The sequence below is a fragment of the Pseudomonas sp. KCJK9000 genome, assembly GCF_046230725.1.
Lineage (GTDB): Bacteria > Pseudomonadota > Gammaproteobacteria > Pseudomonadales > Pseudomonadaceae > Aquipseudomonas > Aquipseudomonas promysalinigenes.
In genome coordinates this window covers 1-57149 of record NZ_JBJJLN010000006.1, presented here as the reverse complement: position 1 = coordinate 57149, position 57149 = coordinate 1, and the positions used below count along the sequence as shown (strand labels likewise).

At 61.5% G+C, this 57149-nt stretch carries 49 protein-coding genes (1 of these 49 running past the window's edge); 23 read left to right on the top strand and 26 right to left on the bottom strand.

Annotated features, from left to right (window positions below):
* Positions 1–90, top strand: partial view of a HopJ type III effector protein gene (locus ACK59H_RS04495; protein ID WP_060478525.1) — the end only. It extends 252 nt beyond the left edge of the window; the window shows 90 of its 342 coding nt (coding positions 253–342); the start codon falls outside the window, past its left edge; it ends in the stop codon at positions 88–90.
* A 24-nt stretch (positions 91–114) separates the two neighbouring features.
* Here the strand turns inward: ACK59H_RS04495 and ACK59H_RS04490 are convergent, their stop codons facing one another.
* The 3 genes from ACK59H_RS04490 to ACK59H_RS04480 all read right to left on the bottom strand — a co-directional run bounded on the left by ACK59H_RS04490 (position 115) and on the right by ACK59H_RS04480 (position 3426).
* On the bottom strand, positions 115–1023 hold the full coding sequence (locus tag ACK59H_RS04490) for an alpha/beta fold hydrolase (protein WP_060478524.1): 909 nt from the start codon (positions 1021–1023) through the stop codon (positions 115–117).
* Between the two features lie 203 nt (positions 1024–1226).
* Entirely contained in the window at positions 1227–2438 is a 1212-nt protein-coding gene (gene fabV, locus ACK59H_RS04485) for an enoyl-ACP reductase FabV (protein ID WP_060478523.1), read from the bottom strand.
* A gap of 130 nt (positions 2439–2568) precedes the next feature.
* Positions 2569–3426: a LysR substrate-binding domain-containing protein gene (locus tag ACK59H_RS04480; protein ID WP_060478522.1), complete on the bottom strand. Its 858-nt coding sequence runs from the start codon at positions 3424–3426 to the stop codon at positions 2569–2571.
* Positions 3427–3562: 136 nt separating this feature from the next.
* On the opposite strand from ACK59H_RS04480, the gene ACK59H_RS04475 reads away from it, so the two are divergent.
* From ACK59H_RS04475 to ACK59H_RS04455, 5 genes are all read left to right on the top strand, one after another.
* The gene (locus ACK59H_RS04475; protein WP_060478521.1) at positions 3563–4603 is read left to right on the top strand and encodes an agmatine deiminase family protein; all 1041 of its coding nucleotides are present in this window, start codon (positions 3563–3565) and stop codon (positions 4601–4603) included.
* Positions 4600–5496, top strand: coding sequence for an N-carbamoylputrescine amidase (aguB, locus tag ACK59H_RS04470; protein WP_060478520.1), 897 nt, complete (start codon positions 4600–4602; stop codon positions 5494–5496). Before ACK59H_RS04475 ends, aguB begins: the two co-directional genes overlap by 4 nt.
* A gap of 2 nt (positions 5497–5498) precedes the next feature.
* Complete coding sequence (locus tag ACK59H_RS04465; protein ID WP_060478519.1) at positions 5499–6584, top strand: extracellular solute-binding protein; 1086 nt, start codon at positions 5499–5501, stop codon at positions 6582–6584.
* Positions 6585–6587: 3 nt separating this feature from the next.
* Positions 6588–7694, top strand: a complete 1107-nt coding sequence (locus ACK59H_RS04460; protein ID WP_060478518.1) for an agmatine deiminase family protein — start codon at positions 6588–6590, stop codon at positions 7692–7694.
* Between the two features lie 228 nt (positions 7695–7922).
* Positions 7923–9101 (top strand): acetyl-CoA C-acetyltransferase, encoded by a 1179-nt coding sequence (locus tag ACK59H_RS04455; protein WP_060478517.1) that lies wholly within the window; start codon positions 7923–7925, stop codon positions 9099–9101.
* On the opposite strand, the gene ACK59H_RS04450 is transcribed toward ACK59H_RS04455, so the two are convergent.
* Positions 9102–9953 (bottom strand): 5-methyltetrahydropteroyltriglutamate--homocysteine methyltransferase, encoded by an 852-nt coding sequence (locus ACK59H_RS04450; RefSeq protein ID WP_060478548.1) that lies wholly within the window; start codon positions 9951–9953, stop codon positions 9102–9104.
* 215 nt (positions 9954–10168) lie between these two features.
* Here ACK59H_RS04450 and ACK59H_RS04445 point away from each other — a divergent pair, with 215 nt between their 5' ends.
* A complete protein-coding gene (locus ACK59H_RS04445) occupies positions 10169–11656 on the top strand; it encodes a methylenetetrahydrofolate reductase C-terminal domain-containing protein (RefSeq protein WP_060478516.1) in 1488 nt (495 codons plus the stop codon).
* Here the strand turns inward: ACK59H_RS04445 and yjiA are convergent.
* The 3 genes from yjiA to ACK59H_RS04430 all read right to left on the bottom strand — a co-directional run bounded on the left by yjiA (position 11616) and on the right by ACK59H_RS04430 (position 14950).
* Positions 11616–12593: a GTPase gene (gene yjiA, locus ACK59H_RS04440; RefSeq protein WP_060478515.1), complete on the bottom strand. Its 978-nt coding sequence runs from the start codon at positions 12591–12593 to the stop codon at positions 11616–11618. The genes ACK59H_RS04445 and yjiA overlap by 41 nt on opposite strands.
* A gap of 79 nt (positions 12594–12672) precedes the next feature.
* Positions 12673–12870 carry a YbdD/YjiX family protein gene (locus tag ACK59H_RS04435; protein WP_027918412.1) on the bottom strand — a complete coding sequence of 66 codons (198 nt, stop codon included), beginning with the start codon at positions 12868–12870 and terminating at the stop codon, positions 12673–12675.
* Between the two features lie 13 nt (positions 12871–12883).
* Entirely contained in the window at positions 12884–14950 is a 2067-nt protein-coding gene (locus ACK59H_RS04430; protein ID WP_060478514.1) for a carbon starvation CstA family protein, read from the bottom strand.
* Between the two features lie 165 nt (positions 14951–15115).
* Here ACK59H_RS04430 and ACK59H_RS04425 point away from each other — a divergent pair, with 165 nt between their 5' ends.
* Positions 15116–15478, top strand: a complete 363-nt coding sequence (locus ACK59H_RS04425) for a PilZ domain-containing protein (protein WP_060478513.1) — start codon at positions 15116–15118, stop codon at positions 15476–15478.
* 262 nt (positions 15479–15740) lie between these two features.
* The gene (locus ACK59H_RS04420; RefSeq protein WP_409264272.1) at positions 15741–17258 is read left to right on the top strand and encodes a nucleobase:cation symporter-2 family protein; all 1518 of its coding nucleotides are present in this window, start codon (positions 15741–15743) and stop codon (positions 17256–17258) included.
* Between the two features lie 56 nt (positions 17259–17314).
* On the opposite strand, the gene radA is transcribed toward ACK59H_RS04420, so the two are convergent.
* Entirely contained in the window at positions 17315–18682 is a 1368-nt protein-coding gene (gene radA, locus ACK59H_RS04415; RefSeq protein ID WP_054887132.1) for a DNA repair protein RadA, read from the bottom strand.
* A gap of 177 nt (positions 18683–18859) precedes the next feature.
* On the opposite strand from radA, the gene mscL reads away from it, so the two are divergent.
* Positions 18860–19279, top strand: coding sequence for a large-conductance mechanosensitive channel protein MscL (gene mscL / locus ACK59H_RS04410; protein WP_060478511.1), 420 nt, complete (start codon positions 18860–18862; stop codon positions 19277–19279).
* A 33-nt stretch (positions 19280–19312) separates the two neighbouring features.
* On the opposite strand, the gene ACK59H_RS04405 is transcribed toward mscL, so the two are convergent.
* On the bottom strand, positions 19313–20089 hold the full coding sequence (locus tag ACK59H_RS04405; RefSeq protein WP_060478510.1) for a ferredoxin--NADP reductase: 777 nt from the start codon (positions 20087–20089) through the stop codon (positions 19313–19315).
* A gap of 207 nt (positions 20090–20296) precedes the next feature.
* Between ACK59H_RS04405 and ACK59H_RS04400 the strand changes: the two genes are divergently transcribed.
* Together ACK59H_RS04400 and ACK59H_RS04395 are read left to right on the top strand one after the other, a co-directional pair.
* Positions 20297–21007 (top strand): autoinducer binding domain-containing protein, encoded by a 711-nt coding sequence (locus ACK59H_RS04400; protein WP_060478547.1) that lies wholly within the window; start codon positions 20297–20299, stop codon positions 21005–21007.
* A 93-nt stretch (positions 21008–21100) separates the two neighbouring features.
* Positions 21101–22225 (top strand): methyltransferase, encoded by a 1125-nt coding sequence (locus ACK59H_RS04395; RefSeq protein WP_060478509.1) that lies wholly within the window; start codon positions 21101–21103, stop codon positions 22223–22225.
* 66 nt (positions 22226–22291) lie between these two features.
* Here the strand turns inward: ACK59H_RS04395 and ACK59H_RS04390 are convergent, their stop codons facing one another.
* From ACK59H_RS04390 to ACK59H_RS04380, 3 genes are read right to left on the bottom strand one after another with little or no spacing between them, the layout of a single operon-like run.
* Complete coding sequence (locus tag ACK59H_RS04390) at positions 22292–22447, bottom strand: DUF2474 domain-containing protein (protein WP_060478508.1); 156 nt, start codon at positions 22445–22447, stop codon at positions 22292–22294.
* Between the two features lie 8 nt (positions 22448–22455).
* Complete coding sequence (cydB, locus tag ACK59H_RS04385) at positions 22456–23463, bottom strand: cytochrome d ubiquinol oxidase subunit II (protein WP_060478507.1); 1008 nt, start codon at positions 23461–23463, stop codon at positions 22456–22458.
* Between the two features lie 3 nt (positions 23464–23466).
* Positions 23467–24903: a cytochrome ubiquinol oxidase subunit I gene (locus ACK59H_RS04380; RefSeq protein ID WP_060478506.1), complete on the bottom strand. Its 1437-nt coding sequence runs from the start codon at positions 24901–24903 to the stop codon at positions 23467–23469.
* A gap of 343 nt (positions 24904–25246) precedes the next feature.
* On the opposite strand from ACK59H_RS04380, the gene ACK59H_RS04375 reads away from it, so the two are divergent.
* From ACK59H_RS04375 to trmA, 3 genes are all read left to right on the top strand, one after another.
* The gene (locus tag ACK59H_RS04375) at positions 25247–26467 is read left to right on the top strand and encodes an MFS transporter (RefSeq protein ID WP_060478505.1); all 1221 of its coding nucleotides are present in this window, start codon (positions 25247–25249) and stop codon (positions 26465–26467) included.
* Positions 26468–26639: 172 nt separating this feature from the next.
* Positions 26640–27935, top strand: a complete 1296-nt coding sequence (locus ACK59H_RS04370) for an NCS2 family permease (RefSeq protein WP_060478504.1) — start codon at positions 26640–26642, stop codon at positions 27933–27935.
* On the top strand, positions 27932–29017 hold the full coding sequence (gene trmA, locus ACK59H_RS04365) for a tRNA (uridine(54)-C5)-methyltransferase TrmA (RefSeq protein ID WP_060478503.1): 1086 nt from the start codon (positions 27932–27934) through the stop codon (positions 29015–29017). The genes ACK59H_RS04370 and trmA overlap by 4 nt, the downstream gene beginning before the upstream one ends.
* Before the next feature lie 42 nt (positions 29018–29059).
* On the opposite strand, the gene pcaG is transcribed toward trmA, so the two are convergent.
* Together pcaG and pcaH are read right to left on the bottom strand one after the other, a co-directional pair.
* A complete protein-coding gene (pcaG, locus tag ACK59H_RS04360) occupies positions 29060–29665 on the bottom strand; it encodes a protocatechuate 3,4-dioxygenase subunit alpha (protein ID WP_060478502.1) in 606 nt (201 codons plus the stop codon).
* Positions 29666–29675: 10 nt separating this feature from the next.
* Positions 29676–30395 carry a protocatechuate 3,4-dioxygenase subunit beta gene (gene pcaH, locus ACK59H_RS04355; protein WP_060478501.1) on the bottom strand — a complete coding sequence of 240 codons (720 nt, stop codon included), beginning with the start codon at positions 30393–30395 and terminating at the stop codon, positions 29676–29678.
* 188 nt (positions 30396–30583) lie between these two features.
* On the opposite strand from pcaH, the gene ACK59H_RS04350 reads away from it, so the two are divergent.
* A complete protein-coding gene (locus ACK59H_RS04350) occupies positions 30584–31477 on the top strand; it encodes a neutral zinc metallopeptidase (RefSeq protein WP_060478500.1) in 894 nt (297 codons plus the stop codon).
* Positions 31478–31642: 165 nt separating this feature from the next.
* Positions 31643–33562, top strand: coding sequence for a methyl-accepting chemotaxis protein (locus tag ACK59H_RS04345; RefSeq protein ID WP_261744780.1), 1920 nt, complete (start codon positions 31643–31645; stop codon positions 33560–33562).
* Between the two features lie 57 nt (positions 33563–33619).
* On the opposite strand, the gene ggt is transcribed toward ACK59H_RS04345, so the two are convergent.
* The 3 genes from ggt to ACK59H_RS04330 all read right to left on the bottom strand — a co-directional run bounded on the left by ggt (position 33620) and on the right by ACK59H_RS04330 (position 36922).
* Positions 33620–35287, bottom strand: coding sequence for a gamma-glutamyltransferase (ggt, locus tag ACK59H_RS04340; protein WP_060478498.1), 1668 nt, complete (start codon positions 35285–35287; stop codon positions 33620–33622).
* A gap of 117 nt (positions 35288–35404) precedes the next feature.
* Positions 35405–36301: a LysR family transcriptional regulator gene (locus ACK59H_RS04335; protein WP_060478497.1), complete on the bottom strand. Its 897-nt coding sequence runs from the start codon at positions 36299–36301 to the stop codon at positions 35405–35407.
* A 30-nt stretch (positions 36302–36331) separates the two neighbouring features.
* Positions 36332–36922, bottom strand: a complete 591-nt coding sequence (locus ACK59H_RS04330) for an NAD(P)H-dependent oxidoreductase (RefSeq protein ID WP_060478496.1) — start codon at positions 36920–36922, stop codon at positions 36332–36334.
* 158 nt (positions 36923–37080) lie between these two features.
* Between ACK59H_RS04330 and ACK59H_RS04325 the strand changes: the two genes are divergently transcribed.
* A complete protein-coding gene (locus tag ACK59H_RS04325) occupies positions 37081–37395 on the top strand; it encodes a putative quinol monooxygenase (RefSeq protein WP_060478495.1) in 315 nt (104 codons plus the stop codon).
* On the opposite strand, the gene ACK59H_RS04320 is transcribed toward ACK59H_RS04325, so the two are convergent.
* Positions 37385–38149 carry a sulfite exporter TauE/SafE family protein gene (locus tag ACK59H_RS04320; RefSeq protein ID WP_060478546.1) on the bottom strand — a complete coding sequence of 255 codons (765 nt, stop codon included), beginning with the start codon at positions 38147–38149 and terminating at the stop codon, positions 37385–37387. The genes ACK59H_RS04325 and ACK59H_RS04320 overlap by 11 nt on opposite strands.
* Positions 38150–38227: 78 nt before the next feature.
* Here ACK59H_RS04320 and ACK59H_RS04315 point away from each other — a divergent pair, with 78 nt between their 5' ends.
* From ACK59H_RS04315 to ACK59H_RS04300, 4 genes are all read left to right on the top strand, one after another.
* Positions 38228–39112, top strand: coding sequence for a LysR substrate-binding domain-containing protein (locus ACK59H_RS04315; protein ID WP_409264271.1), 885 nt, complete (start codon positions 38228–38230; stop codon positions 39110–39112).
* A gap of 158 nt (positions 39113–39270) precedes the next feature.
* Positions 39271–39615 carry a cupin domain-containing protein gene (locus ACK59H_RS04310; RefSeq protein ID WP_003258412.1) on the top strand — a complete coding sequence of 115 codons (345 nt, stop codon included), beginning with the start codon at positions 39271–39273 and terminating at the stop codon, positions 39613–39615.
* Between the two features lie 288 nt (positions 39616–39903).
* Entirely contained in the window at positions 39904–40398 is a 495-nt protein-coding gene (locus tag ACK59H_RS04305) for a type VI secretion system tube protein Hcp (RefSeq protein ID WP_269057880.1), read from the top strand.
* A gap of 10 nt (positions 40399–40408) precedes the next feature.
* Positions 40409–41386: a hypothetical protein gene (locus ACK59H_RS04300; protein ID WP_060478491.1), complete on the top strand. Its 978-nt coding sequence runs from the start codon at positions 40409–40411 to the stop codon at positions 41384–41386.
* Positions 41387–41884: 498 nt separating this feature from the next.
* Here ACK59H_RS04300 and mmsB read toward each other — a convergent pair whose 3' ends face one another.
* Positions 41885–42775: a 3-hydroxyisobutyrate dehydrogenase gene (gene mmsB, locus ACK59H_RS04295; RefSeq protein WP_060478490.1), complete on the bottom strand. Its 891-nt coding sequence runs from the start codon at positions 42773–42775 to the stop codon at positions 41885–41887.
* A 10-nt stretch (positions 42776–42785) separates the two neighbouring features.
* The gene (locus ACK59H_RS04290; RefSeq protein WP_060478489.1) at positions 42786–44312 is read right to left on the bottom strand and encodes a CoA-acylating methylmalonate-semialdehyde dehydrogenase; all 1527 of its coding nucleotides are present in this window, start codon (positions 44310–44312) and stop codon (positions 42786–42788) included.
* A gap of 132 nt (positions 44313–44444) precedes the next feature.
* Here ACK59H_RS04290 and ACK59H_RS04285 point away from each other — a divergent pair, with 132 nt between their 5' ends.
* Positions 44445–45389 carry a LysR family transcriptional regulator gene (locus tag ACK59H_RS04285; RefSeq protein WP_060478488.1) on the top strand — a complete coding sequence of 315 codons (945 nt, stop codon included), beginning with the start codon at positions 44445–44447 and terminating at the stop codon, positions 45387–45389.
* A 31-nt stretch (positions 45390–45420) separates the two neighbouring features.
* On the opposite strand, the gene ACK59H_RS04280 is transcribed toward ACK59H_RS04285, so the two are convergent.
* The 6 genes from ACK59H_RS04280 to recC form a co-directional block, all read right to left on the bottom strand.
* The gene (locus ACK59H_RS04280) at positions 45421–45912 is read right to left on the bottom strand and encodes an OmpA family protein (RefSeq protein WP_060478487.1); all 492 of its coding nucleotides are present in this window, start codon (positions 45910–45912) and stop codon (positions 45421–45423) included.
* Positions 45913–45915: 3 nt separating this feature from the next.
* Entirely contained in the window at positions 45916–47187 is a 1272-nt protein-coding gene (locus ACK59H_RS04275; RefSeq protein ID WP_060478486.1) for a diguanylate cyclase domain-containing protein, read from the bottom strand.
* Between the two features lie 11 nt (positions 47188–47198).
* The gene (locus ACK59H_RS04270; RefSeq protein WP_060478485.1) at positions 47199–47765 is read right to left on the bottom strand and encodes a YfiR family protein; all 567 of its coding nucleotides are present in this window, start codon (positions 47763–47765) and stop codon (positions 47199–47201) included.
* Positions 47766–47861: 96 nt separating this feature from the next.
* Entirely contained in the window at positions 47862–49937 is a 2076-nt protein-coding gene (gene recD, locus ACK59H_RS04265; protein WP_060478484.1) for an exodeoxyribonuclease V subunit alpha, read from the bottom strand.
* Positions 49934–53608 (bottom strand): exodeoxyribonuclease V subunit beta, encoded by a 3675-nt coding sequence (gene recB, locus ACK59H_RS04260; RefSeq protein WP_409264270.1) that lies wholly within the window; start codon positions 53606–53608, stop codon positions 49934–49936. Before recB ends, recD begins: the two co-directional genes overlap by 4 nt.
* Positions 53605–57069, bottom strand: a complete 3465-nt coding sequence (gene recC, locus ACK59H_RS04255) for an exodeoxyribonuclease V subunit gamma (RefSeq protein ID WP_409264269.1) — start codon at positions 57067–57069, stop codon at positions 53605–53607. The genes recB and recC overlap by 4 nt, the downstream gene beginning before the upstream one ends.
* Between the last annotated feature and the right edge of the window lie 80 nt (positions 57070–57149).

Sequence of the window (57149 nt, the reverse complement as noted above, 5' to 3'; positions counted from 1 at the left end):
GGCAGCGACCATGGCAATATCCGGGCGTTGATCAAACACGGGCTGGCGGGCGTGAAGTTCGCCGCTCAGCCGCTCAAGCGCAACGTTTGATGGCATCGGGCCAGGCCGGGGTGATCAGCGGATCAGCTGCCCTGGCCCATTGGCAGGCAAACTGCCGCACTTGACCCATTGCAGGGCAATCGGCCACAAATTCGCGCGAAACCTGTCATGGAAAAACGCGAAGTGGCCGATCTGCTCGACCGAGATATCCACAGGGGCTATGCGCAGGTGCCAACGCTCGGCGCCCTGCAGGTAACTCAGCAGCCGCTCTGTAGCCGCTACGGTGCCGAACGGGTCATCGGTCAGGCTGATCGCCAACGTCGCTGCGCGTACTTGAGCAAATGGCATTTCTGGCAGGTAGCGCCCGCTGGGCCGATGCTCATAGCGCTCGGTGCGGGCCGTCCAGTCCTTGACCACCCCAGTGGGGGTATCCTCCATCCAGCCCAGGCGCTTGCCAGGAAAGTAACCGAACAGACGGGTGAGCAACGGCATCGCTACATGCCATTTGCCGAGCAGCCGCCAGCGTTGCTCAGGTGCATAGTCACGCCAATAGGCAAACTGCGCCCCTACCATCAGCACCCGCCGCACCTGCCCTGCCGACGGGGCCAGGCCCACGGCGCAACCGCCGAAGCTATGGCCCACCACACTCACTGGCTGGCCAGGAAACTGCGTGGCAGCGTGGGCCAACATGGCTTCGAAGTCCAGCCGCCCCCAATCGCTCCACGAAGCCTGGAAGCCGCGCAATGCGTGCGGGCGAGACTCGCCGATGCCGCGGTAGTCGTAGGTCAGTACATCGCAGCCGTGAGCGAACAGGTAGTTGGCGAAGCGCGAGTAATATCGGCAGCGAACCGAAGTGGCCGCATTGATGATCACCAGAGGTCGCTGGCTGTCGGGCTGGGCGTGTCGCCAGCAGAAGCCGCCTAGACTGTAGCCGTCGGCTGCGGCCTGGCGAAATGCGGTAGCAGGTTGGGTGAGGCTGCTCATGTCGCGCATCCTGTTGTGATGCGCCAAAACTAGCAAAAAATAAGGGCCCCTACTGGCTAATAACAGGCAGTAGGGGCCTCATGCTGGTCTACCCGGGCCGGGGCACAGCAGTTCGTGGCTAAACCCGCGAACGGCGATGAAGCGAACCCCTTGGGCTGGACTGGCAAACACTCGCCTGTGCTAGCCCAATGAAGCCTCGCAGCTTACAGCTCGATGCAGTCGAACTTCACATCGGTAGCCACATCTTCGTCGTAGTTGACGTCAGCGCGCTCGAAGCCGAACAGGTTCAGGAACTGTTTCTTGTAACCGGCGTAGTCGGTCAGCTCGAACAGGTTTTCGGTGGTCACTTGCGGCCACATCGCCTTGCAGGCGTCCTGCACGTCGTCACGCAGCTCCCAGTCGTCCAGGCGCAGGCGGGCCTTTTCATCGACCTCGGCCGGTGCGCCGTCAGCACGATACAGGCGGTCACGGAACATGCGGTCCAGTTGGTCCTGGGTGCCTTCGTGAACACCCTTTTCCTGCATGATCTTGAACACCATCGACAGGTACAGCGGCATCACCGGAATGGCCGAGCTGGCCTGGGTGACCACCGATTTGAGCACCGCCACGTTGGCGCCGCCTTTCACTTCAGCGGCCAGCTTCTGGTCCAGACGCAGTGCGGTTTCGTCCAGGTCCTGTTTGGCCCGGCCCAGGGCACCGTGCCAGTAGATTGGCCAGGTGATTTCGGTGCCGATGTAGCTGAAGGCTACGGTGCGCACGCCTTCGGCCAGTACGTCCGCGCCCGCCAGAGCGTCGATCCACAGCTGCCAGTCCTGGCCACCCATCACGGTGACGGTATCGGCAATTTCCTGCTCAGTGGCCGGCTCGATGCTGGCCTCGATGATCGTATCCTTGTTGGTGTCGATCGCAGTCGACTTGTACGGTTGGCCGATTGGCTTCAACGCCGAGCGCACCACTTCGCCGGTCGTCGGTAGCTTGCGCACAGGCGAAGCCAGCGAATAGATGACCAGGTCGACCTTGCCGCCCATTTCGTTCTTGATCAGCTCGATGACCTTGGCGCGGGCTTCGTCGGAGAAGGCGTCACCGTTGATCGACTTGCTGTACAGGCCCTCGGCCTTGGCGAACTTGTCGAAGGCAGCAGCGTTATACCAGCCGGCAGTACCGGCCTTGGTTTCGGTACCGGGCTTTTCGAAGAACACGCCCAGGGTGTCGGCCTTGAAGCCGAAGGCTGCGGTAATGCGAGCCGCCAGACCGTAGCCGCTGGAAGCACCGATGACCAGGACCTTCTTCGGGCCATCCTCGCGCACGCCCAGCTTGCGGGTGGCTTCGATCTGGTCACGGACGTTGAGCTCGCAGCCCTTCGGGTGAGTCGTGGTGCAGATGAAACCGCGAACCTTAGGATGAATGATGGCCAATGTCTGTACCTCGTCAGGTTAATGCCGGAGGAAGCGCCAGCGGGGGCGATTCCGTTTGATCGAGGGTGAGACTACCCCCGCAGGTTATCCGACACATATTACGGGGTGTTTGAGGCGATTCAAACGCCGGTCACGCCTGCAATCGATCACGCAACCACCCCAGGAACTGTCGGGCCAGTGGATCGTCCTGGCTGTCACGATGGACCAGGCAAGCCCAGGCTGGTCCACGTACCCGCTGCTCGGACAGCGCCTGCAGGCGCCCCTGCTGCACCACGCGTTGGGCCAGCAACTGGCTCACCAAGGCAACCCCCAGGCCTTCGCTTGCCGCATCCAGCAACAGCCCTGGGTCTGAAAAATTCAGCCCCTTGGCCTGCTGCCCTACATCCTCACCGCCTTCCAGTTGCCAATGGCTCCAGTCCATTTCGCGCTCTCCGTGCAAAGTAGTGCGCATTTGCGCAGGGCTTTGCAGCAATGTTGGGTGGCAGGCTGGGTAGAGGGCGTCCTGATGCAACACGGTGAAGCTGCACTCAGCTTGGGCGCTGAGGTCGTCACGGATGGCCAGGTCGATGGTTTCGCTGGCCATATCGGGGACCTCGAAGCTGGTGAACAGCCATAGGTCCACCTGCGGGCAGCGCTGATGGAAATCGGCCAAACGTGGCAGCAGCCAGTGCCGAGCGAAAGCGGGGCTGGTATTGACCACCAGCTGGTTGGGCTTGCGGTACTGCTCCAGGCGGCGGATGCCCACTGCCAGGTGCTGGAGCATAGACTGGGTGGTGCTCAGCAGATCTTGGCCGGCATCGGTCAGGCTCACCGCGCGGCCACTGCGATGAAACAGGGGCTGTTCCAGGTAGGTTTCCAGGCTGCGGATTTGCTGGCTGATGGCTGATTGGGTGAGGTTCAGGGCTTGTGCGGCTTTATGAAAGCTGCCCAGCCGTGCGGCGGCTTCGAAGCCCCTGAGGGCATTGAGTGGGGGCCAGTACTTGAGCATGATCGATAAGCTCTGCTAATCAGTTTTCTACTAAATCTATCGTTTGTCACCCCGCTTTCATAGCCCTAGCATGGTCATCAACACCCGCGACGGCGGGCTTCGTTGATAAAAAACCTTAATAGAATCGGAGTTCACTATGCACCTGTCTGCCGACAGCGGCTGGCGTATGCCTGCCGAATGGGCCCGCCACGCAGCAACCTGGATGGTCTGGCCTAGCAACCAGGCCCAATGGGAGAGCGGCTTGCGAGTCAGCCTGCCCGACGTACAGCGCGACTTTGCCCGAGTAGCGGCCGCGATCGCACGCTTCGAGCCCGTCAGGATGGTGGTCGACCCGTCGGCCATGGCCAGTGCCCGTGCGCTGTGCGGTGCCAATATCGAACTGATCGAACTGGCCGTTGACGACAGTTGGTGCCGGGACAGCGGCCCGACCTTCATCTGCCACCCGCAGTACGGCCTGGCCGGCCTGAGCTGGCGCTTCAACGCCTGGGGCGGTAAATCGCAGTACGATCTAGACCGCAGCCTTGGGCGCCGCATCCTCGACCATCTGGGTGTGGACGGCTTCAGTACCGCATTGTGCAACGAAGGGGGCGCCATTCATGTGGATGGCCAGGGTACGCTGATCACCACAGAGTCGGTGCTGCTCAACCCGAACCGCAATCCAGGTATCGACAAGGCGACCTTCGAAGCTTGCTTTGCCCGCTACCTGGGCATCAGCAAAACCATCTGGCTGCCGGGAGACCCAGAATACGTCACAGGCGACATGACCGACGGCCATGTCGACGGTGTCTGCGCATTTGCCCGCCCTGGTGTTTTGCTGGTCGATGCCACCCATGAGCATGGCTCGGTCTACGCCGAAGTGGTCCGGGAAAACCGCCGCGCTCTGGAACTGGCGACCGACGCCCATGGCCGGCATTTCGAACTGCTGGACCTATACGAAGCCAGCGCTGCGGTGGATCAGCATGCTGAGGTGTTCTGCGCGTCCTATACCAACTTCTACATCGCCAACGGCGCGATCATCATGCCGGCTTACGGCATTGCCGCTGACCAGAACGCCGCCGAGCAGCTCGCCCAGGCATTCCCGGGCCGTGAAATCGTACCGGTGCGCATCGATGCCATTGCGCACGGCGGCGGCGGCATCCATTGCATCACCCAGCAGCAACCCCAGGTGCAGCCATGAGCCTGCTGCGCGTGGCCACCACCCAGATGCCCTGCAGTTGGGACCTGCCAGGCAACCTCGAGCGCGCCGAGCAACTGGTGCGCCAGGCCGCCGCCCAAGGCGCACAGGTGATCCTGCTGCAAGAGCTGTTCGCCACACCCTACTTCTGCATCGAGCAGGACCACAAACACCAGGCACTGGCCCAACCCTACCCCAGCAGCCCGATTCTGCAACGCTTCGCAGCCCTGGCCGGCGAACTCGGCGTGGTGCTGCCGTTGAGTTGGTATGAGCGGGCCGGCAACGCTTTCTTCAATTCATTGACGGTGGCCGATGCCGATGGCCGGCTGCTGGGCGTCTACCGCAAAACCCATATCCCCAACGCCATCGGCTACCAAGAGAAGGAATACTTCAGCCCTGGCGATACCGGTTTCAAAGTCTGGGACACCGCCTTCGGCCGGCTGGGCATCGGCATCTGCTGGGACCAGTGGTTTCCGGAAACGGCCCGCTGCCTGGCACTGATGGGCGCTGAAGTGCTGTTGTTCCCGACCGCCATCGGTTCGGAGCCCGGCTGCATGGAGCTCGACTCGCGCGACCACTGGCAGGTGGCGATGCGCGGCCATGCCGCCGCTAACCTGGTGCCCGTGGTGGCGGCCAACCGTGTCGGCAAGGAAGTAGCTGGCAGCGATGAATCACTGAGCATGATGTTCTACGGCTCATCGTTCATCTGCGACCACAAGGGCGCCATGCTCACCGAGGCCGACCGTGCCAGCAGCGGCATCTGGCTGCACGATCTGGACTTGGCGGGCATGCGCGAGGACCGCCTGAGCTGGGGTATCTACCGCGACCGCCGGCCGCAGATGTATGCGCCCCTACTGACGCTGGATGGTCAGCACTCACTCAACCCGAGGGCCTGAACATGGTACGCCATCTTTTCGCCGCACTAGGCCTGGCCATCTGCGCAAGCCAGGCCCATGCCGAGCAACCTACGCTGCGCCTGTACAACTGGGCCGACTACTTCGCTGAAGACACACTCAAGCGGTTCACCGCAGAAACCGGTATCCAGGTGATCTACGACGTGATGGACGGCAGCGAGGTATTGGAGGCCAAGTTGATGTCCGGGCGCAGTGGCTACGACCTGGTGTTCCCTGGTGACACCGTGGCCGAACGGCTGATGCGTGCCGGCAGCCTGCAACCGCTCGACCAGAGCCGCCTGGAGGCACTTGGGGATATCGAGCCAGGGCTGCGCGCGCTGCACGCGCAATACCCCAACGCCAGCAAAGCCACCGTCCCCTACACCTGGGGCACCATCGGCCTGACCGGCAATGCCGAGAAAATTCGCCAGCGCATGCCCGATGCGCTTTTGGACAACCTCGATCTGTTGTTCAAACCGGAACTGGCCGCCAAGTTCGCCGATTGCGGCATCTCGATCATCGACTCTCCTGACGAAGTACTGGCCGTGGTGCTCAACTATCTGGGGCGAGAGCCGCGCAGCGCCAAGCGCGAAGACCTGGCCGCCGCCAGCGAATTGCTCAAGGCGGTTCGCCCCTACATCCGCAAATTCCAGTCGCAACCGGTGACCGAGCTGGTGAACGAAAACCTATGCCTATCACTGGGCTACAGCGGCGACGTGATCCAAGCCCAACGCACGGCCGAAACGGCCGGCAAGCAGCTGGATTTCCAGTACCGAGTGCCCCGCCAGGGCACAACGGTGTGGATGGACACCATGGCCATCCCCATCGATGCCAAGCACCCGGAATACGCCTATCGTTTCATCAACTTCGTGATGCGCCCGGCGAACATGGCTGCCATCAGCAACTTCACAGGCTACCCGACCGCCAGTGCCAAAGCCCGCCCAGCGGTGGACGCACGGATGCGCGACAACCCCGATATCTACCTGGCCCCCGCCACCTATGCCCGGCTGATTCCGGGCCGCGATATTCCACAAGCCGACATGCGAGCACGCATGCGCGTGTGGACTCGCTTCAAGACCGCACAGGACTGAGCCATGCCAAACCGTCGAACCTTTCTGCAACTGTCACTGGCCGCAGGCCTGGGCGCCGGGCTGGGGCTGCCGTTGGGCCTTGCCCGTGCCGAGGAGACTGGGCGCTGGTTCATGCCGGACGAGGGCGAGCCCCAGCAACGCGCGTTCATCGCATTCGGTGCCCAGCAGGCAATCTGGGAAGACTTCACCGCCGATGTACAGGCGGCCCTCGGCCGAATCGCCCAGGCCATTGCCCGCTATCAGCCGGTCACCGTCTTTTGTCGCCCCGGCGAACGCGAGCTTGCCGAACAGCACTGCGCCAGCGGCAACACAACGTTTGTCGAGTGCGACCTGGACGATATATGGATGCGCGACATCAGCGCCAATTTCGTGCTCGACGATCAGGGCGCTCTGGCAGCCGTAGACTTCAACTTCAACGGTTGGGGCAACAAACAACGCCATCGCAACGACGCGCTACTGGCCAGGCGCGTTGCTAGCCTGGCCAACGCGCGTTACCAGCGCAGCGAACTGGTCGGCGAAGGCGGTGCCATCGAGGTGGACGGCCATGGCACTGGCATCATGACGCAGAGCAGCTGGGTCAATGCCAACCGCAACCGGCAATGGAGCAAGGCCGAGGTCGAGGCTGAGCTCAAAGCGCGTCTGGGGTTGGATAAAGTCATCTGGCTGCCGGGTATCGCAGGCAAGGACATCACGGACGGGCACGTGGATTTCTATGCGCGCTTCGTTCGTCCGGGGGTGGTCATCGCCAACCTGGACAATGATCCGGACTCCTATGACTACGAAGTGACCCGCAAGCATTTGGAGATTCTCAAGCAAGCCACCGATGCTCAAGGCAGGCGTTTGCAAATACACGTCGTATCACCCCCAATGCACGGGCGGCGCAACAAATTCAACCGGGGCAACGATGATTTCGCGGCGGGGTACATCAACTACTTCGTGATCAATGGCGCAGTCATCGCACCGCAGTTCGGCGATGCACAGGCCGATGAGAAAGCCGGGGCGCTTTTGGCAGTGCTGTACCCAGGGCGCGAAATCGTTCAGCTGGACATCGATGCCATTGCTGCCGGTGGCGGCGGTATCCACTGCGTGACGCACCAGTGCCCGGCATAGTCGCCTGGCGCATGCCTGCAACGGTCAATCGGTCGTGAGGTCGACCGCCCCAGGCGCGCAACCCCATGGGCTGCACTGGCCTCGACCAGCACGCTGCCCAGTGGCCGCCACGGCCTAAGCGCGCATTCATTGGCTTTTCACATCAATCACAAAGAAAAACAAACTTAACAAATCAGCCCATCGCGCCGATGCTGGCAGCACTACGCCCATTGCCCGGAGAACAACAACATGAACGACGTGGTCATCGTCGCCGCAACCCGTACCGCCATCGGCAGCTTCCAGGGCGCCCTGGCCACAGTGCCCGCGGTCGATCTGGGTGCGGCAGTGATCAAGCAGCTGCTGGCGCAGACCGGGCTGGACCCGGCTCAGGTCGACGAAGTCATTCTCGGCCAGGTGCTGACCGCGGGGGCTGGGCAGAACCCTGCGCGCCAGGCCGCGATCAAGGCTGGCCTGCCTTACAGCGTACCGGCCCTGACCCTGAACAAAGTCTGTGGCTCTGGCCTGAAGGCTCTGCACCTGGCGGCCCAGGCAATACGCTGCGGCGACGCCGAGGTGGTGATCGCCGGAGGCCAGGAGAACATGAGCCTGGCCCCGTACGTGATGCCTTCGGCGCGCACCGGCCAACGCATGGGCCATGGCCAACTGATAGACAGCATGATCAGCGATGGCCTGTGGGATGCCTTCAACGACTATCACATGGGCATCACTGCGGAAAACCTGGCGGACAACTATGAATTGAGCCGGGAGCAGCAGGACGCGTTCGCCGCCGACTCGCAGCGCAAGGCCGTAGAGGCCATCGATGCCGGGCGCTTCAAGGCCGAGATCACGCCAATTGTGATGCCGCAGAAAAAAGGCGAGCCCTTGGTCTTTGACCGCGATGAACAGCCTCGCCCCGGCACCACTGCCCAATCGCTGGCCAAGCTACGCCCAGCGTTCAAGAAAGATGGCAGCGTTACCGCCGGCAATGCCTCCAGCCTGAACGATGGCGCCGCCGCCGTATTGCTGATGAGCGCCAGCAAAGCCCAGGCCCTCGGGCTGCCGGCACTGGCAAAGATTGCCGGCTATGCCAGCGCAGGGGTGGACCCAGCGATCATGGGCATCGGCCCTGTGTCTGCAACCCAACGCTGCCTGGACAAAGCGGGCTGGCAATTGGCTGACCTGGACCTGATCGAAGCCAACGAAGCGTTCGCCGCTCAAGCCCTGGCGGTGGGCAAGGCACTGCAGTGGGATGCCAGCAAGGTCAACGTCAATGGCGGTGCAATCGCCCTGGGGCATCCGATTGGCGCTTCCGGTTGCCGGGTGCTGGTCACCTTGCTGCATGAAATGATCAAACGCGACGCCAAAAAAGGCCTGGCCACCCTGTGCATCGGAGGCGGCCATGGGGTCGCCCTGGCCATCGAACGGTGATCAGGCGCTGACCCGCAGCTCGCTGGCTTGCGCGTCGTTGACCGCCCTGGCCAGTTGCGCGACTTCCTGACACTTCTGCACGGCCAGGTGTACCGGGCCGTGCAGCAACGCGCAGGATGTTGCCACCCACAGGCGATCGCCAAGGCGCTCGTGGGCATCGCGCAGCAAGTCCAATGTCGCTTCCAGATCGCCAGGTGAGGCACTGTTACCGTCGATCAGGCCAAGCGACAGCACCTTGTAGCCCGGCAGGCGATCGAGTACGGCCGCATACTGCTCCGGGGCCTGAACCAGATCGACATGCAGGCCATCGACCGGAAGGCTGACGGCCACGCCCAGGTTGCCCTCGAGGCCACCGGTGCTGATGGCGATCAACTTCCTCAGCGGCGCACGCTGAAGGATGTTGTAAACCCGCTCGTAAGCGTTTTTCCATTCCTGGGGCAATTCCCTGGCCAGGATCGGCTCATCGATCTGTACCCAATCGGCGCCCAGAGCAGCCAGGTGGTTAAGGGCCCGGTCATACTGCGGCAACAGGCGCTCCAATAACTGCACCTCATCCAGCTCGCTGGCGCTTTGGCTAGCCAGCCACAGATAGCTCAATGGGCCGATCACCACCGGCTTGACTGCATGGCCCAAGGCTTTCGCCGCTTTGACTTCTTCGAACAATTGCTCCCACTTCTGCGCCAGAAGCTGCTCATCGACGCTGAGCAAGCACGCTGGCTGTTGGGCATACCAGGCAACGTCGCCGACCGGCAACAGGTCGATGCCGGCATCTTTCTGCACTTGCCATTGGCGGGCACGCAGCGCATGGTCGCCGCTGATGTGGGGGAACCCCAGAATGTGTGCCAGTGCCATGTCGCGCCCCTCGATAATCCCAGAATGAATGCGCAGCATTGTCCGGCCCGCGTACGGCTGAGACAAACTCATTAAATTTGAGATGAACTCAAGAATTTCTCATGATGCCGCTGCTCCATGTCTTGTTCAGAGCAACCGCGTGCGCCTTCAGACATGACCCCAGGCCAGCACCTGCCGCACAATGCCAAGCTGAAGACATTAGGTACTCGCCAAACATGAGCCCGCTCAAAGCCGCGCTGCGCGATAAACAGTTCGTTTGCGTCATGGAATTCGTGCCCAAGGCCTCAGCCCAGCGCTTCGCGGCGATGGCGGCGATCATGGCGCGCAAGCAGCTGTGTGGCTGGCCCATGACCGTCGCCATCGGTGACCGCGTAAGCAGCCCGCTGGACATGTCCCCTCTCGACGCCCTCGGCACGTTCGATACCCCAGTGCCTGCCCTGCCCCACTTTTCGGGCAAGGACCGCGAGGCCCATTACCTTCTGGCGCAGTTGCAGCGTATGCAGGCAGCCGGCCTCGATCAGTTGCTGCTGCTGAGCGGCGACCGTCTGCCGGGCCATCAGCCTGGGGAACGCCCTGTGCGCTACCTGGAGTCGGTAGCGGCCCTGCTGATCGCGCGCCAGGCCTGCCCACACTGGTTGCTCGGAGCCGCACTGAACCCTTTCAAGTACCACGAGGAGGAAGGCGGGGCGCAGTATCTGAAGGCCGAGAAAAAGCTCGCTGCCGGCGCCGATTTTCTCACCTTGCAACTGGGCTTCGATGCCAGTAAGCACCAGCAAGCCATGCACTGGATGCAGCGTCAGGGTTCGCCTAAACCGATGCTGGCCTGTTTGATGAGCCTGACTGCTGGCCGTGCAGCGATGCTCGAACACGTGGCCGGCGTTACCGTATCGCCGTCGATGCGCAGCCTGCTCGAAGCCGAAAGCCAAGTGTCCAAGGCCTTTGCCCTGGCCCGCAGTGTCGACCGCCTGGCGCTGCAGATCATCGGCGTGAAGCTGATGGGATACGCGGGCGTACACCTGTCCGGGGTTCATGACCTCGAGCAGCTGTTGCTACTGGAGGAGCGCTTGCACTACTGGCAGGGCCACATCCACTCGATGGCCCAGTGGGCGCCTGCCTGGGAGGACAGTTGGCAGATGCCGGGCCTGCCCAGCGTGATCTTTCATCCACCTGCGGGCAACTGGCGCCCGGGCGAATCGACTGCGCGTGCTTCTGCAAAAGAAACCCTTCGCTATCACCTGCTGCACAGCACCCATTCGCTGCTGTTCAGCCGCAGCAGTTGGCTGAGCAAGGCGTTCGGCTGGGCGGTGCGTCAGCCTGTCTGGGCGACCCAGGGAGGAGCCAGGGTGCTGCATCGCCTGGAGCGGGCAGCCAAACGCCCGCTGGTAGGCTGCGACACCTGTGGCCGCTGCCGCCTGGAAGATACGCTGTACATCTGCCCGGAAACCTGCCCCAAAGGCCTGGCCAATGGGCCTTGCGGGGGGACGTCACTGAACCGCTGCGAGTTTGGCGACCGTGAATGCATCCACAGCGTGAAATACCGCACCGCCAAGGCCGTGGGGCAGACTGGCGTACTGGCTGAGCGACTGATCCCGTGCGTCGAGGTGCAGACCCGCCACCGCAGCTCCTGGCCGCAGTGGTTCGAGGCACCTCAATTGCGCCAGCTCAGTCGGCAACCAACGCCTGAAAGCCAGCCCGAATCTTAGCTTCGGGCAACTCATCGGCGATGAACACCATCACGCTCTCGCGGGTTTCACAGGCTCCCCACTCGGCATCCCAGTCGAAGCCATAGAGTTTGAGCACACCCTGGAACACCAGTCGGCGGTCCTCGCCAGCAATGTTCAGCACGCCCTTGTAGCGCAGCAACTGCTTGCCGTGCTCCTCCAACAGCTGGTTCATGAAATCACTGAGGCGGTCGATGTCCAGCGCCGTTTCAGTGCGCAGTACCAGCGTACTGATGCGGTCAGGCGTGGCGGGCTTGAGCACGGGTCGCAGGCTCGGCTTGAGGTTGGCGCCCAGGTCTGGGTTGAGGTTGAAACCGCGCACATCCAGCAGTTTGGCCAAGTCGATACGGCCATGTTCGACCAGCTCAATGGCTGCCCGACCATTGATCCGCGCCAGGCGCTCCTGCAGCGCCTGCACCGCTGCCGGCTCGACCAGGTCGGTCTTGCTCAGCAGCAAACGGTCGGCAAAACCAACCTGGGCCTGGGCAATGCTCTGGGTCAGGTGCACATCGGCGTGGGCAGCATCGACCAGGGTGATGATGCCGTCCAGCAGGTAACGCTCACGCAGTTCTTCATCGACGAAAAAGGTCTGGGCAACCGGCGCCGGGTCAGCCAGGCCTGTGCATTCGATCACCAGCCGGTCGAAGGCGATCTCGCCGGCGTCCAGGCGTTCGAGTAGCAGGTACAAGGCGCGGGTGAGGTCGCCATGGATGCTGCAGCACACGCAGCCATTGGCCAGGGTCATGACCTGCACCGGTTCGTCGCCTAGCAGCTGGCTATCGATGCCAGCCTCGCTGAACTCGTTTTCGATCACGGCCAGTTTCAGCCCGTGCTCGGCCTTTAGCATGTGCTTGAGCAGGGTGGTCTTGCCAGCACCGAGAAAACCGGTGAGCACTGTGACGGGAATGGGCGTGTGCACGCGAAAAATCTCCTGAAGCTGAAAATGAGTGTGGGAGGCCGGTTTCCCGACCTCCCACAGGTTCACGCAGGTTGCAGGTTCAACAGCACTTGGGCCCGGACTTGCCACCGTAACGGGCTTCCTGGCGTTCGCGGAAGAACGCCTCGTAGCTCATTACCGGCTTGTCCGGGTGTTTGGCCTGCATATGCTCGACGTAATTGTCGTAGTCGGGCATGCCGACCATCAGGCGGGCTGCCTGCCCCAGGTATTTACCCAGTCGACCCAGGTCGTTGAACATCGCTGCAGCCCTCTTACGCGTCAGGCAGAGCCTGGAACGGGGTTTCTTTGTCGGTGCGCTCTTTGCGACCAAGGGCGGCGTAGCCGACTTTGATGGCGAAGAACAGCACGCTGAACACCACTACCAGGAACAGAATGGTCAGCCCGGCGTTGGTGTAGGCGTTGAAGATCACATGCTGCATCTGGTTGATGTCCTTGGCCGGAGCCAAGACTTGGCCGGCATCCAGTGCAGTGCTGTACTTCTTGGCCAGGGCCAGGAAGCCCACCGCCGGGTTCGGATCGAACAGCTTGATCAGGCCCGCGGCGGTGGTGCAGATCAGCAGCCAGGCTGCCGGTAGCAGGGTCACCCAGATGTAGCGCTCGCGCTTCATCTTGATCAGCACGACGGTGCCGAGCATCAGGGCAATACCGGCCAGCATCTGGTTGGAGATACCGAACAGCGGCCACAGGGTATTGATACCGCCCAGCGGGTCGATCACGCCCTGGTACAACAGGTAACCCCACAACGCCACGCAACCGGCGGTGCCGATCAGGTTGGCAGCCCACGATTCGGTGCGCTTGAGGGCCGGCACGAAGCTGCCCAGCAGGTCCTGCAGCATGAAGCGCCCGGCACGGGTACCTGCGTCCACCGCAGTGAGGATGAACAGCGCTTCGAAGAGGATCGCGAAGTGGTACCAGAAGGCCATGGTGTTCTCACCCGGCAGCACCTGATGCAAGATCTGCGCGATACCGACGGCCAGCGTCGGCGCACCACCGGCACGGGCCAGGATGGTGTGCTCGCCAATATCACGGGCCACGGCTTCCAGCTGGTCAGGGGTGATCATGAAGCCCCAGCTGCTGACTGTTTGCGCCACCGAAGCGGCGTCGGCGCCCACCACGGCGGCTGGGCTGTTCATGGCGAAGTACACACCCGGCTCGATCACCGAAGCGGCAACCATGGCCATGATGGCGACGAAAGACTCCATCAGCATGCCGCCGTAACCGATGTAGCGGGCGTTGGCTTCGTTATCCAACAGCTTGGGCGTGGTGCCCGAGGAGATCAGGGCATGGAAGCCCGATACCGCGCCACACGCGATGGTGATGAACAGGAACGGGAACAGCGTGCCCTTCCACACCGGGCCAGTGCCGTCGGTGAACTGGGTCAGAGCCGGCATCTTCAGCTCGGGCATGGTGACCAGAATGCCGATGGCCAAAGCGATGATGGTGCCGATCTTGAGGAAGGTCGACAGATAGTCACGCGGTGCCAGCACCAGCCAAACCGGCAGCACGGCAGCGACGAAGCCGTAGCCCACCAGCATCCAGGTGATCTGCACGCCGGTGAAGGTGAACGCCGGGCCCCATACTGGGTCGGCGGCGATCTGCCCCCCCAGCCAGATGGAAGCCAACAGCAGCACTACCCCGACTATCGAGATTTCGCCAATGCGGCCTGGGCGGATATAGCGCATGTAGACGCCCATGAACATCGCGATCGGGATGGTCGCCATCACCGTGAACATGCCCCATGGGCTCTCGGCCAGGGCCTTGACCACGATCAGCGCCAGCACCGCCAGGATGATGATCATGATCAGGAAGCAGCCGAACAGCGCAATGGTCCCTGGGATGCGGCCCATTTCCTCGCGCACCATGTCGCCTAGCGAGCGGCCATTGCGGCGGGTAGAGAGGAACAAGACCATGAAGTCCTGCACCGCACCGGCCAGTACCACACCAGCGATCAGCCACAGCGTACCGGGCAGATAGCCCATCTGCGCAGCGAGTACCGGGCCGACCAGTGGACCGGCGCCAGCGATGGCAGCGAAATGGTGACCGAAAAGGATGTGCTTGTTGGTTGGAACGTAGTCAAGACCATCGTTGTTGAGTACCGCAGGGGTCGCTCGACGAGGGTCCAGTTGCATCACCTTGGTGGCGATGAACAGGCTGTAGTACCGGTAGGCGACCAGGTAGATGGCCACAGCAGCGACCACGATCCACAAGGCATTGATCGCCTCGCCGCGGCGCAGGGCAACCACACCCAGCGCGCAGGCTCCTATGACTGCCAGCGCCAGCCACGGGATGTGGCGTAGCAGGCTATTATTGTTGTTCATGGTTTGCTTCCAGCTGGTGGATTGGAAAAGACCGCCTAGCGAGTCTAGGGCGTGTCATCGCGCATTGCCACACTTGCTTTGGTCTAGAGCCTCTGCGGCCAGATTGTGATACCTGATTTGTGTACATGATCCCTATAGTCAGCATGCACCTCGGAGGGCTTGCCCATGCAGCATCACGACGAACGACGCCGTTTTCTGCGCATCGACTTCGACGCACCGACCGAACTGCGCCAGGGCGACCGCCGTTGGCCGGTGAAACTGATCGATCTGTCGCTCAAAGGCTTGCTGGTCGAATGCCCGCAACCTTGGGATGCCGACCTCACTCAGGACTTCGACGCCATCATTCACCTCGACCCCCACAACCGAGTACAGATGCAGGTGGAACTGCGCCACGAAGAGCCTCGGCGGTTGGGCTTCGTGTGTTTGTACATCGACGTCGAATCCATGACTCACTTGCACCGTCTTGTGGAACTGAACCTGGCCGACAGCACCGAAATGATGCGTGAGCTGCGCGAACTTATCGAATAATGAAATCTCTTAGCTAGCTAACAGCCTCCCCACCCAGTGTTTCTTGTCTACCCAGACAGCTTTCTGCCTGGGTACAAGCTCTTTGTACACACCCCTCTAGCCCCGCTTTTCCTAAGTTGGTACGCGACCTGCATTGCTTTCTTGCACACATTGCCGGGCCGCTGTTCGCTCTCCGATCAAAATATTGTATACAATTTGTGTAGCAATCATTTGCGGGAACTGTCTACAGTAGCGCCACAACAATAAACAGAGAGCCTGCTCCATGACTACGTCCCCTAGCACGTCTCCCGCCAAGCGCCCTGAGGATGAATACCTCGGGCTTGGCGCCAATATGGCCTATGGTCTGCAGCATGTGCTGACCATGTATGGCGGGATCGTTGCGGTACCCCTGATCCTGGGCCAGGCCGCTGGCCTGAACGGTGCCGAAATCGGCATGCTGATCGCCGCCTCGCTGTTCGCTGGGGGCCTTGCGACGCTGCTGCAGACGCTGGGCATTCCGTTCTTCGGTTGCCAGTTACCGCTGGTTCAGGGCGTATCGTTCGCTGGCGTGGCCACAATGGGGGCTATCCTCAGCAGCGAGGGCGGCGGTGGGCTGCCAGGGGTGCTGGGCGCCGTCATGGCGGCATCGCTGATCGGCTTGCTGATCACCCCAGTGTTCTCGCGCATTACCAAGTTCTTCCCGCCGCTGGTGACCGGCATCGTCATCACCACCATCGGCCTGACCCTGATGCCGGTCGCGGCACGCTGGGTGATGGGCGGTAACAGCGCCTCACCGGAGTTCGGCAGCGTGGCGAACATCAGCCTGGCCGGCCTTACCTTCGCCATCGTGCTGGTGTTGAGCAAGCTGGGCAGTGCAACCATCTCGCGCCTGTCGATCCTGCTGGCGATGGTAGTCGGCACACTGATCGCCTGGGCCTTGGGCATGACCGATTTCAGCAAGGTCAGCGAAGGCCCGATGTTCGCCTTCCCTACGCCATTCCACTTCGGCATGCCGGAGTTCCACATCGCGGCGATCCTGTCGATGTGCATCGTGATCATGGTGACCTTGGTGGAAACCTCGGCCGACATTCTCGCGGTGGGTGAAATCATCGACACCAAGGTCGATTCCAAACGCCTGGGCAACGGCCTGCGTGCCGACATGGCGTCGAGCATTCTGGCGCCGATCTTCGGGTCGTTCACCCAAAGCGCCTTCGCCCAGAACGTCGGCCTGGTGGCAGTGACCGGCGTCAAGAGCCGCTACGTGGTCGCCACCGGTGGCGTGATCCTGGTAGTGCTGGGCCTGCTGCCGGTGATGGGCCGGGTGATCGCGGCGGTACCGGCCCCGGTACTGGGTGGCGCGGGCATCGTCCTGTTCGGCACCGTGGCAGCCAGTGGTATCCGCACCCTGTCCAAGGTCAACTACAAGAACAACGTCAACCTGATCATCGTCGCCGCCTCCCTGGGCTTTGGCATGATCCCGATCGCTGCACCCACCTTCTATCACCAGTTCCCCAACTGGTTCGAAACCATCTTCCACTCGGGTATCAGCTCGGCGGCAATCATGGCGATCCTGCTGAACCTGCTGTTCAACCACTTCAAGACGGGCAATTCGGAGAATCAGTCGGTGTTCGCCGCTGCCTACGAACGCACCATCCAGTATTCGGACATCTCGTGCCTGCGCGATGGTGACTTCTTCAAGGATGGCAAGTTGTTCGATGCCGATGGCAACGAAGTGCCGGTAATGGAGCTGGACGAGCACGGTAACCAGGCGCCCAGGCGCACGGCGGTTGCCGAACATTGAGCGCTGACTGAGCGTTGAGGTGGGGGGCCGATGCGCATCGTCGGCCCCTTTTTCATTTATTCGAACAAGGCATCCAGGGCCTGTTCCAGCCGGGTCACGGCGATTACCTGCAAACCTGCAGGCGGCTCCTTGGGCGCATTGCCCTTGGGCACGATGGCACGTTTGAAGCCATGCTTGGCCGCTTCTTTCAGGCGCTCCTGGCCACTGGGCACAGGCCGGACCTCCCCAGACAAACCAATCTCACCGAATACCAGCAGGCCGTGGGCCAAAGGCCGGTTACGCAGGCTGGACATCACCGCCGCGAGCAACGCCAGGTCCGAAGCCGTCTCCAGCACTTTCACCCCACCAACCACGTTGAGAAACACGTCCTGGTCATGGGTGGGTATACCCCCGTGGCGATGCAAGACAGCCAGCAACATGGCCAGCCGGTTCTGGTCAAGGCCGAGGGTGACCCGCCGAGGGTTGGCCAAGTGACTGTCATCGACCAGGGCCTGCACCTCTACCAGCATCGGCCGAGTCCCTTCCCAAGTGGCCATCACCACACTGCCGGGTACCTCTTCCTGGGTGCGATTGAGGAAAATCGCCGAAGGGTTCGACACCTCTTTCAGGCCGCGGTCGGTCATGCCGAATACGCCCAGCTCGTTGACTGCGCCGAAGCGGTTCTTGACCGCCCGCAACAGGCGCAGGCGGCCGTCGGACTCGCCTTCGAAATACAGCACGGTATCGACCATATGCTCGAGCACCCGCGGCCCGGCCAGCGAACCTTCCTTGGTGACATGGCCGACGAGGAAGATCGCCGTACCGCTCTGCTTGGCATAACGCACCAACAGCGCCGTGCTTTCACGCACCTGAGCCACCCCGCCGGGGGCGGACTGCAACTGCTCGGTGAAAATGGTCTGGATGGAGTCGATCACCATGACCCTGGGCTTTTCTACCCGAGCGGTGGCGATGATGGTTTCGATGCAGGTCTCGGTCATCACCTTGAGCTGGTCCTGGGGCAAGCCCAAGCGCCGTGAGCGCATGGCCACCTGCTGCTGCGACTCTTCACCGGTGACGTACAACGCCGGCATGCCAACCGCAATGTTGCATAACGTCTGCAGCAAGATGGTCGATTTACCAATGCCCGGGTCACCGCCAATCAGCACCACCGAACCATCGACCAGGCCGCCGCCGAGTACGCGGTCCAGTTCGGTGCTGCTGGTGGTGAAGCGCGGAATTTCTTCGACGCTGACTTCAGCCAAGGTCTTGATCTGGGCTTGTTGCCCGGTCCAGCCGGCACGGCCACTTGGGGCCGCAGCGCCGCCACTTTCGATCATGGTCTCGACCAGGGTGTTCCAGGCCCCGCAGTCGGCGCACTGGCCGGCCCACTTGGGGAAGGTCGCGCCGCACTCGGTGCAGCCATACAAACGCTTGGCCTTGGCCATTGGGCAGGGTCTCCTGGAAAAAACCGCCATCATAGCCGACGGTGATGTGTCTCGAACGGCTGCGGATGCGACAAAACTATTCGTTCTAACCGCAGTCACTACCCCTGAAGCCAACGCATGAAGGCATCAAGTGGCTTACACTGCGTTAACCTCACCATTTGTTACAAGGAATCAAACATGGGCATGCTCAGTGAGTTCAAGGCCTTCGCGGTCAAAGGAAATGTCGTCGACATGGCGGTCGGTATCATCATCGGCGCGGCCTTCGGCAAGATTGTCTCCTCGTTCGTTGGGGATGTGATCATGCCGCCACTGGGGCTGCTGATCGGCGGCGTCGATTTCAGCGACCTGGCGATTACCCTCAAGGCCGCCGAAGGTGACGTGCCAGCTGTGGTGCTGGCCTACGGTAAGTTCATCCAGACCGTGATCGACTTCCTGATCGTCGCCTTTGCGATCTTCATGGGCGTGAAGGTGATCAACCGTCTCAAGCGCGAAGAAGCCGTAGCGCCCAGCGCACCGCCGGCGCCCACGCCGCAGGAAACCCTGCTGAGCGAAATCCGCGACTTGCTCAAGGCGCAGAACCAGAACCGTCTGCCCTGAAAACAGCGGGGGCCGCGCTGCGGCCCCTGAATCTCACCAGTAGTTTTCCACCGCCACCTGCCCTGGCCGCCGGCTCAGGCTCAGTTGCAGGTCACGCGCCTTGAGCACCTTGCGCGTCTCGTCGATCATCTCTGGGTTGCCGCACAGCATGATGCGCGAATGCTCCGGAGAAAACGCAAGCCCCGCTGCCTTTTCCAACTCGCCGCTCTCGATCAGCGTAGTGATGCGCGCATTCAACGCGCCAGGGTGCTGCTCGCGGGTGACCACCGGAATGAACTGCAGTTTGCCAGTGAATTCCGCCAGGTAATCACGCTGCTCGAGCCCGGCAATTTCTTCAACGTACGCCAGCTCATTGGCTTCGCGCACCGAGTACACCAGCTTGATGTTGTCGAAGCGCTCCCAGGCCTCGAAGTCCTGCAGGATGGACATGAACGGCGCAATACCGGTACCGGTTGCCAGCAGCCACAGGTCGCGACCGCCGACGAAGCGGTCGAGCGTCAGGTAGCCGAACGCCTGACGGTCGATCATCAGCGTGTCGCCCTCGCCCAGGCGGCTCAGTTCGCTGGTGAACTCCCCGCCCGGCACCACGATGGAGAAGAAGTCCAGGTATTCGTCATGGGGGGCACTGACCATCGAATAGGCACGCCAGACCACGCTGCCATCGGCTTTGGTCACCCCAAGGCGGGCGAACTGGCCGGCGCGAAAGCGAAACCCTGGATCACGCGTTACCCGCAGGCTGAACAGGTTCGGCGTCAGCGGCTGAACGTTCAGCAGGGTCTGGTGGATAAACTTGTCGGCACTGGCGGTCATCACGGGCTCCATCGATAGCATGCGCCCAGTGTCGCGCAAAGCGGCGCCAATAAAAACCGCTGGAGTGTAGGGCTACCGATTGGCATTCGTCGGTTTTTTCATGAAACCAGCCCGTGAGTATAGAAAAAAGCCTAACGCGCTGCTGAGTCTTTTCCTACAATCTTTTCATGTGTCAACACCGGGACAGGATCCAAGGGAGAAGCAATGATGCTTCAATGGAACCATGAACATTTACACAGGCTGGTCAGCGAAAGTACCCCTCACAAGGTGTTTGACCTTGCGGTGCACCTGACTCAGGACATGGGCATGGAGTTCATAGGCCTCAGGGTTCGTATTCAACTCGCTGCACAATCCCCCCGGATCTACCTCTATAGCAATTACCCTGCGGACTGGATCGAATGCTGTCAGCGCGACGACTTCTACAAACAGGACGCCGCTGCAACCCAGAGCCATAGCTCGACCATGCCGGTAGTCTGGACCGACGACCTCTACCGCGAGGTGCCCCATTTTCGAGAGCTCGCCTGTGCACATGGCCTGCGACACGGTTGGACACAGTCGGTACACGACCCACAGCACAATGAAAGCCAGCTGAGCGTCTGCCGGCCGCTGGGTGAAGTCAGCATCAGCGAGCTGTACGACAAGGCGGGCAAGGTGCAGTGGTTGTGCCATACCCTGCATGCGATCATCAGCGAGTACCACCTGGCCAAGCTCAGTGCGCCGCTGAAGATGAGCGAGCGCGAAATCGAGGTGCTGAAGTGGTCGGCAGCCGGCAAAACTGCCGCCGATGTAGCCTGTATCCTTTCCCTATCGCAAAGCACAGTGAATTTTCACATTCGCAGCGTCATCACCAAGACCAACGCAGCCAACAAGGCCGGCGCCATCGCCATCGCCATGATGCGCGGCCTGATCGATCAATAGCCGGGCCTGCGGCCGCAGTCAAACCTCTGTAGAATCGCGCAGCAAAGCTCATGGCGAACCGCCCTGGGCAGATCCGTACCTGAGCCAGACGCCATGCCCCTGTTCACCACCCCCTATGCCGAACTCGACCTGATCCGCCAGCCGGACCAAGCCAATGACCCGTTGCAGGCCTTCGATGCCGCCGATCACTACCTGCTCGAGCAGCTGCATGCACAGAACCTGCAGGCTAGCAGCCGGGTGCTGGTACTCAACGACAGCTTCGGCGCACTGGCAGCTAGCCTGGCCGGGCAACTGACAGTGGTCAGCAGTGGCGATTCGCACCTGGCCCGCATGGCGCTGGAGAAGAACCTTGCCAATAATGGCAAGGCTTTCGACAGCGTGCCGTTCGTGCCAGCCAGCGCACAGTGGCAAGGCCCGTTCGATAGGGTGCTGGTGCGGGTGCCCAAGACCCTGGCGCTGCTCGAAGAACAATTGATCCGTTTGCAGGGCCATCTGGCCCCTGATGCCCAGGTAATGGCTGGCGCGATGATCAAGCACCTGCCGCGCGCCGCTGGTGATCTGATGGAAAAGTACATCGGGCCGGTACAGGCGTCGCTGGCGCAGAAAAAGGCCCGCCTGTTGACCGCCACGGTCGCTGACCGCCCAGTTTCCAAATCACCCTACCCAACTCGCTATCTGCTCGACGCGCCGGCACTGGAACTGCTCAACCATGCCAACGTGTTCTGCCGCGAGGGCCTGGACATCGGCACCCGCGCTTTCCTGCCGCACTTGCCGCGTAACCTTGGCAATGCCCGCGTGGCTGACCTGGGCTGCGGGAACGGTGTGCTGGCCATCTCCTGCGCCTTGGCCAACCCGGACGCGCAGTTCACCTTAGTGGACGAGTCGTACATGGCGGTGCAATCGGCGCAGGAGAACTGGCAAGCGGCGTTGGGTCAACGACCGGTAACGGTGTTGCCGGCAGACGGCCTGGCCGGGGTGGAAAAGCAGTCGCTGGATGTTGTGCTGTGCAATCCACCATTCCATCAACAACAGGTGGTGGGCGACTTCCTGGCCTGGCGCATGTTCCAGCAGGCGCGTGAGGCGCTGGTGGTGGGCGGTGCGTTGTACATCGTCGGCAACCGCCACTTGGGCTATCACAGCAAGCTGGCGCGGCTGTTCCGAGGTGTGGAACAGGTTGCAGCCACCCCGAAATTCGTGATTCTCAAAGCCCGCAAATAATGCAGCCGAGGCTCGCTGTGCTAGCGGCCTCGTGCTGCGAAAAGGGCACCACGCGCACTTGGGCTGTCAATGCGTGGTAAGCCCGGCTGCGGCCATGAACAGCCGCATCACCCAGGCCGCCAGGCCTAACGCGGCCACGCTCAACGCCCAGATCAGCACCAGCCAACCCAACCGCTGCCACAACGGTTTTTTATCTTGCAAGCCATGTTTAGCGCTCATCATGGGCCCCTCTAGTGGTAGCCGTCTGCGTGTGACACCTTGCCGCGGAACACGTAATAACTCCAGAAGGTGTACATCAGAATGAACGGCAGGATGAACAAGGTACCTACCAGCATGAAGCTCTGACTCTGCGGCGGTGCGGCAGCATCCCAGATACTGATCGAAGGCGGGATGATGTGCGGCCACAAGCTGATACCCAGGCCACTGTAGCCGAGGAAAATCAGTACCAGAGTCAGCAGGAACGGCGTGTAATGAGCTTTGCGCGCCACCGCCTTGAGCAGGCCGTAGAACGTCACCAGCACCAGCAATGGCACCGGCATGAACCACAGCAGGTTGGGCATGCTGAACCAGCGATCGGCGATCTGCGGATAAGCCATTGGCGTCCACAGGCTGACGATACCGATCACCGCCAGCAGCACCAGTGCCAGTGGCCGGGCGAGGTAGGTCATGCGCAGGTGCAGATCCCCCTCAGTCTTCATGATCAGCCAGGTGCAGCCCAGCAGCGTGTAGGCAACGATCAGGCCAAGGCCACAGAACAGGCTGAACGGCGTTAGCCAGTCCAGCGTCCCCCCGGCAAAATGCCGGTCGACCACCTTGAACCCTTCGAGAAAGGCCCCCAGTGCTACGCCCTGGAAGAAGGTGGCTACCAGGGACCCGCCGATGAACGCCTTGTCCCAGATATGGCGTTTTTCGTCGGTGGCCTTGAACCGGAACTCGAAGGCCACGCCGCGGAAAATCAACCCGATCAGCATCAGTATCAACGGCAGGTACAGCGCTTCGAGCACCACCGCATAGGCCATCGGGAAGGCGCCGAACAACCCGGCGCCGCCCAGCACCAACCAGGTTTCGTTGCCGTCCCATACGGGGGCGACGGTATTCATCATTACATCGCGGTCCTGCTCGCCCTTGACGAAGGGAAAGAGCATGCCGATACCCAGGTCGAAGCCGTCCATCACCACGTACATCATCACCCCGAAGATGATGATCACGGCCCAGATCAGCGGAAGGTCGATACCCATGGCTCAGTTCCCCTTGCTCAGGCTGGCAGTATTGGCCTCGTGGCCATCATCGGCGGCGGACAAAGGCCGTGCCGGCGTGCGTTTGGTGCCAGGGCCACCGGGGTTCTGCTCGTCACCTTCGCCAGTGCGCGGGCCTTTACGCACCAGGCGCATCATATAGCCCAGGCCTGTACCGAAGAGCGCGAAATACACCACCACGAAGGCAACCAAAGTGAAGCCAAGCTGTGCATAACTGTGGTTCGAAACCCCATCGGCGGTACGCAGCAACCCATAGACCACCCACGGTTGGCGACCGATCTCGGTGGTGAACCAGCCTGCCAGCAACGCAATCAACCCAGAGGGCCCCATCCACAGTGCCACGTACAGGAACGGGCGGGAGGTATAGAGCGTGCCGCGCTTGCGCAGCCACAGGCTCCATAGGCCGACGACGATCATCAGCAAGCCAAGGCCTACCATGACCCGGAACGACCAGAACACGATGGTCGAATTGGGCCGATCCTCAGGCGCGAACTCCTTCATCGCCGGTACTTGCTTGTCCAGGCTGTGGGTCAGAATCAAGCTGCCCAACGCCGGTATTTCAAGCTTGAAGTGTGTGGTTTCGGCTTTCATGTCCGGGATGCCGAACAAGATCAGCGGGGTCGGCTCACCAGGCACATTCTCCCAATGGCCTTCGATGGCGGCGATCTTCACCGGCTGGTGCTTGAGGGTGTTCAGGCCATGGAAGTCACCGATCACTGCCTGGATGGGTGCAACCACCAAAGCCATCCACATGGCCATCGACAGCATCTTGCGCAGCGCCGGGTTGTCACGCCCCCGTAACAGGTGCCATGCCGCTGAAGCACCGACGAAGAAGGCGGTGGAAACGAACGCGGCGGTGGCCATATGCATCAGCCGATAAGGGAACGATGGGTTGAATACCACTGCGAGCCAATCCACTGGCACCACCCGGCCATCGATGATCTCGTGGCCTTGCGGCGTCTGCATCCAGCTGTTGGAGGCCAGGATCCAGAAGGTCGATACCAGCGTACCCAGCGCCACCATGACCGTGGAAAAGAAGTGCAGGCCCCGGCCCACGCGGTTCCAGCCGAACAGCATCACACCAAGGAAGCCCGCCTCCAGGAAGAAAGCGGTCAGCACTTCGTAGGTCAGCAGTGGGCCGGTGACAGCACCGGCAAAGTCGGAGAAGCGGCTCCAGTTGGTGCCGAACTGATAAGCCATCACCAGGCCGGATACCACGCCCATGCCAAAGTTGACGGCGAAGATCTTCGACCAGAAATGATAGAGGTCTCGGTAAACCTGGTTGTTGGTTCGCAACCACAAACCCTCGAGAACCGCCAGGTAGCTGGCAAGGCCGATGGTGATGGCCGGGAACAGAATGTGGAACGACACGGTAAAGGCAAACTGCATTCGGGCGAGTTCTAAGGCCTCTATTCCGAACATGGTGCTTCCTCTTCAGATAATCCGGCGTGCAGGCTCGTGGCCCTATCGCCCACTGCCCCTACGGTTGTCGAGTGCGGTAAGTTGAATTTGTTCGGTTCGATCGTAGGGATTGCGGCCCGAGGGCCTTTGGTTGCATCTGGAACGATTGATCCAGGTCAACCTTCGTTACAAAGCATAGCCCTCAATAGCGCGCATGGCGGTGCGGTGGTTTGCCGCGTGGCCGGTTGCCTCACCCTCTTCCTCAAAGCCTGGAAACATGCCGATCACGGCAAACAGTAACTGATTGTTACAATCAGATGATACGCTGCGCTCTCCCCACTACGCCGAGCCCGACAGGTTGCCGATGCCCGATTCAGCGCCGCAGTTGTTGCGTCATCACCGCCCTTTCATCGCCTTCTGGCTGGCTCGCGTGTTCACGGCTAGTGGCTTTCAAATGCTCACGGTGGCCATCGGCTGGCACCTCTACCAGCTCACTGGCAATGTGCTCGACCTTGGGCTCGTCGGCCTGGTGGAGTTCGCGCCACGAGTGCTGTTCATGCTGCATACCGGGCACGTAGCCGATCGATACGACCGACGTAGGGTCGCGGCGCTGTGCCAGAGTTTGCAGGGGCTGATCGCCCTGGCATTGGCCGTGGGCAGTGCTACAGACAACGTCAGCCGTGAACTGATTTTCGCCCTGGCGTTCCTGCTCGGTGCCACCCGCTCGTTCGAGATGCCGGCGACCCAGGCATTGCTGCCCAATGTCGTGCCGCCAGGGTTGTTTCCACGGGCAGTGGCTGCCTCGGCCTCGGCGACCCAGGCAGCGACCATCGTCGCCCCGGCCGTGGGCGGCTTTTTGTATGCATTCGGCAGCATCTGGGTATATGGCCCTACCGTTGCCCTGTACGCCTTTGCCTGCCTGTTGATGTTGACCCTGAATTCGCGCCAGCAGGTGCCTCAGCGTGGCCGCGCCAGCATTGAGTCACTCCTGGCGGGCATCCGTTTCATCCGCAGCCGGCCTGACATCCTCGGCGCCATTTCGCTGGATCTGTTCGCCGTGCTGCTCGGTGGCGCCACCGCACTGCTGCCAGTGTTCGCCAAGGACATCCTGCTGACTGGCCCGTGGGGCCTGGGCCTGCTGCGCTCGGCGCCAGCGGTGGGGGCACTGCTGATGTCGCTGTGGCTGGCGCGCTTTCCAGTGGAGCGCAAGGTGGGCCGCACCATGTTTACCGCCGTTGGGGTATTCGGCGTAGCAACCATCGCCTTTGGCCTATCGACCTCGTTCTGGTTCTCGCTGGCGGTGCTGGTGGTTCTGGGCGCTGCAGACATGATCAGCATGGTCATCCGTGGCGCCTTCGTGCAGTTGGAGACGCCGGACGAGATGCGCGGGCGGGTAAGCGCAGTCAATGGCCTGTTTATCGGTGCATCCAACCAGTTGGGTGAGTTCGAGTCCGGGGTAACGGCGCACTGGTTCGGCACCGTGCCAGCGGTGATACTGGGGGGCGTGGGCACCTTGGTGGTGACCGGGGTGTGGATAAAGTTGTTCCCGACCCTGGCCAACCGCGATCGCTTGCACAGCGATTGAGCGTGCCCGGCTACAGATGATCCATTCCCCAACGGCCATAGGCCCTTGCCGAGCATGCTGGTATGATGCGCGGCTTTTTTGCGCCCCACACAAAACCACGGCATCGGCTACGGTCTGTGCTTTGCTGATGGGGTCGATACATTCACGGCGCTAGGGCGCCCTGGGAGCGGGCATGCTGGAAAGGCTGTTTCAACTAAGAGCACACAACACCAACGTGCGCACCGAGATTCTTGCGGGCGTCACCACCTTCCTGGCCATGGCCTACATCCTGTTCGTCAACCCGAGCATCCTCGGCGAGACCGGCATGGACAAAGGCGCGATCTTTGTCGCCACGTGCCTGGCGGCCGCCATCGGCTCGACCACCATGGGGCTGATCGCCAACTACCCGATCGCTCTGGCGCCGGGCATGGGCCTGAACGCATTCTTCACCTACACCGTGGTGCTGCACATGGGCCACACCTGGCAGGTGGCACTGGGGGCGGTGTTTCTCTCGGCGGTGATGTTCTTCCTGTTGTCGATTTTTCGCATACGCGAGTGGATCGTTAACAGCATTCCACTGCCCCTGCGCTCAGCGATCGCCGCAGGTATCGGGCTGTTTCTGGCGCTCATTGCCCTGCACAATGCGGGCATCGTCGTCGATAACCCGGCAACCCTGGTTGGCCTGGGCGACCTCAAGCAGCCGGCACCCATTCTGGCGACTCTGGGCTTTTTCCTGATCGTCGGCCTTGAGTCGCTGAAAGTGCGTGGTGCGGTGTTGATCGGCATTCTGGCCGTGACCATCGCCGCGATCTTGATGGGTGTAACGCCGTTCGGCGGCGTGGTTTCGATGCCGCCCTCACTGGCGCCGACCTTCCTGCAGCTGGACATCAAGGGCGCCCTGGACGTGGGCCTGGTCAGCGTGATTTTTGCCTTCTTGTTCGTCGACCTGTTCGACAACTCCGGAACCTTGATCGGCGTGGCCAAGCGTGCCGGCCTGATGGGCAAGGACGGCCACATGCCGAAGATGGGCCGTGCTCTGATCGCCGACAGCACCGCCGCCATGGCCGGGTCCCTGCTGGGCACCTCGACCACCACCAGCTACATCGAATCCGCTGCTGGCGTGAGCGCTGGGGGCCGCACTGGCCTTACCGCCATCGTGGTCGCCATTCTGTTCCTGCTGGCGCTGTTCTTCGCCCCGCTGGCCGGTAGCGTACCGGCCTTCGCAACGGCCCCAGCGCTGCTGTTCGTTGCCGTGCTGATGGCCTCGGGCCTGGCGGAGATCAACTGGGACGACGTCACCGAGGCCGCCCCGGTGGTAGTGACCGCCCTGGCCATGCCGCTGACCTATTCGATCGCCAACGGCATCGCTTTCGGCTTCATCGCCTGGACTGCCGTGAAGCTGATCTCTGGCCGCCACCGCGACCTGAACCCAGCCCTGGTGATCCTCTCCATCCTGTTCGTCATCAAGCTGGGCTGGTTCAACGCATGAGTGCTGCCTTCGATCCCACCGTCTACGACACCCAGCTCCAGGGCAAAGTCGCCCGACTGCGTGAGTTGCTGGCGCCGTTCGGCGCACCGGAGCCGGCCGTTTTCGACTCGCCCCGCGAGCATTACCGCCTGCGCGCAGAATTTCGCCTGTGGCGCGAGGACGGCCAGCGTCACTACGCGATGTTCGCACCAGGCGAAAAGCACAAGGCAATCCTGATCGACGATTTCCCCATCGCCAGCCAGCGCATCAACGCACTGATGCCAAGGCTCAAGGCTGCCTGGCAAGCCAGCGAGGCGCTGAGTAACCGCCTGTTCCAGGTCGAGTTCCTCACTACCCTGGCCGGCGATGCCATGGTCACCCTGTGCTACCACCGCCCACTGGACGAAGCCTGGGAAGTAGCCGCTCGCCAGCTGGCCGATGACCTAGGGGTGAGCCTGATCGGCCGCTCCAAGGGCAAGCGCCTGGTCATAGGCCGCGACTATGCGGTGGAACAGCTTGAGGTCGCCGGGCGCGTGTTCAGTTACCGCCAACCGGAAGGCGCGTTCACCCAGCCCAACGGCGCGGTGAACCAGAAGATGCTGAGCTGGGCCTTCGAGGCCATGGGCGAGCGTGATGATGATTTGCTGGAGCTGTATTGCGGCAACGGCAACTTCACTCTGCCGCTGGCCACTCGCGTTCGCCAGGTACTGGCCACCGAAATCAGCAAGACGTCGGTCAACGCCGCACTGAGCAACCTTGACGAAAACGCTGTGGATAACGTGAAGCTGGTGCGCCTGTCGGCAGAAGAGCTGACCCAAGCGCTCAATGGTGTGCGCCCGTTCCGCCGCCTGGAAGGGATCGACCTTGCAAGCTACGACTTCGGCACCGTGTTCGTCGACCCGCCACGGGCAGGCATGGACCCAGATACCTGTGAGCTGACCCGCCGCTTCGAAAGGATCCTGTACATTTCGTGCAACCCTGAAACCCTGGCGGCAAACATCGCGCAGTTGCAGGACACCCACCGCATCGAGCGGTGTGCGTTGTTCGACCAGTTCCCGTATACCCACCACATGGAAAGCGGTGTGCTGCTGGTGCGGCGCTGACCGATGAAACGTTGAGGGCCCTTCAGGGCCCCCAACCATCATTCAGAAGTCGAAGAAGACGGTCTCCCCTTCTCCCTGAATACGGATATCGAAGCGATACGCCGTCTTGCCATCTACCTCGCAACGCTTGGCCACCAGCGTCTCACGGCGCTGGGGCTGCTCGATCAGGTTGAGCACTGGGCACTTGGCGTTGGCTTCGGCCTCATCGTCGAAGTACAAGCGCGTGTGCAAGTGTATGTTGATCCCGCGAGCGAACAGGCTGATGTTGATGTGCGGTGCCATCGGCACGCCTGCGGCATTGTTCACCACACCCGGCTTGACCGTCTGCACGGTCCACTCACCGGCATCGAAGGTGGTGGCGGTGCGGCCGAAGCTGTTGAAGGCGTTTTCCAGGCTGTAAGCATCCTGGTATTGGCCGCTGGCGTCGGCTTGCCACAGTTCCAGGAACGAATCGCGCACCAGGTGACCATTGCCGTCGTAGACATGGCCAATCAGCAGAATGTGCTCACCCGCGGCGTCGGGCTTGGCCATCTGGTTCCAGATTTCCTGGTCACGGGTCGGGTTGCCAGCCGCTTCCAGGGCCAGGCCGATGTGCACGTAAGGGCCGGCGGTCTGCGAGGGGGTTTCCGGCAGCAGTTCGATAGGCATGACGGGGTCCTCAGCAGTTTTCGAAGTGGGTCTTGCGCTGGCCGCGCAGCACGATGTCGAAGCGGTACGCCAGGCAGTCCATCGGGTTGGCGCTGCTCATGTCGAGTTTGGCGATCAACTGCTGTACGGCTTGGGGGTTGGCGATCGACTTGACGATCGGGCACATCGGGATCAGCGGATCGCCCTCGAAGTACAACTGAGTGATCAGCTTGGTGGCGATCGATGGGCCGCTGATGGCGAAGTGAATGTGCGCCGGGCGCCAATCGTTCGGGCCATTGCGCCATGGGTATGGGCCCGGCTTGATGGTACGGAAGCTGTAGTAGCCATCACGGTCGGTCAGGCAGCGACCGACGCCACCAAAGTTTGGGTCCAATGGGGCCAGGTAACGGTCGTTCTTGTGACGATAGCGGCCGCCGGCGTTGGCCTGCCACATTTCTACCAGCGTATTGGCAACCGGTTTGCCATATTGGTCGACCACACGGCCGGCGACGATGATGCGCTCACCGATCGGCAGGCCGCCATTGTTGAAGTTCAGCAGCAGGTCGTGGTCGTGGGCACCGAAGCCCAGATGTGAAAAGTCCGGGCCGGTGGTTTCGCTGATCGACTGTGGAATGCTAACCAGTGCCTGGCGCGGCGAGCGGGCGATGGACGTCTTGTAGTCGGGCGTCAGTGCCTTTGGGTGCCAATTGCGATCACGGATCACGAAGCGGCTGTTGTCCTGGGCGGGCATGCCGGATTCCTCTCTTGGAATTATGAAAACGCCTGTACACGGCAGGCGGACTTGCAGTTTCTGATAGGTGAGCCCAGATGAATATTGAAATCAGCCGCCCCATACATAACCAAATGGTTATGCATTAGTGACTTGGCTCCAACTGATCTATTCTTTGTCCCCATGTTTCAAGCTCTGGAGAGCACTTCATGGAATGGCGAAAAGGCCGGCGCAGCGACAATGTGGTCGATGCTCGGGGCGAAGGCGGTGGCGGCGGCGGTATGCGCTTTGGCGGCGGCAAAGGGTTGGGGCTGGGGGCGATACTGTTGATCGTCGGCATCGGCTGGCTGACCGGCCAGGACCCGCTGCAGATTCTTGGCCAGCTCACAGGGCAAATGGAGCAACAGCAGCACCAGGCCGCACCTAGCGGGGCCGGTGGCAAAGCGCCGCCTGCCAATGACGAGCAGGCGCAATTCGTCGCCTCGATCCTGGGTGACACCGAGGACACTTGGAAAGCCTTGTTCGCTCAGGCCGGCAAACAATACCGCGACCCTAAGCTGGTTCTGTTCAGCGGGCAGGTCAATTCTGCCTGCGGCTTTGCTTCAGCAGCCGTCGGGCCGTTCTACTGTCCAGCGGACCAACGGGTATACCTGGACATGTCGTTCTTCCGTGAAATGGAGACTCGCTTCGCTGCAGCCGGTGATTTTGCTCAGGCCTACGTCATCGCACACGAAATCGGCCACCATGTGCAAACCCTCTTGGGCGTCTCGGCCAAAGTCGATGCTGCGCGGCGCAGCGGCCAACGCATGGAGGGTGACAACGGCCTGCTGGTGCGCCAGGAATTGCAGGCAGACTGCCTGGCTGGGGTGTGGGCGTACCAGGCCCAGAAGCGGCTGAACTGGCTCGAACCCGGGGATGTCGACGAGGCCCTCAACGCCGCCAATGCCATTGGCGATGACCGGCTGCAACAGCAGGGCCAGGGCCGCGTGGTGCCCGACTCGTTCACCCATGGCACCTCGGCGCAGCGCGTGCGTTGGTTCAAAACCGGGTTCGCCCAGGGCGATGTCAACAGCTGCGATACCTTCAGCGCACGCAACCTCTAAGAGGTGGGGCCGCCGCCTGTCGGCCCCGACTCGAAATCAACTGAAAAAGCGATTCAGCTTTACCCTCCGCGTGCCGATAACCCCTGCACGATTCAGCAGGCCCCAGAACAACAACGCCCTGCGATCGAAGATCAAGTGAGCGTATGAATTTTCTGGAGAGCGTGCATGAATAGCTGGTTTGCCAATATCAGCGTCAACCTTAAACTCGGCCTAGGCTTTGGCCTGGTGCTGGTTCTTACCGGCCTACTGGCCTTGACCGGCTGGACCAGCCTGGGCAGCCTGATCGACCGCAGCAACTGGATGGGCGACATCGGCCAGCTCAACAAGGACCTGACCGACCTGCGCGTAGCGCGCCTGCAATACATGATCGCCAACGGCGATGATGCTGCTGCTGCCAACACCCAAGCCAAACTGGATGTGTTCAGCAAACAGCAGGCTTACCTGGCAACCACCTTCACAAGCCCAGCCAACGTCGAACTCCTCAAGGCGCTGGGGCAGACCATCAGCGAGTACAAGGTATCGCTGAGCAAGATGCGCGCCGGCTACGACAGCTCGCTGGCGGCCCGCAAGGCCATGGATGTGTCGGCTACCCGGGCCGATGAGGCCATGGATGCCCTTAGCCAAGAGGTGATGTCGCGCCCCGAAGCGGACAGCGTACGCCTGGCTCAGTATCAGCTGATCAGCAAGGCGCGCCAGCAACTGCTGCAGGTGCGCATCGATGTGCGTGGCTACATCGCCGAGAACACGGCCAGCAACGAGCAAGCCGCCCTGCGGCAGTTGGAAGGCTCGCTGGCCAACGTCGAGACGCTCAAGCTTCAGCTGCCCGCCGAAGGGGCTCGTGTGCAGCAGTTCGAACAGGCCGTGTTGGCGTACCGCGATGCCGTGCGCCAGTTCCGTGATGCGGTCGCAGCGATCACGGTGGCCCGTGCGGAAATGACGGTTCAGGGCGCCGACATCGTCAAGCGCAGTGACGCGCTGTACCAAATCCAGCTTGAGCGCCGCGACGCCGAAAGCGCACAGGCACGCAGCCTGCAGATCATCGCCACGCTGCTGGCATTGTTGGCGGGGGTCATTGCTGCAGTGGTCATCACCCGGCAGATCACCCGCCCGTTGCGCGATACCCTGCAAGCTGTGGAGCGCATTGCCGGTGGCGACCTGACCCATGAACTGCGAGTCACTCGTCGTGACGAGCTGGGAGCCCTGCAACAAGGCATCGCGCGCATGGGCACGACCCTGCGCGAGCTGATCAGTGGCATCCGCGACGGCGTCACTCAGATCGCCAGTGCCGCCGAAGAGCTGTCGGCGGTGACCGAACAGACCAGCGCCGGCGCCAACAGCCAGAAGGTCGAAACCGACCAGGTCGCCACCGCCATGCATGAAATGGCCGCCACTGTTCAGGAAGTGGCGCGCAACGCAGAGCAAGCCTCGCAGGCGGCCACCGGTGCCGATGGCGAGGCCCGTGCTGGTGACCGTGTGGTCGGTGAGGCCATCAGCCAGATCGAACGCTTGGCTGAGGAAGTGCACCGTTCAACCGAGGCCATGAACCTGCTGCAGCAGGAAAGCCAGAAGATCGGCAGCGTGATGGATGTGATCAAGTCGGTCGCCGAGCAGACCAACCTGCTGGCGCTCAACGCCGCGATCGAAGCCGCTCGTGCCGGTGAGGCCGGCCGCGGGTTCGCAGTAGTGGCCGACGAAGTGCGCGGCCTGGCCCAGCGCACGCAAAAGTCCACCGAAGAGATCGAAGAGTTGGTCGCTGGCCTGCAGCATGGTACCCAGCAAGTGGCCAATGCCATGCAGGGCAGCCGGACACTGACCGACAGCAGCGTGGAACTGGCGCGCAAAGCTGGGGCATCGCTGGAGAACATCACCAGCACGGTGTCGAGCATCCAGTCGATGAACCAGCAGATTGCCGCGGCGGCCGAGCAGCAGAGCGCCGTGGCCGAGGAAATCAGCCGCAGCATCCTCAATGTGCGGGATGTGTCGGAACAGACTGCGGCGGCCAGTGATGAGACCGCGGCGTCCAGCGTCGAGCTGGCGCGCCTGGGTGGTCACTTGCAGATGCTGGTCAGCCAGTTCCGCGTCTGACCTTCAGATCGCTTTCGCGGGGTTACCCGCGAAAGCATCAAAGCAGCTCACCCAGCGTTACTTGACGATCATCCCCACCCCACGCCCACGCGGGTCCGAGGCCGTTTCAAGCTGCGCCCCGTTGACCCGAATGGCCTGGATGTCCCCCATCTCCCAGCCCTGATCCTCCAGGACATAACCCATCTTCTTCAGCTCATCAGCTACTGCGCCGGTCAGCGGTGCATAGCTGTCGAAATAGATGGTGTCCTTGGGCAGCAATTGATGGTGCACACGCTGCGCCGCCACGGCCTTTTGCAGCGGCATGCCATAGTCATACAGGTTGTTCATGACCTGGAAGATAGAGGTGAAGATGCGTGAGCCCCCTGGGGTGCCGATCACCAGCTCAACCTTGCCGTCACGGGTCATCAGGCTTGGGCTCATCGACGAGAGCATGCGTTTGCCCGGCGCAATGGCGTTGGCGTCACCGCCCACGACGCCAAAAGCGTTGGCAGCCCCAGGCTTGGCGCTGAAGTCGTCCATTTCGTCGTTGAGCAGGAAGCCCGCGCCTTTGACCACTACGCCACTGCCGTAATCGAGGTTGAGGGTATAGGTATTGCTGACAGCGTTGCCCTGCTTGTCGACGATCGAGAAATGCGTGGTTTGGTGCGGCTCCAAACCGGGCTTGACCTCGTCAGTCGCAGAGATGGCTTTGGGGTTGACCTGTGCAGCGCGCTTGGCCAGATAGTCCTTAGCCACCAGTTGGTTCACTGGGACTTTACTGAAGGCCGGGTCGCCGAGATAGTCGGCACGGTCGGCGAATACCCGCTTCTCGATCTCCGCTAGCAGGTGAATGTACTGCGCAGAGTTGTGCGCCACGCCTTTGAAGTCTGCCGCTCGGTCTTCCTTGATGCCCAGCAACTGAGCCAACGCTACACCGCCAGAACTGGGCGGAGGGGCTGTGTACACCACATTGCCGCGCCAGCTGATGGCGATCGGGTCGCGCCATACGGCCTTGTAGTCCATGAGGTCTTGTTTGGTGATCAGGCCTTTGTCAGCCTGCATCTGCGCCACCAGCAGGTCAGCAGTCTTGCCTTGGTAGAACTCACTCACGCCTTTATCGGCGATGCGTTCCAAGGTCTGGGCCATCTCCGGCTGCTTGAACAACTCCCCAACTTTCATGTTGCCGAAATAATCGTTGAAGTTGGTCGCCGTCTTGAACATGCCTTGGGCATCGTTGCGGTACTGGTACTGCTTTTCTGCAACCTTGAAACCATTCTTCGCATAGCCGATGGCCGGCGTCAGCAGCTCGCTCCAAGGCAACTTGCCGAACTTGTGGTGAGCCTCCCACAGCCCCATCACCGTACCGGGCACACCCGCTGCGCGCGCGCCCACCAGGCTCAGGTTCTCGATCACCTCGCCTTTGTCGTCCAGGTACATATTGCGCGTGGCTGCCTTGGGCGCCACTTCGCGGTAGTCGAGGAAGTAAGGTTTGCCGTCGACGAACAGGGTCATGAAACCGCCACCACCGATGTTACCTGCTTCGGGGTAGGTCACCGCCAGCGTGAAGGCAGTGGCCACGGCTGCATCCACCGCGTTGCCACCTTTCTTGAGAATGTCGGCGGCTACCTGTGCGCCATATTGATCGGGCGCAGCAACCGCACCGCCTTCCAGGGTAGCGGCATAGGTAGAGGAACAGCTCAGGATCGCGGCTGCCAGAGCCAGGTACTGAAACGGGACAATACGCATGACACTTCCTTGGTGTTGTTTTTGTCGAGCACTCAGTAAGGCCGAAGCGCTCGAACTGTGCAATCGGGCGCAGGAAGTTTCGCCGCCTTCGGGCAGGATATGTCGCGTTCAGGCAACTCAGCAGGCGTACATCGCCAACTTGCGCTGAATGAAGTCCAGGAAGCACTGGATACGCAGGGCCAACTGCGTATTGCGGTAATACACCGCGTGGATCGGTTGACGATAGCCATTGCTGGCCTCGCTGAGCAGTACCTTGAGGCGGCCAGTGCGGATGTCTTCATGGGTCATGAAGTGCGACAAGGCGACGATCCCTTCCCCGTCCAGTGCAAGCTGGCGCAGGGTTTCGCCGCTGGAGGCGAGCAAGGCCGGGCGGATGCTCCACCGATCACCTTGGGCATGACGCAACGGCCACTGGTTGAGCGTCTCTGGTTGGCTGAAGCCCAGCAGGCAATGGTTGCTCAGGTCCTCGACGGTCTGTGGGGTGCCATGCCGCTGCAAGTAGTCAGGGCTTGCCAATACCTGCACAGGGCTGCAGCCAAGCGAGCGCGCATGCAGGCTGGAGTCAGCCAGTTCACCGATACGGATGGCCACGTCGGTACGCTGCTCCAGCAGGTCGATAATCAGGTCGTCGGTGTTCAGTTCCAGTTCGATGCCGGGGTACTGGCGACGAAACTCACCGATCCAGGGCAGGATGGCATGCAGCATGAACGGTGCAGCGGCGTTGATGCGCAGCCGCCCTGAGGGAGTCTGGTGATGCATCGACAGGCGCTCTTCCATCTCGTCCATCTGCTCCAGTACCCGGCGCGAACGCTCGAGGAAGAAGCGGCCCTCTTCGGTGAGGTCCATCCGCCGTGTGGTGCGGTTGACCAGGGTGGTGCCGAGCTTGGCCTCAAGGCGCGACAACGTGCGGCTGACGGCAGACGGGGTCTGGCCCATCTGCTCGGCAGCAGCGGAGATCGAACCGCAGTCGATCACAGCGACGAATACCTGAAGTTCTTCTGAGCGGGTCTTCACTTGAGCGCCTGTAGGTGAACCATGCAGCGATTAGATAGCCTTGCCGAACACGTTGTCCAGATGCGCTTCATACGCCGCCAACGCTGCCGGTACATCCGGGCGCTTCATCACATCCACCGCCAGGAAGGTCGCAAGGCCGGTCATGCCCAGGAACTGGTTGGCCTTGTGGAACGGGAAGTACACCGCATCCACACCTTTGCCTTCGAAGAAATCGCTAGGGTCGTCGAATGCCTGCTGCGGCGCATTCCAGGTCAGCGACAGCATGTACTGCTTGCCCTGCAGCAAACCACCGCTACCGTACTTTTGCGAGTGGTCGGAACGGGTACGGCCGTCGTTGGCATAAAGGCTACCGTGGCCGGCGGTGAAAACTTCGTCGATGTACTTTTTCACGATCCACGGCGCGCCCATCCACCAGCCCGGCATCTGGTAGATGATCACATCGGCCCAGAGGAATTTTTGCACTTCGGTCTGGACGTCATAGCCACCGTCGATGAACGTCTGCTGTACATCGAAACCGGCACTGTCCAGGTGGGCCAGCGCGGCGTCGTGCAGGGTCTGATTGAGACGGCCGTCGGAGTGGGCGAACTGTTTGCCGCCGTTGAGCAGTAGGATATTTTTCATGCTGGGCCTCGGGTCATAAAGGAATGACCGGCACATTAATGGCCCGCGAGCGCGGGATACAGCAGGCGCGCGGCAAAATACAATTGATCTGAAGTCAACAATTCAACGGGTATTGTTGCCGTAGAATGGATACATCAATCACTTGGGAGCACCGATCCATGAGCGAGCAGCACGCGTTCATCCTCAAGGCCAAGACCCGCCCGGAAATGGCTGAAGCCTTCGAAACCCTGTTCCGCGCCTACGTCGAGCCAAGCCGCCAGGAGCCTGGCTGCATCGAATATCACATGCTGCGCGACCAGCAAGACCCTAGCCTGTTCGTGTTCTATGAGGTGTGGGCCGACAAGGCGGCGCTGGACGTGCACTCGGCACTGCCGCACATGGTCGAATTCTTCGAAAAGCGCATGGACTACCTTGAGCGCGATTTCGACATCCAGCCGATCGTGATGCTCAGCCCCTCGTCCGCTAGCCGTTGAGCAGCAAATGGCCGCCCAGCGCGGCCAGGCCGATGAAGAAGCAATACTTGAACAGCGCCACACTGATGCGTTGGCGCAGCCACTGCCCGGCAAACATGCCTAGCAGCGCCGGCGCCAGCATCAGCAGCGAAGCCCCCAGCGCTTGCCCACCCAAGGCATCCTGCCCGGCCAGGCCAGCGGCCAGAGCGAGGGTCGAAACCGTGAATGACAGGCCCAACGCCTGAATCATCTCGTCGCGGCTCAGGCCCAGGCTCTGCAAGTAAGGCACCGCCGGCATCACGAATACGCCCGTGGCCGCAGTGACTAGGCCTGTCACTAGCCCGCAAATCGGGCCCAGCCACCCTTCCCGCTCCGGCGCCACGCGCAAGGCAGGGCCTGCCAACCCGTACAGGGCATAAACCACCAGCGCCGCGCCCAGCGCATGCACCGCCCATGGCCCGCTGTTGATACCCACCCAGGCACTGCCGAGCAATGTACCGACGAAAATCATCACCAGCATCGGCCCTAGCCTGCGCAACAGCACTCGCAGATGCCCGCCGGTAGCGAGCTGCCAGAGGTTGGTGAGCGTAGATGGAACGATCAACAGCGCTGCAGCCTGCGCCGGTGACATAGCCAGCCCTAGCAGGCCCATGGCGATGGTCGGCAGGCCCAGGCCAATCACACCTTTGACGGCACCGGCCAGCAGGAAGGTGCTGACCACCAGCAGCGTCAACGCCGGGCCTATGTGCTGGTAGAAAGCGAGCAAAGTCTCCATGGCCGCCATGATGAAGCGCAGCGGTTGAACTGAGAATCTGCCATATACTCAGCCAGACTCTCGCCAGGACAGAGGCAGATGCATTTCGACCTGATCGACCTTCGGCTTTTCCAGCATACCGTCGAGTGCGGCAACATCACCGCCGGCGCCTGCCGCAGCCATCTGTCGCTGCCAGCGGCCAGTGCCCGCATCCGTGCCATGGAGGCCTCGCTCGGCACCGCTTTGCTTGAGCGCAACCGCCGTGGCGTTCAGCCCACGCCCGCCGGGCAGGCGCTGTTGCAACATGCACGGCAGATCGCCCAACAGGTCGAGCGCCTGCAGTTCGACCTGGCCCAATATGCCGGGGGCCAGCAAGGCCAGGTGCGGCTGCTGTGCAACACCGCTGCCTTGACCGAGTACCTGCCAGAGCTGCTGGCCAGCTACCTTGCCGACAACCCAGGGCTCGGCATCGACGTGCAAGAGCTGCCGAGCCTGCGTATCGTGCAGTCGATCACCCAGGGCATGGCTGATCTGGGCGTCATTTCTACCGCAGCCCCCAGTTCGCATCTGCAGACCTTGCCATTTCGTGATGATCCGCTGGTGTTGGTGACACCACCGGGCCACCCCCTCAGCGAAGCGCCTGCACCGAGCTTCGTCGACTCCCTTGCCCATGGTCATGTTGGGCTGGGGGCCAACAGTGCCTTGGCGTTGTATTTGGAAGAACAGGCGCTGCGCGAAGGCCGGCGCATGCAGGTACGGGTGCGGGCCGAAGGGTTCGACGGGGTAATTCGCATGGTCGCAGGTGGCGCCGGCATTGGCGTGGTGCCGCTGGCATCGGTGCAGCGCTGGCAGGGGGTACTGCCGATGAACTGGGTAGCGCTGCGAGAGGACTGGGCCAAGCGGCGGTTACTATTATGCGCGCGAGATTTCGCCGGGTTACCAGGTTATACGGCAGGGTTGGTCGAGCGATTGATGCAGGCCTGATCGTGCATCGGTGCCTGCACTGGCGCACTGGCGGATGTACCTACAGGGTTTGCGCTGCATAGCGCGGGCAGGCAGCTGGGCGTCGAGCCCAGGCAACTGCGGGTCGGCCATAGGGCCTATGGTGACCAGTCATTCAGCCAGTCACCAGGAGTTGTGCCATGTCCGATTTCATCACCGTCCTGCGCGAAACCTGCCCGACGCCGGTCGTGGACGCCACCAAGTGGAAGCGCATCGGCGGCGACCCACACACCGTCAACCTCAACGCCTACCTGTCGGCTGACGGCAGCAAGATCATGGGTACCTGGATCTGCACCCCGGGCAAGTTCGAGGTCAACTACGAGAAGTGGGAGTTCTGCCACTTCCTCGATGGCTACTGCATCATCACCCCGGAAGGCGAAGAGCCCAAGCACCTGAAAGCGGGTGATGTGTTCGTGATCGAACCGGGGATGAAAGGCACCTGGGAAGTGGTCGAGACGGTGCGTAAATACTTTGTCTTTGCCTGATTTTTTGCCAAAGCAACGCAGGCCCTGTGGAAATCAGTAGACTTACTGCAGGGCCAGCACTGTATTGAACATCACTAGTAAAAATAGCAAAACAATGCTGCACCGATTGAGCTTCTCAACATCTTCTGACACAAACCCTCACCTTCAATCTCTATGCTTGTAGTCCCTTTCTGAATTGCTTCATACCGCCCCTTATCCTATTGCCCTCGCACGCGCCCAGATCTAGCCTGCATTGACCGCCCGAGTCAGCGGGCAACATTCCCTGGTCACAATTAATATCAAGGAGAGATAAGGATGGCTTGCGACGCCTATATTCAGATCGACAATATCCCAGGAGAGGCCCTGGACGAAAAATACAGTGAGTGGATTGAAGTGCTGGGGTACGACTTTGGCATCAGCCAAAGTACATCTGCCACTGCAAGTTCTGCAGGTGGCGCAACATCCGGCCGGACCTCCGTCACAAACTTCACCTTCACCAAGTACCTCGACAGTGCTAGTTGCAAACTGTTAGAAGCCAGTTGCACGGGCCAGCATCTGAAAGAGGTGAAGCTTGCCCTATGCCGGGCTGGCGGTGAAAAACTCAGGTACTTTGAAATCATCCTTGAAGAGGTGATCATCGCGGAGTATTCGCAGAGCGTGGACACAGGGGTGCCAGTAGAAGTGGTGCAGCTCAATTACGGCCGGATCAAGACCACTTACACCCGGCAGCGCCGCCATGACGGCACTGGCGGCGGTAATATCGCCGGGGGCTGGGACCGCATCGGCAACAAGAAATACGCGTGAGGGTACCGCCATGTCCGAAGCCCGCGCGTACCTCAATCTCAAATTGCAGAACTACCACAGGCTGAAATCCGACCTGGCGCTGACCGGTCATTCCCTGGAGAAGTTCGACGTGCTGAATTCACACATAGCCAATACCGTGGTCCGTAGCGGCGAACTTATCATTATCGGCGATCCCACCACGGCCTCCTGCACCAGCCAGGAGGCCTGGATGATGAGGCAGGCGACAATCGTGCACATTGGGCTGATGCGCAATGGCCAAGGTGTGGACAATTTCTTCGTCGATAATTTCGAGACGCTGAAAAGCTTGATCGCGCATGCGTCCATGGGCGCTGGCGTTGTCAGTGAAGGGTGGAGCAAGCACCTGAAAGCTATCGAGGCCACCTTGATGGATATCGAAAAGCTGCATCAACGGCATCTCGGGTCAGGGGCCATCGCGGCTCGCGATCAGTTCTATGCACAGCGTGCGGCCTTGTTCGTCAACCTGGATGAGCAGTTAAACAAATTGGCTGCTTACGGTTCGGGCCTGAGGAACAAAAGTTCTATCAAAAGGGCGTTGGGGATATCCACAAAGAGCTATTTACATACAGGTGAAATTGCGGGATATGCCAATAAAGTTGCGGGCGTAGCGAAGGCAGCCAGCGTGATAAAGCAAGGCACCTACGTGGGGGTGGCTCTCGAAGTCGCAGGAACAGGACTTGAAATCCACAAGGCCTGCACGCTCGGGCGTGAAGCGGATTGCGAGAAGGCGAAGTATGTTCAAGGCGGCGCATTAATTGGGGGACTAGCAGGCGGAAGCATTGGCGGGTATGCGGCTGGTACTTTGTTGGCCCCTGGACTATGTGCCGCGATCGGCTTGACAACGGCAGGCACGGGTGGACTGGCCTGTGCAGTACTGATCGGTGGTGCTGGAGCCACGATTGGAGGGAAAGTTGGAGAGGGCCAAGGTGAAGTCTATGGTGAGTTCCTGTACAGAGCGCTTTCAAGGTGAGCTTTATGGATGAAGGAATACCTGCGGCAATCATCATAAACCTGATCATCATCATAATGATAATTCAGTGCATTATTGCCGCTCGACGCACTGAGTATTATGAGTCCCTATTCCCTAACAGCCAATACATAGAAAAAAACAAAGCAACGTACGAGCAAGCCGGACTATTAGGAAAGCTCATGCGTACCGGAGCAATCTCAACAGTACTCATAATGCCTTCAGTTTTCATAAAAAGGAAATTAGTAGCACAAGAAGACATAGCATCATTCCCTAAAAATGCGAAGAACTTACTTGTAACTCTATGGGCGATAGAAATGACGCTTTTTACATGCCTTATAACTTCCCACTACCTTTAGCCTCAATTTTAATTGAGCGATCCATTGCAACAAGCATAAATTCGACGGGCTATGGCATCAAAACATCGCAGGGCGGCCCCCTCCCCTCTGGTGCGCAGTTACAGAGGGAAGGCAACCAAACCCGCGATGAAGTCTTCGCTCGTCAATCCTTCCTGCGGTAGCCCTCAACGATTGCCGAGAAATCCTTGCCGCCGTCTCCACGCAGGCTCATGGCCTGGTACAGCTGCTGAGCCAAGGCCCCGAGGATTACCGGTTGGTGCGCCTGGCGAGCGGCCTCGGTGGCAAGCCCCAGGTCCTTGAGCATCAGTTCGGCGCCAAACCCACCGGTATAGCCACGCGACGCAGGCGCCGTGTCAATGATCCCTGGCCATGGGTTGTAGGTATCGGAGCTCCAGCAACGCCCAGTGGAACTGTTGATGATCCCCGCTAGCACCTGGGTATCGATGCCCAGTGCATTGCCCAGGGCCATGGCCTCCGACACGCCGATCATCGAGATGCCCAGCAGCAGGTTGTTGCAGATCTTGGCAATCTGCCCGGTGCCTACCTCACCGCAGTGCACGATGTTTCGGCCCATCTGCGCCAGCACCGGCTGCAGTGTCGCGAACAACTCGGCGCTGGCGCCGACCATGAAGGTCAGCGTGCCCGCCGCTGCGCCGCCGGTGCCGCCGGAAACGGGTGCATCGCCCAGGTCTACACCTTTGGCCGCAGCGGCCTTGGACACCTCGCGGGCAGTCTGCGGGTCGATGGTGCTGCAGTCCACGGTCGCAGTACCAGGGCGGATACCGGCCAAAATGCCAGTCTCCTCGTCCAGATAGACACTGCGCACATGGGCGGCGGCTGGCAGCATGGTGATCACCATCTCACTGCCGGCCGCCGCATCCCGTGGCGAGGCGCTGACCTGCGCGCCCAGCTCGGCAAGTTCGGCCAACACAGCTTTGTTCAGGTCGAACAGGTGCAGTTGGTGCCCCGCCTTGATCAAATTGCGGGCCATGGGCGCGCCCATGTTGCCCAGGCCGATGAATGCGATATGCATGGCGTTCTCCTTAGCGCAGGCTGATGGTGGTGTTCACACCGTCGTTGACACTGTCGTCATCGAACCAACGGGCGGTGACAGTCTTGGTCTGAGTGTAGAACTGCACCACTTGCTTGCCGTACGGGCCGAGGTCGCCAAGCTTTGAGCCACGGGAACCGGTGAAACTGAAGAAAGGCACCGGCACCGGGATCGGAATATTGATCCCCACTTGGCCGACATCGATTTCGCTCTGGAATTTGCGCGCCGCGGCACCGCTTTGGGTGAACAGCCCGGTACCGTTGCCGAATGGGTTGGCGTTGACCAGGGCGATGGCCTCATCGAGTGTGTCGACTTCCAAGGTGACCAGTACTGGGCCGAAAATTTCCTGGGTGTACACCTGCATGTCGGTCTTCACCCCAGAGAACAAGGTTGGGCCGACGAAGTTGCCGTTCTCGTAACCCGGCACCTTTACGCCACGGCCGTCGAGTTCGAGTTTGGCGCCCTCCTGGATACCGCTCTCGATAAGCCCCAGTACACGTTCCTTGGCGCGCTTGGAGACCACCGGGCCGACGTCGGTGCCTGGCTCACAACCGGCGTTGACTTTGAGTTTGCTCGCCACTTCCTTGATATCGGGCAGCCATTCACGCGCCTTACCGACCAGCACCGCCACCGAGGTGGCCATGCAGCGCTGCCCGGCAGCACCGAACGCGGCGCCGACCAAGGCGTTGACGGTTTGTGTGCGGTTGGCATCAGGCAGCACCACGGCGTGGTTCTTGGCGCCCATCATCGACTGCACACGTTTGCCGTGCTGGCTGGCCAGGTTGTACACGTGGGTACCAACTTCCGTTGAACCCACGAAAGAGATCGCCTTGATGTCTTGGTGCGTGCAGATCGCATCGACTACTTGCTTGCCGCCATGCACCACATTGAGCACGCCCGCAGGCACACCGGCTTCCAGCGCCAGCTCGACCAGCAGCATGGTCGAAAGCGGGTCTTGTTCGGAAGGTTTGAGGACGAAAGTGTTCCCGCACACGATGGCCATCGGGAACATCCACAGCGGGATCATCGCCGGGAAGTTGAACGGGGTGATGCCCGCGCATACGCCGATCGGCTGACGCAGGGTGTAGGTGTCCACGCCACCGGCTACGTTCTCGGCGAATTCGCCCATCTGCAAAGTGCCGATGGAAGCCGCATGCTCGACAACCTCAAGGCCACGGAAAATATCGCCCTCGGCGTCAGCCAAGGTCTTGCCCTGCTCGGCGCTAAGCACCTGGGCGATACGTTTGGTGTGTTCGCGGATCAACGCCTGCAACTTGAGCATAATGCGCATACGCGCACCAATCGGCGTGTCACGCCACGCCTTGAAGGCACGCTGGCCTGCAGCCACGGCGGCATCCACTTCTTCGACGGTGGCAAACGGTACCCGCGCCAGCACCTCTTGGGTGGCGGGGTTGACGATATCCCGCCATTCGCTGGTCTTCGACTCGACCCACTGGCCGTCGATCAACAGCTTGACCTGCTCGACCTTGGTCTTGTCGGGGGATTGCGGTGCGTTCATCTGCGTTCTCCTTGGAATTATTGTCAGGACGCGATTGCCAGCGCCACGCAAACACGGGATGGCGCCGCAGGGCTTTTTTCGAGTATAGATGTGCAAACATCCAACAAGAACGCACAAAAAAACCGGATCAACATGCAAAAAGACCTGACATCCCTTGGTTCGCTGAACTGGGACGACCTAAAGTTTTTTCTCGAAGTGGCACGCACTCGCAAAGCCAGCGCTGCCGCCAAACGCCTGGCTGTCGACTACACCACGGTGTCCCGGCGCATCACGTCGCTGGAGGGGGCGTTGGGCACGCTATTGTTTGAAAAGTCCCGTACCAGCGGTTTCGTCCTGACCGCCGAGGGGCAACGGCTGTTGGGCTACGCCGAATCGATCGAAAGCACATTACATATGGCCTGCGAGCAGGTTTCAGGCTCGGGGGTGGCACTGTCGGGGCATGTACGGATGGGCTGCACCGAAGGTTTTGGCAGCTTTTTCGTGACCCCACAACTGAGCCATTTCGTCGATGCGTACCCGGCAATTTCGGTGGATATTCTACCGCTGCCGCACTTCATCAGCCTGTCCAAGCGCGAGGCGGACATCGTCATCGCCCTGGAGCGGCCCGAGCATGGCCCCTATGTATGCTGCAAGTTATGCGATTACCGGCTGCGGCTGTATGCGACCCAGGACTACCTGAACAACCATGCGCCCATCCGCCAGATGGGCGACCTGGTCGACCACCCGTTCATTAGCTACGTGGACGACCTGGCCTTCAGTTCGCAGTTGCTCTACTTGGCCAACCTGATCCCCAGCGCCAATGCCCATTTGCGCAGCACCAGCGTCATTGCCCAGTACACGGCGGCACTGCAAGGCCGAGGGTTGGCGATCCTACCCTGCTTTTTGGCGGCCCAGGATGAGCGGCTGGTGGCGGTGTTACCAGAGCAGATCGAAGTGACGCGGCAGTTCTGGATGTACTGCCGCGAGGATTTGCGCAAGTTGAAGCGCATAACCCTGCTATGGGACTACATCCGCGGTGTGACCGAAGCGAATGCACGTTTGTTGATGGGTGAAACCCGAGACATGCAGTTCGCCTAGGTGTGATGGGCTGCTTGGCAGCCCTTGGGGCTCAGTATGATGCCACCACGATCGATACCCGCCGGTTCTCCGTACGTCCGGCGCGGGTACGGTTGTCGGCTACCGGCTGCGTGCTGCCCAGGCCGCGGGTCTGGATATTCTGGGCCGGCATGCCCACACCGACCAATGCTTGGGCCACACTCTGCGCACGCCGTTCGGATAGCTGCTGGTTGTACGCAGCCTTGCCCGAAGCATCGGCATGGCCGTCTATCCGCACGCCTTGAATGCCCACACTCAGCAACGCTTTGCCGATGCGCTCGACGATGGCCTGACTCGCAGCGTTGAGGCTGTCCAGATCACTGCCGAACAGCACCTTGCCCGACAGATCGAACGCCCAGCCCTCTTCGGTCGGCGTAAAGCCTTCGCGCTGCAGGACGGCGATCTGCTCGGCGCTCAATCCTTTGGGCGGTGCGCTCTGGCAACCAGTGAGCGCCAGCAAGGCCAGCACCAGCATGATGAAGGGAAAACGAAAACACTGAATCACGGTTCAACTCCTGTTTCTGAAATCGACGGCGGGCTGTTCCTTCCGAGCCGCTTGCCACTGGCCACGGCGCTTGCGCTTGGCCTGGTACATCGCCGCGTCTGCGGCATTGAACAGAGAGGCAGCGTCGCTGCCATCGTCCGGGTAAAACGCAACGCCCACACTTAGCGAGGTCGTGAGGCGTTGTCCGCCCTCAAGCTGCATCGGCAACTGCATGCTGGCGATGATCTTGTCGGCGATACGCTCGGCGTCCTCGCGAGTATGAAGCGGGGCCAACAATACGGCGAACTCGTCTCCACCCAGGCGTGCTACCAGGTCATGCTCGCGCAATTGTGCACGCACGCGGTCGGCAATATTGATCAGTACTTCATCACCTGCGGCATGCCCGAGGGTGTCGTTGATCTGCTTGAAGTGGTCACTGTCGAGAAACAGCAAAGCCAGATGATCCTGCTGGCGTGCAGCGTTACGCAGGCTACGACTGAGGCGGCCCTCGAAGAACGCGCGATTGGGCAGGCCCGTCAGGCTGTCGTGGCTGGCCTGGTGCGCCAGGGTGGCATTCTCGTTCTGCAGATGGCTGTGCCATATCTCCAGCTCATCGAGCAGGGCATTGAAGTCAGCCCCCAATTCGTTGAGCTCGGCAATGGGGGCTTCCGGCACTCGTCGGTCGAAACTACGCTCTCGACGAGCGGCATGGGCTACGCTGGCAAGCCCGCGCAGCGGGCGAACGATGTCGCCGAGCAGGCGCCGCGAGAAGTGCAAGGCGACGAAAGCACTGAGGATCGTGCAGAACAAGATCCCGCCCAGACCGCTGAGCAGGAACAGCAACAGGCTGCGGCCCTGGCCAGTGATTTCAGTATGCCCGACCCTCTGCTGCTGATGCATGATCGGCAGGCTGATCGGCTCACCCAGCAAGGCCGTCGCCACACGCACTTCCAGATGCCCAAGCACCCCTTCATCGCTGCGCTGCCAATGCGCCAGTTGCTCACCGTCTTTGTTGAACACCTTGGCATCGGCCACTTCTTCGGTTTTGGCGATCAATTCCAACGCTTCGTTGGCTGCCACGCTGTCATCGAATACCACGGCGGCTTCGACGGTGTAGTTGATCGAGCGGGCTATCAGGTGCAGGTTGTGGTTGGCATACACGCGCAGGGCGAGCACCCCCAACAGCGTCAGCGAGATACCGGCCAAGCCCACCGCCAGCAGGGCAACGCTCAGGTGCCCACGGCCAAGCACCGAGCGCAGGGTCGGGCGAACGGCCTGCCGGTTGCCGGCCTTCATGGCTGCAGGCTTCATGGCATTACCCCACGGCGCCGTGAAAGCTGCAACACACTGGGGTGGATGCGTACGCCGGAGCGAGCCACGGAGTCCAGGTTGACCTCGAATGCCACCTGCTGATCGCTAACCCGCAGGCAGAACAGGCTACCCACGGTGCAAGGGTCGTCGGCCTCGCTGATGCTAACCACCGGGCGGCCGCTGAGCACGTGGAACAGGCGATTACGATCGGTATCGTCGAGCTTGCCGATGTAAACGGCGTCACAGGCTTGGGCCAGCTGTGGATCGTTGGCCAGTAGGCGCCTTACTTGCAACGACTGACCGTTGTTTTGCAGATTGCCTTTGATCAAATCGTCGGCATATTCGGTGGGCCCGACCAGGCACAGGCGCAGAGGCACAGGTGCTGAAGGCCAACGAGCGTAGCTGAGAATGCCCAGCACCACCTGCGTCACCGCCTTGGCACGATGTAGGGCCTGCACTGAGGTGGCCGCTTGCTCCGCTTGGGCGGGGCTAGCCATAAGCGACAAGGTGAGCAGATGCAGCGTAAGCGCACAGCCCATCAACCACTCCCTGGCGCCTGTCATGTGAGAGATCTCTCAAAATCGTGTTTGATATCGGCGCAACGATAGCACAACGCTGGCTATCTGGAGGAGCGGCCGTGTGCCGCCTTCAGGCCCAGGCTACACCTGTTCGAGCATCAGCCCGGAAATACGCCTAACCTTACGAAGCACGGCCTCCTCGAAAACACCCTGCCGTGGCTCGACCAAGCTGAAGCAGTGCTTGGCACGGGTGATGCCGGTATACACCAGCTCCTTAGTCAGCACCGGGTTCAGTGCGTCCGGCAACACCAGCGCGGTATGGCTGAACTCTGAACCCTGGGACTTGTGCACGGTCATGGCGTAAACGGTTTCGACCTCGTTCAGCCGGCTGGGCAGCACGAAGCGTACCCCCGTACCGCCGTCATTGCGTGGGAAAGCCACCCGCAAAAGCGCTTGGCCTTGTTCATCCGGCAAGCGCAGTGCGATGCCGATATCACCGTTCATCAGCCCCAGGCCGTAATCATTACGGGTCACCAGCACGGGTCGGCCCTCGTACCACAACTGCTGGTTATCGATCAGCCCGGCATTGTGCAGCACCCGCGCCACACGCTCATTGAGGCCTTCGACACCCCAGGGGCCCTTGCGCACAGCGCACAGCAGCTGGAAATCTTCGAAGCTATGCAGCACGTTGGCGGCCCACTGCTCCCAGCGTGGATCGTCGAAAGCCGTACCAGGTGCGGGCCGATGGCGGCCAATGGTGCGCAGGTAGCTCCGGTAGCCTTGAGGCCCCTCGCTGCCGCGGTCAAGGCCGTCCAGGATCAAGCGGTCCAAGGCCTTGTCCTGCTCGTTGCGCAGCGCCAGCCCAAACACATCCGCAGGCGGCATGCTCAACACATCCCGCGCCGCCTGAGCCTGTTGACGGTTGACCAGGCGGGCCAATTGGCCAATACCGCTGCCCTCACCAAAGCGCCGCGAGAACCGCAGCATCACCACTTGCTGGGCCAGCGGGTTGCGCTGTGCATCACCCTGTTCAAGGCCGCTGGCGGCCAGTGACTGGCCACCGATTTGCTCCAGCCAGGCTTGGGTGGCAGGCGAATAGCGGCCCTCTTCGGCGTCCCGGCACAGGTCACCCAGCACGGCGCCGGCTTCGACCGAGGCTAACTGGTCTTTGTCGCCCAGCAGAATCAAACGCGCTTTGGGTGGCAGCGCTTGTAGCAAGTTGGCCATCATTTCCAGATCGATCATCGACGCTTCGTCGACCACCAACACATCCAACGGCAGCGGATTACCCGCGTGGTGGCGGAAATGCCGCGAACCTGGGCGGCTGCCGAGCAAGCGATGCACAGTGCTGACGTCGGTTGGGATATGCCCACGCACCTGGGCAGTGACCTGCAAACGCTCGACCTGCTGGCCGATCGACTCGGTCAGGCGTGCGGCCGCCTTACCGGTTGGGGCGGCCAGGCGAATGCGCAGCGGCCTGCCCTGCTCCACCGCAGGTGCCTGCAACAGCGCCAGCAGGCGCACGACGGTGGTGGTTTTGCCGGTCCCAGGGCCGCCGGTGATGATGCTGAAACCTGCGCGGGTGGCCAAGGCGCAGGCCAGTTTCTGCCAGTCCACCTGCCCCGGCAGAGCGCCATCGTCGAACAGCTGAGCCAAGCGTGCAGGCAAGTCGGCTGGGGCCGCTTCGCTCTGGCTCAAGCGTAGGCGCAAGGTCTGGTCAATCTGCCGCTCGTAACTCCAGTAGCGGCGCAGGTACAGGCGCTGCCCGCTGAGCACCAGTGGCCGCGCCTGCTGACCTGGGGCGTCACCATCAGCCACCAGGGTGCTGGCGGCGATGCGCTGCAGCCAAGTACGCAAGTCCAGGTCGGCCAATAGCTGCGAAGGCAGCAGCAACGGGCCGGTCAGGGCATCGCCTTCAGGCGGCAGTGACAGCGCGAAATCAGGCTCGGCGAGGGTCTGTTGCAAGTCGAGGCAGACGTGCCCATGGCCTAGCTGATGGCTGGCCAACGCGGCCGCCAGCAGCAGCAGCGGGTCACTGCCAGGCGCGCGCTCTTCGAGAAAACTGACGAACGCTCGATCGAGCGCCCGCAACCAGCCACGCTCTACCCAGCGATCGAGCAGCTGCAACAAGTCGGTACTGTTACGCTGGGGCGCCAGCGCCAGCAGATGCTCGGCGCGCAGCGGCGTAGGCAAGAGATCGTCGAGGGTACGGCTCATGGCGCGGCTCCGGCAAACAGGTCCTGCTGTTCGGGCGCGTGGACGCCACGGAACAGCGCATCGAGGGCCTCGATCAGCTCCCGTGGCGGCCTGGCGAAGTACACGCCATGGCCACTACTGCTGGCTCCGCGCAGGAAGATGAACAAGGCACCGCCCACATGGCGGTCGTAGTCGTAATCTGGCAAGCGTGCGCGCAATTGGCGATGCAGGGCCAGCAAATAAAGCACGTACTGCAGGTCGTAGCGGTGTTCGAGAATGGCTTTCTCCATGGTCTGGCTGTCGTAGGCTGCGATGTCCGGCCCCAGCCAGTTGGACTTGTAGTCCGCGACGAAGTAGCGCCCGTCGAGTTCATACGCCAGGTCGATGAAACCCTTGAACATGCCATTGAGCAAAGTCGGTTGCGCTGCGGGGCGTGCACAGCCTGGATGGGTATACCGGGCTACCAGGCGGTCGAGTTGCTCGGCATTGACGTTGTGGCTGGCGAACCAGAACTCCATCTCGATCTGATACTGCTGCAAGCGCGCCAGGGTCATCGGCGCCGCGCCAGCTGGCAACGGCTCGTTCAGCAACTGGTGCAGCCATTGGCTGAGGGTGGGGATCCACCCGGTCCAGTCTCGCCGGTTGCAGCGTTGGCCGACGGTACGCTCGATCAGCTGCGGATCATTTGCGACGTTACTGAAGCCTTCACGGCCTGCCCACTCCAGCAACCCATGGAGAAACGTACCGGGGTTGGGGCCACGGGGGAAGCGATGGATGTCACCACCGTCGGCCGGCACCTCGCGAACGATCTGCTGGCTATCAGGCACCTCGTCATCGAGCAGTTGCTGGGCTTGCGAGCTATCCGCGCCAAGGGTCTGCTCCCCCAGGCGCAGGGCGCTGTAGGAGGCGATCCACCAATGCTCGGCAGCGGCTCGGCGGGGCTTTCGAGCAGGTAGCAGCTCCCGTTCGATCTGCGAGGCCTGATACCGCTCATCAGTGGCTTGCGGCAAGGTCGGGCAGGCAATCTCCAGGCAACCTGCCTGCAGGCTCTGAAGCCACGCACCCAGCAGTTGCGAGCCAGGCAGTGCCTGGCCCCCGCCAAGCAAATAGCCAAGCGCCGAGCGGTGCAGCTGCGAGCTCTTCTGGTTGCCACGCTTGAGGTCGGCCACGCCCAGCCAGCAGGCGTGCTGAGCACGCGTCAGGGCCACATAGAGCAGACGCAGATCTTCGGCCAGACGCTCCTCGTCGGCCAGCGCGATCTGCGCTGCATCGGGTGTCAATGTCAGTTGCACATGGCCTTGGTTATCGTGCCAGGCCAGCGGCAGACGGCTGCCGTCCACCGGCTTGCTGGTGCAGATGAACGGCAGGTACACCAACGGGTATTCCAAGCCTTTGGACTTGTGGATGGTTACCACCTTGACCAACTGCTCGTCGCTTTCCAGGCGCAGAATCTGTTCTTCCCCGGCTTGGCTGGAGTTGGCCAGGTGTTCTGCCAGATGGCGAATCAGCGCCTGTTCACCATCGAGCTCGGCCGCCGCTTGTTGCAACAGCTCAGCCAGATGCAGCAAGTTGGTCAATACACGTTCACCGTCCGTGCGGCCAATCAGGGTGCGAGGCAGTTCGAATTCGTGCAGCAAGTGGCGCAACATCGGCAGCACGCCCTGGCGCTGCCAGAGCTCGCGGTAGCGACGAAAACGCATGACCCAGCCTTCCCAGACACGCTCATCCTGGTTGAGCTGGTCGAGTTCAGCCAGCGAAAGGCCCAGGGTCAGGCTGGCCAGTGCGGCCTTGAGCAGACGCTCGGAGTCCGGCTCGGCACAGGCCTTGAGCCATGCCAGCAAATCATGGGCCTCTTGGGCGGCGAACACCGAATCCTTATCGGAAAGGTACACGCTGCGCACGTCGCGGGCGGCAAGTTCGCGGCGCACCAATTGCGCTTCATGGCCATCGCGCACCAGGATGGCGATATCCGATGGCTGACACGGGCGCAGCTCGCCGTTTTCGTCGCTGAAGCCAGATACACCGCGCTGCCCACCGTTCAATACCGCCACGATATGGCTGGCGCAGCTGGCAGCCAGCTGCTGGCGGTAGAACGTACTGGAAACCGGCTCGTCGCTCTGCAGTTGCCAGCATTGCAGCGCAGCGCAGGCCTGGCCATCGAGCAACAGCTGCTCGCTGCGCCCCTTGGCACGAACTTCGACAAATGGCAGCGGATTGTCGTCAGCTTCGCGAAACAGGAAGGCACCCTTGCCTTGGGGGCGAGCCTCAGCTTGCAGAAACACTTGATTGACTGCCGCGACCATGCCCTGGCTGGAGCGATAGTTGGTGTCCAGGCTGTGCAGGCGGCCGGCGGTGGCACGGCGGGCCGACAGGTAGGTGTAGATGTCGGCACCGCGGAAGGCGTAGATCGCCTGCTTGGGGTCACCAATCATGAACAGGCCAGTTTCCGGGTTGTTCTCACCGATACGGTAAATGCTTTCGAAAATGCCGTACTGCACCGGGTCGGTGTCTTGGAACTCGTCGATCAAGGCCACCGGGAACTGCTCGCGGATCAGCGCCGCCAGACGTTCGCCCGACTCCGTGCCAAGGGCATGCTGAAGCCGCAGCAGCATGTCGTCGAAACCCATTTCGGCGCGGCGGCGTTTTTCCACCTCGAAGCGCGCGGCTACCCAGGCCGCGGCATGCTCCAGCAGGGGCGCATCGGGGCTTGGCAGAGCCTGTAACTGCTGTTGCAGGTTGAGCATGGCATGCAGGGCTGGATGCTCCGGCGGTTGGCCCGCTTTCCAGATTTCGGCCAGCCCTTCCGGGGTCAGGCGACTGAACCCGGTGCCCAGATCCAGTTCCACCATATGCGCGTCACTGGCCCAGCCACGCAGCTTGTCGAACCACGGCTCGAAGTAGCGCGCTTGCAGCTTGCGTCCATCGACCTGTTTGGCCGCCACTGCGTCGCGGCAGATTTGCTGCAGCTCATCCGCCCACTTCGCCCATGGCCCCTTGAGTTGCCGCAACTGCTCGCCGCGCTGCTGCAGCGCTTGATCGATCAATGCTTGCGGCGCAATGTCGTCGGGCAACGCACGCACGCGGCCAAACAGGGGGCGGATGCGCGGCAACAGCGCATCCGGGCTACCCCAGTGTCCGCGTACCCACTCGAGCGCTTCCCCGCGCATGCCGTAGCAATAGCGCCGCCAGTAATCGCGCATAACCTGGCCAAGCAGCTCGCTGTGGTCTGTTTCAAGGCTTTGGGTGAACAGGCTACCGCTATCGAAGGCATGCTCGCGGAGCATGCGCTGGCACCAGCCATGGATGGTCGAGACCGCGGCTTCATCCATCCATTGCACCGCCACTTCCAGGCGGTTGGCGCAGCGCGGCCATTGCGCTTGGGCATAGTCGCTGCGCAGTTGTTGCAGCAATGGGTCAGGGTGCTCCAGTTCGCCGCGGAAGTAGCGTGCAGCCTCGGCCAGACGGGCGCGGATACGCTCGCGCAGCTCTTTAGTCGCGGCATCGGTGAAGGTCACCACAAGAATTTGCGGCGGCAGCAGCTCACGGCCGAAGCCGCATGTGCCACCGTGGCCAAGGATCAGGCGCAAGTACAGTGCGGAAATGGTGAACGTCTTGCCCGTACCGGCGCTCGCCTCGATGAGCTGGCTGCCATGCAGAGGAAAACTCAGTGCCAAAGGACGGGCCTGGGTCATGCTTCACGCTCCGGGTTGCCCTGGGCCTGCCAGGCTGCGCTGAACAGAGGGCGGTACAAGGTTTCACACCAGCCTTCGAAGGTCTCGTCGGCGCTCAGTGCAGCGAAGTCGGAAAACTGCCGGGCCAGAGCAACACTTTCGCTGCGCTCGCCGAAACTGCTGCGGCCATCGCCCTCGTAGGCACGCGTAGCGGCCGCCAGGGCTTTGTCTGGGTCTTGCTGCCCCAGCCAGGCGAAGGCGGTCTTGGCGGCAACTGGCAGTGGCGCGTTCATCCCCGCCTGGCGGGCGATCAGCAATTCCCCCAAGCGTTCGCGCGCCTGCGCCTGTGGCAAAGGCCCGAGCAGCAGGGTGATGTCACTGGCCAACAGAGCACTGTGCAAGGGATAACCCACAGCGCAGGCGGCCAGGTGCATCACCCAACTGGCGATCAGCCGATGCCACTTGAGGTTGTTGCGCCCCGCGCCGATGGTGTTTGGCACGGTGGTGATACTCAAGAGGCTGTGGTCGTCAGCTTGATAAACCCGGCCCAGCCAGCCCTCCAGACGCTGGTTGGCATGCTCGAACTGAATGGGCAGTGCTCCCTCCACCACCGTAGGCCAGCGCCGCAGTAATTGACCATGGCGTTGCAGCAGATCGGGCAATGGCTGGATCAGTTCGGTCTGCAACATTTCACCGAAGCCTGCCAGAGGCAGCAATCCGCAGGCTTGCAGCCGGCGAGCCTGGGCTTGCAGGGCATATTCGGCGTTTTTAGGGTCGCTCAGCGCGGCGGCCAGCAAGCTTTCGCTGGCGCTATAGCGCTGCAAGGCATCGAGTACGAAGGGCTCTTCGTCTGGCGTAGGCGCCTGCAGGGCTTCGAAGAATACCTTCAGGCGCTGACTGAAGAAATGCCGTACGGGGTGACGAACAAAGTCCTGCAACTGGGTCAGCGTCAGCGGCTCATCACTGACGTACGGCGCGAGTGCTAGTTCAGGCGACTGCTCGTCGCTGTTCTGGCGATGCAACAATTGCCATTCATGGGCGAAGCTGAACAACCCAGTGCCCTTGTCGAAATAGCGTGCACTGAATGGCTGCAGTGGGTGCTCCTGGGTCAGCGCATGCAGCAGTGCCTGGCCGTCAGAACTTCCCTTGAGGCGCCAACCGGCAACCAGGTGGTCGCGCAGTTGGCCGATCAATACCGAGGCGGGCCGTTCACTGTTGTCACGGATGCTGCGGCCCACCCAACTGATGTAAAGCTGGTCACGTGCCGACAGCAACGCTTCGAGCAGCAGATAGCGGTCATCCTCACGTCGCGACCGGTCGCCTGGGCGATAGTCACTGGCCATCAGGTCGAAATCCAGGGGCGGCTGTGCCCTCGGGTAGTCACCATCGTTCATGCCTAGCAGGCACACTACCCGGAAGGGGATGGCGCGCATGGGCATCAAGGTGCAGAAGTTCACCGAGCCGGCGAGAAAGCGCTGGGACAACTTGCCTTCGTCCAACCCCGAAAGCCAAGCCTCGCGGATCACCGTGAGCGGCAACGGGTCTTGCAGGCTGACGGTCTCGCAGACCTCCAGCCAGTTGTCGCGAAGGGCCAGCAGTTGCAGCAGGAGAAACTCGTCGTGCTCCTCTTCAGCCAGGAAGAACACTTGCAACAGGGCGCCCAGTCGATCTCCCCACTCACTTGCCGTGGCGGGCTGGGACAAAGCCTGGTTGGCCACCTCTAGCGCATCGAGCAGCGCCACCAGCGGGCCAATCAAGGCTGCGTCCAGGCCGCCGATTTCATCGTACGGTTCGATACCGTCGCAACCTTCGCCCATCCCAACGGCGTAACCCAGCAGCATCCGCCGCAGCCCGAAACGCCAGCTGTTCTGCTCAAGACCGTGGGGCAACCCTAGGGAGGCGCGCTGTTCAGCGTTCAGCCCCCAGCGAATGCCCGCGCCTTGGATCCAACGGTGCAGGGTGGGCAAGTCGCTTTCACGAATGCCGAAGCGTGCGCGCAGAGCCGGTACATCGAGCAGGTCAAGGACCTCACTGACGGCAAATCGGCTGTCCGGCAGCTTGAGCAGATGCTCCAGGGCAATCAACAGCGGGTCGCGGCCACGTTGCCCCTGATCGGTGAGGGTGAAAGGAATGTAACGCGGGTCGTTGCGCTGCAATTGGCCGAAAACTGCGCGGATGTGTGGCGCATAGGTGTCGATGGCTGGGACCATCACGATCACATCGCGTGGACGCAGCGTAGGGTCGGCGCTGAAGCGTGCCAGTAACTGATCGTGCAGAATTTCTACTTCGCGCTGAGGGCTGTGTGCCACGTGAAAACGCACCGAGCGGTCTTTGCTAGGGTCGACCGCAGGCCAGCAGTCTCGCGTTTCTGCAAGTGGTCGCAGTTCGAGGATATCGTCCTGCAGCTGACTCAGCAGTGTGGTGGGCTGGCCTTCACTGAACAGGTCGATGCGCCCATCGCTGAATACGCCTTGGTAGCTGCCGGGGTCATCGTAGCTGTCCAACAAGTTGATGTAGTCACGGCCCTGCTTGCCCCACGCTGCCAAGAGCGGGTGGGCGTGTTGATGCAGTGACTCATCGTCCAACTGCACCGGCATGCCTGGCTTGCGCTGTTGGCGCTTGTACTGATGACGCAGGAGATCTTTGTCGGCAACGATATCGGCCCAATGGTGGCGACAAGGATTGTGAACACACAGCAACACCTGACTGAACCGGGACAGCCCGGCTAGTGCCTCCAATGCCTGGGCGGGCAGGGAGGAAATACCGAATACGATGACCCTCGAGGGCAATCCAGGCGGTGCACTCTGCAGTTTTTCGATACGTTCAAGGAAGCGCTGATGCACCCCTGCCCGGCTCTGCGCCATGCTCTGCTCACCCACATCCTCAAGCAGCGCCCGCCAGAGCTCAGCTTGCCAGCGGTTGCCCGGTGCAAGGGGTTTACGTTCACCGCGGGCGCTGTTGAGCGTGTGCTCTCCGGCTGCCCAGTCCTTGAGCCAGTCGGCACGGTATACCTGGTACTGGTCGAACAAATCAGCCAGACGCTCTGCTAACTGATAGCGCTTGCGCAAGTCACTGTCATCGGTGAGAAAGCGGCGCAGTGGTTCGAAATGTGGACGCTCGATCAGGGCAGGTAACAGACGCATCAGACGCCAGGTCAGCGGCGCCTTGTCCAGCAGCGACACTTCAGGGATTTCTTCACGGCCAAGTACTTTGCGATACAGCTGCCACATGAAACTGCCTGGCAGTTGCACATCGATGGCGGCGGCAATCCCACAGCCTCCAAGATCATCGTCCCGGGAATCTTCAGCCAGGGCGAGTTTGAGCCATTGGGCAATACCATTGCTCTGGACCAAGGCGATTTCGTTTTCCAGCGGAGCCAACGGGTAGCGTCGCATCCAACTCACCACCAGGCTACGCAAGTCATCCAGGCGGTTGCCATGGACGACCATGAAACCAGGTTGCAGTGAGGTAGTGGTGGGCATGGAAAAGTCCCTGAGCAGAGAAGGGGCAACGATATCACGGCTGAGTGCAGGTGCAGGCACGGGCCCAGATGAAGGCCAGA

Excerpts from the sequence above, each read along its gene's own strand:
- ACK59H_RS04275 (WP_060478486.1), bottom strand. The coding sequence starts at position 47,187 with ATGAAGGCCGGCAACCGGCAGGCCGTTCGCCCGACCCTGCGCTCGGTG.
- ACK59H_RS04285 (WP_060478488.1), top strand. The coding sequence starts at position 44,445 with ATGCAAAAAGACCTGACATCCCTTGGTTCGCTGAACTGGGACGACCTA.
- recC (WP_409264269.1), bottom strand. The coding sequence starts at position 57,069 with ATGCCCACCACTACCTCACTGCAACCTGGTTTCATGGTCGTCCATGGC.
- ACK59H_RS04325 (WP_060478495.1), top strand. The coding sequence starts at position 37,081 with ATGAGCGAGCAGCACGCGTTCATCCTCAAGGCCAAGACCCGCCCGGAA.
- ACK59H_RS04390 (WP_060478508.1), bottom strand. The coding sequence starts at position 22,447 with ATGATGAGCGCTAAACATGGCTTGCAAGATAAAAAACCGTTGTGGCAG.
- aguB (WP_060478520.1), top strand. The coding sequence starts at position 4,600 with ATGAGCCTGCTGCGCGTGGCCACCACCCAGATGCCCTGCAGTTGGGAC.
- ACK59H_RS04370 (WP_060478504.1), top strand. The coding sequence starts at position 26,640 with ATGCTGGAAAGGCTGTTTCAACTAAGAGCACACAACACCAACGTGCGC.
- ACK59H_RS04425 (WP_060478513.1), top strand. The coding sequence starts at position 15,116 with ATGCAGCATCACGACGAACGACGCCGTTTTCTGCGCATCGACTTCGAC.
- ACK59H_RS04475 (WP_060478521.1), top strand. The coding sequence starts at position 3,563 with ATGCACCTGTCTGCCGACAGCGGCTGGCGTATGCCTGCCGAATGGGCC.
- ACK59H_RS04270 (WP_060478485.1), bottom strand. The coding sequence starts at position 47,765 with ATGACAGGCGCCAGGGAGTGGTTGATGGGCTGTGCGCTTACGCTGCAT.
- ACK59H_RS04330 (WP_060478496.1), bottom strand. The coding sequence starts at position 36,922 with ATGAAAAATATCCTACTGCTCAACGGCGGCAAACAGTTCGCCCACTCC.
- cydB (WP_060478507.1), bottom strand. The coding sequence starts at position 23,463 with ATGGGTATCGACCTTCCGCTGATCTGGGCCGTGATCATCATCTTCGGG.
- ACK59H_RS04445 (WP_060478516.1), top strand. The coding sequence starts at position 10,169 with ATGAGCCCGCTCAAAGCCGCGCTGCGCGATAAACAGTTCGTTTGCGTC.
- ACK59H_RS04375 (WP_060478505.1), top strand. The coding sequence starts at position 25,247 with ATGCCCGATTCAGCGCCGCAGTTGTTGCGTCATCACCGCCCTTTCATC.
- ACK59H_RS04300 (WP_060478491.1), top strand. The coding sequence starts at position 40,409 with ATGTCCGAAGCCCGCGCGTACCTCAATCTCAAATTGCAGAACTACCAC.
- pcaH (WP_060478501.1), bottom strand. The coding sequence starts at position 30,395 with ATGCCCGCCCAGGACAACAGCCGCTTCGTGATCCGTGATCGCAATTGG.
- ACK59H_RS04310 (WP_003258412.1), top strand. The coding sequence starts at position 39,271 with ATGTCCGATTTCATCACCGTCCTGCGCGAAACCTGCCCGACGCCGGTC.
- ACK59H_RS04345 (WP_261744780.1), top strand. The coding sequence starts at position 31,643 with ATGAATAGCTGGTTTGCCAATATCAGCGTCAACCTTAAACTCGGCCTA.
- ggt (WP_060478498.1), bottom strand. The coding sequence starts at position 35,287 with ATGCGTATTGTCCCGTTTCAGTACCTGGCTCTGGCAGCCGCGATCCTG.
- radA (WP_054887132.1), bottom strand. The coding sequence starts at position 18,682 with ATGGCCAAGGCCAAGCGTTTGTATGGCTGCACCGAGTGCGGCGCGACC.
- mscL (WP_060478511.1), top strand. The coding sequence starts at position 18,860 with ATGGGCATGCTCAGTGAGTTCAAGGCCTTCGCGGTCAAAGGAAATGTC.
- ACK59H_RS04380 (WP_060478506.1), bottom strand. The coding sequence starts at position 24,903 with ATGTTCGGAATAGAGGCCTTAGAACTCGCCCGAATGCAGTTTGCCTTT.
- trmA (WP_060478503.1), top strand. The coding sequence starts at position 27,932 with ATGAGTGCTGCCTTCGATCCCACCGTCTACGACACCCAGCTCCAGGGC.
- ACK59H_RS04450 (WP_060478548.1), bottom strand. The coding sequence starts at position 9,953 with ATGGCACTGGCACACATTCTGGGGTTCCCCCACATCAGCGGCGACCAT.
- ACK59H_RS04435 (WP_027918412.1), bottom strand. The coding sequence starts at position 12,870 with ATGTTCAACGACCTGGGTCGACTGGGTAAATACCTGGGGCAGGCAGCC.
- ACK59H_RS04420 (WP_409264272.1), top strand. The coding sequence starts at position 15,741 with ATGACTACGTCCCCTAGCACGTCTCCCGCCAAGCGCCCTGAGGATGAA.
- ACK59H_RS04455 (WP_060478517.1), top strand. The coding sequence starts at position 7,923 with ATGAACGACGTGGTCATCGTCGCCGCAACCCGTACCGCCATCGGCAGC.
- ACK59H_RS04430 (WP_060478514.1), bottom strand. The coding sequence starts at position 14,950 with ATGAACAACAATAATAGCCTGCTACGCCACATCCCGTGGCTGGCGCTG.
- ACK59H_RS04320 (WP_060478546.1), bottom strand. The coding sequence starts at position 38,149 with ATGGAGACTTTGCTCGCTTTCTACCAGCACATAGGCCCGGCGTTGACG.
- ACK59H_RS04405 (WP_060478510.1), bottom strand. The coding sequence starts at position 20,089 with ATGACCGCCAGTGCCGACAAGTTTATCCACCAGACCCTGCTGAACGTT.
- mmsB (WP_060478490.1), bottom strand. The coding sequence starts at position 42,775 with ATGCATATCGCATTCATCGGCCTGGGCAACATGGGCGCGCCCATGGCC.
- ACK59H_RS04350 (WP_060478500.1), top strand. The coding sequence starts at position 30,584 with ATGGAATGGCGAAAAGGCCGGCGCAGCGACAATGTGGTCGATGCTCGG.
- ACK59H_RS04290 (WP_060478489.1), bottom strand. The coding sequence starts at position 44,312 with ATGAACGCACCGCAATCCCCCGACAAGACCAAGGTCGAGCAGGTCAAG.
- recD (WP_060478484.1), bottom strand. The coding sequence starts at position 49,937 with ATGAGCCGTACCCTCGACGATCTCTTGCCTACGCCGCTGCGCGCCGAG.
- pcaG (WP_060478502.1), bottom strand. The coding sequence starts at position 29,665 with ATGCCTATCGAACTGCTGCCGGAAACCCCCTCGCAGACCGCCGGCCCT.
- ACK59H_RS04460 (WP_060478518.1), top strand. The coding sequence starts at position 6,588 with ATGCCAAACCGTCGAACCTTTCTGCAACTGTCACTGGCCGCAGGCCTG.
- recB (WP_409264270.1), bottom strand. The coding sequence starts at position 53,608 with ATGACCCAGGCCCGTCCTTTGGCACTGAGTTTTCCTCTGCATGGCAGC.
- ACK59H_RS04395 (WP_060478509.1), top strand. The coding sequence starts at position 21,101 with ATGCCCCTGTTCACCACCCCCTATGCCGAACTCGACCTGATCCGCCAG.
- ACK59H_RS04490 (WP_060478524.1), bottom strand. The coding sequence starts at position 1,023 with ATGAGCAGCCTCACCCAACCTGCTACCGCATTTCGCCAGGCCGCAGCC.
- ACK59H_RS04480 (WP_060478522.1), bottom strand. The coding sequence starts at position 3,426 with ATGCTCAAGTACTGGCCCCCACTCAATGCCCTCAGGGGCTTCGAAGCC.
- ACK59H_RS04465 (WP_060478519.1), top strand. The coding sequence starts at position 5,499 with ATGGTACGCCATCTTTTCGCCGCACTAGGCCTGGCCATCTGCGCAAGC.
- ACK59H_RS04315 (WP_409264271.1), top strand. The coding sequence starts at position 38,228 with ATGCATTTCGACCTGATCGACCTTCGGCTTTTCCAGCATACCGTCGAG.
- ACK59H_RS04400 (WP_060478547.1), top strand. The coding sequence starts at position 20,297 with ATGCTTCAATGGAACCATGAACATTTACACAGGCTGGTCAGCGAAAGT.